The organism is Streptomyces sp. WI03-4A (assembly GCF_033792105.1).
Taxonomy (GTDB): domain Bacteria; phylum Actinomycetota; class Actinomycetes; order Streptomycetales; family Streptomycetaceae; genus Streptomyces; species Streptomyces collinus_A.
Genome location: NZ_JARAUO010000041.1, coordinates 1 through 55,198, shown reverse-complemented (window position 1 = coordinate 55,198; position 55,198 = coordinate 1). Strand labels below are relative to the sequence as shown.

58 protein-coding genes and 1 pseudogene (1 of these 59 cut by a window edge) are annotated in these 55,198 nt (G+C 72.8%); 35 read left to right on the top strand and 24 right to left on the bottom strand.

Annotated elements, in window-relative coordinates; genetic code table 11:
- Both PV343_RS31780 and PV343_RS31775 read left to right on the top strand, forming a co-directional pair.
- A protein-coding gene (locus PV343_RS31780) for an alpha/beta hydrolase (protein ID WP_319150494.1) crosses the window boundary here: on the top strand, positions 1-540 show its end. Its footprint begins 588 nt before the window's first position; the window shows 540 of its 1,128 coding nt (coding positions 589-1,128); its start codon lies off the left edge, out of view; its stop codon occupies positions 538-540.
- 245 nt (positions 541-785) lie between these two features.
- Positions 786-2,192 (top strand): hypothetical protein, encoded by a 1,407-nt coding sequence (locus tag PV343_RS31775; RefSeq protein WP_319150493.1) that lies wholly within the window; start codon positions 786-788, stop codon positions 2,190-2,192.
- A gap of 25 nt (positions 2,193-2,217) precedes the next feature.
- Here the strand turns inward: PV343_RS31775 and PV343_RS31770 are convergent, their stop codons facing one another.
- The gene (locus PV343_RS31770) at positions 2,218-2,628 is read right to left on the bottom strand and encodes a VOC family protein (RefSeq protein WP_319150492.1); all 411 of its coding nucleotides are present in this window, start codon (positions 2,626-2,628) and stop codon (positions 2,218-2,220) included.
- A gap of 247 nt (positions 2,629-2,875) precedes the next feature.
- Between PV343_RS31770 and PV343_RS31765 the strand changes: the two genes are divergently transcribed.
- The 3 genes from PV343_RS31765 (at position 2,876) to PV343_RS31755 (ending at position 6,019) form a co-directional block, all read left to right on the top strand.
- Positions 2,876-4,474 carry an ABC-F family ATP-binding cassette domain-containing protein gene (locus PV343_RS31765; RefSeq protein ID WP_319150491.1) on the top strand — a complete coding sequence of 533 codons (1,599 nt, stop codon included), beginning with the start codon at positions 2,876-2,878 and terminating at the stop codon, positions 4,472-4,474.
- Positions 4,475-4,833: 359 nt separating this feature from the next.
- Entirely contained in the window at positions 4,834-5,055 is a 222-nt protein-coding gene (locus PV343_RS31760; RefSeq protein WP_010355597.1) for a helix-turn-helix domain-containing protein, read from the top strand.
- Positions 5,056-5,215: 160 nt separating this feature from the next.
- Positions 5,216-6,019, top strand: coding sequence for an enoyl-CoA hydratase/isomerase family protein (locus tag PV343_RS31755; protein WP_319150490.1), 804 nt, complete (start codon positions 5,216-5,218; stop codon positions 6,017-6,019).
- A gap of 140 nt (positions 6,020-6,159) precedes the next feature.
- Here the strand turns inward: PV343_RS31755 and PV343_RS31750 are convergent, their stop codons facing one another.
- Positions 6,160-6,897 carry a nucleopolyhedrovirus P10 family protein gene (locus PV343_RS31750; protein ID WP_319150489.1) on the bottom strand — a complete coding sequence of 246 codons (738 nt, stop codon included), beginning with the start codon at positions 6,895-6,897 and terminating at the stop codon, positions 6,160-6,162.
- 87 nt (positions 6,898-6,984) lie between these two features.
- Here PV343_RS31750 and PV343_RS31745 point away from each other — a divergent pair, with 87 nt between their 5' ends.
- From PV343_RS31745 to amaP, 5 genes are read left to right on the top strand one after another with little or no spacing between them, the layout of a single operon-like run.
- Positions 6,985-7,461, top strand: a complete 477-nt coding sequence (locus PV343_RS31745) for an Asp23/Gls24 family envelope stress response protein (RefSeq protein ID WP_319150488.1) — start codon at positions 6,985-6,987, stop codon at positions 7,459-7,461.
- A 49-nt stretch (positions 7,462-7,510) separates the two neighbouring features.
- A complete protein-coding gene (locus tag PV343_RS31740) occupies positions 7,511-7,705 on the top strand; it encodes a hypothetical protein (protein WP_319150487.1) in 195 nt (64 codons plus the stop codon).
- Positions 7,702-8,085 (top strand): hypothetical protein, encoded by a 384-nt coding sequence (locus PV343_RS31735; RefSeq protein WP_319150486.1) that lies wholly within the window; start codon positions 7,702-7,704, stop codon positions 8,083-8,085. Before PV343_RS31740 ends, PV343_RS31735 begins: the two co-directional genes overlap by 4 nt.
- Positions 8,082-8,720 carry a DUF6286 domain-containing protein gene (locus PV343_RS31730; protein WP_319150485.1) on the top strand — a complete coding sequence of 213 codons (639 nt, stop codon included), beginning with the start codon at positions 8,082-8,084 and terminating at the stop codon, positions 8,718-8,720. The genes PV343_RS31735 and PV343_RS31730 overlap by 4 nt, the downstream gene beginning before the upstream one ends.
- Complete coding sequence (amaP, locus tag PV343_RS31725; RefSeq protein WP_319150484.1) at positions 8,717-9,307, top strand: alkaline shock response membrane anchor protein AmaP; 591 nt, start codon at positions 8,717-8,719, stop codon at positions 9,305-9,307. The genes PV343_RS31730 and amaP overlap by 4 nt, the downstream gene beginning before the upstream one ends.
- Positions 9,308-9,347: 40 nt before the next feature.
- Here the strand turns inward: amaP and PV343_RS31720 are convergent, their stop codons facing one another.
- The 5 genes and pseudogenes from PV343_RS31720 to PV343_RS31700 all read right to left on the bottom strand — a co-directional run bounded on the left by PV343_RS31720 (position 9,348) and on the right by PV343_RS31700 (position 12,498).
- Positions 9,348-10,103 (bottom strand): SDR family oxidoreductase, encoded by a 756-nt coding sequence (locus PV343_RS31720; RefSeq protein WP_319150483.1) that lies wholly within the window; start codon positions 10,101-10,103, stop codon positions 9,348-9,350.
- A gap of 70 nt (positions 10,104-10,173) precedes the next feature.
- Positions 10,174-10,299, bottom strand: a pseudogene (locus PV343_RS31715) (glycoside hydrolase family 15 protein); the annotation flags it as partial.
- A gap of 38 nt (positions 10,300-10,337) precedes the next feature.
- Positions 10,338-11,132 (bottom strand): SURF1 family protein, encoded by a 795-nt coding sequence (locus PV343_RS31710; protein ID WP_319150482.1) that lies wholly within the window; start codon positions 11,130-11,132, stop codon positions 10,338-10,340.
- 49 nt (positions 11,133-11,181) lie between these two features.
- Complete coding sequence (locus tag PV343_RS31705; protein ID WP_020939201.1) at positions 11,182-11,415, bottom strand: hypothetical protein; 234 nt, start codon at positions 11,413-11,415, stop codon at positions 11,182-11,184.
- Between the two features lie 96 nt (positions 11,416-11,511).
- Positions 11,512-12,498: a DEDDh family exonuclease gene (locus PV343_RS31700; RefSeq protein WP_319150481.1), complete on the bottom strand. Its 987-nt coding sequence runs from the start codon at positions 12,496-12,498 to the stop codon at positions 11,512-11,514.
- 288 nt (positions 12,499-12,786) lie between these two features.
- Between PV343_RS31700 and PV343_RS31695 the strand changes: the two genes are divergently transcribed.
- From PV343_RS31695 to PV343_RS31670, 6 genes are all read left to right on the top strand, one after another.
- Complete coding sequence (locus PV343_RS31695) at positions 12,787-13,584, top strand: acetoacetate decarboxylase family protein (protein ID WP_319150480.1); 798 nt, start codon at positions 12,787-12,789, stop codon at positions 13,582-13,584.
- Complete coding sequence (locus PV343_RS31690) at positions 13,584-14,468, top strand: SDR family NAD(P)-dependent oxidoreductase (RefSeq protein ID WP_319150479.1); 885 nt, start codon at positions 13,584-13,586, stop codon at positions 14,466-14,468. The genes PV343_RS31695 and PV343_RS31690 overlap by 1 nt, the downstream gene beginning before the upstream one ends.
- Positions 14,469-14,480: 12 nt before the next feature.
- Positions 14,481-15,764 carry an amidohydrolase family protein gene (locus PV343_RS31685; RefSeq protein ID WP_319150478.1) on the top strand — a complete coding sequence of 428 codons (1,284 nt, stop codon included), beginning with the start codon at positions 14,481-14,483 and terminating at the stop codon, positions 15,762-15,764.
- Positions 15,761-16,987, top strand: a complete 1,227-nt coding sequence (locus tag PV343_RS31680; protein WP_319150477.1) for an amidohydrolase family protein — start codon at positions 15,761-15,763, stop codon at positions 16,985-16,987. The genes PV343_RS31685 and PV343_RS31680 overlap by 4 nt, the downstream gene beginning before the upstream one ends.
- A gap of 55 nt (positions 16,988-17,042) precedes the next feature.
- Entirely contained in the window at positions 17,043-17,753 is a 711-nt protein-coding gene (locus PV343_RS31675; RefSeq protein WP_319150476.1) for a VIT family protein, read from the top strand.
- 135 nt (positions 17,754-17,888) lie between these two features.
- Positions 17,889-18,938, top strand: a complete 1,050-nt coding sequence (locus PV343_RS31670) for a zinc-dependent alcohol dehydrogenase family protein (RefSeq protein ID WP_319150475.1) — start codon at positions 17,889-17,891, stop codon at positions 18,936-18,938.
- Between the two features lie 81 nt (positions 18,939-19,019).
- Here PV343_RS31670 and PV343_RS31665 read toward each other — a convergent pair whose 3' ends face one another.
- Both PV343_RS31665 and PV343_RS31660 read right to left on the bottom strand, forming a co-directional pair.
- Positions 19,020-20,399, bottom strand: coding sequence for a CoA transferase (locus PV343_RS31665; RefSeq protein ID WP_319150474.1), 1,380 nt, complete (start codon positions 20,397-20,399; stop codon positions 19,020-19,022).
- A gap of 87 nt (positions 20,400-20,486) precedes the next feature.
- Entirely contained in the window at positions 20,487-22,013 is a 1,527-nt protein-coding gene (locus PV343_RS31660; protein ID WP_319150473.1) for a S8 family peptidase, read from the bottom strand.
- A 314-nt stretch (positions 22,014-22,327) separates the two neighbouring features.
- Between PV343_RS31660 and PV343_RS31655 the strand changes: the two genes are divergently transcribed.
- The 3 genes from PV343_RS31655 (at position 22,328) to moaA (ending at position 25,452) form a co-directional block, all read left to right on the top strand.
- On the top strand, positions 22,328-22,684 hold the full coding sequence (locus PV343_RS31655; protein ID WP_319150472.1) for a DUF485 domain-containing protein: 357 nt from the start codon (positions 22,328-22,330) through the stop codon (positions 22,682-22,684).
- Positions 22,681-24,306 (top strand): cation acetate symporter, encoded by a 1,626-nt coding sequence (locus PV343_RS31650; protein WP_319150471.1) that lies wholly within the window; start codon positions 22,681-22,683, stop codon positions 24,304-24,306. The genes PV343_RS31655 and PV343_RS31650 overlap by 4 nt, the downstream gene beginning before the upstream one ends.
- 156 nt (positions 24,307-24,462) lie before the next feature.
- Positions 24,463-25,452, top strand: coding sequence for a GTP 3',8-cyclase MoaA (gene moaA / locus PV343_RS31645; protein ID WP_319150470.1), 990 nt, complete (start codon positions 24,463-24,465; stop codon positions 25,450-25,452).
- A gap of 27 nt (positions 25,453-25,479) precedes the next feature.
- On the opposite strand, the gene PV343_RS31640 is transcribed toward moaA, so the two are convergent.
- Both PV343_RS31640 and PV343_RS31635 read right to left on the bottom strand, forming a co-directional pair.
- On the bottom strand, positions 25,480-25,695 hold the full coding sequence (locus PV343_RS31640) for a hypothetical protein (RefSeq protein ID WP_319150469.1): 216 nt from the start codon (positions 25,693-25,695) through the stop codon (positions 25,480-25,482).
- A gap of 224 nt (positions 25,696-25,919) precedes the next feature.
- Positions 25,920-26,321 carry a DUF3099 domain-containing protein gene (locus PV343_RS31635; RefSeq protein ID WP_319150468.1) on the bottom strand — a complete coding sequence of 134 codons (402 nt, stop codon included), beginning with the start codon at positions 26,319-26,321 and terminating at the stop codon, positions 25,920-25,922.
- A gap of 240 nt (positions 26,322-26,561) precedes the next feature.
- Here PV343_RS31635 and PV343_RS31630 point away from each other — a divergent pair, with 240 nt between their 5' ends.
- Positions 26,562-26,840, top strand: a complete 279-nt coding sequence (locus PV343_RS31630) for a GlsB/YeaQ/YmgE family stress response membrane protein (protein ID WP_319150467.1) — start codon at positions 26,562-26,564, stop codon at positions 26,838-26,840.
- A gap of 107 nt (positions 26,841-26,947) precedes the next feature.
- Here PV343_RS31630 and tyrS read toward each other — a convergent pair whose 3' ends face one another.
- Genes tyrS through PV343_RS31615 form a run of 3 tightly spaced genes read right to left on the bottom strand, consistent with a single transcriptional unit; the run spans position 26,948 to position 31,187 of the window.
- Positions 26,948-28,216, bottom strand: a complete 1,269-nt coding sequence (gene tyrS, locus PV343_RS31625; protein ID WP_319150466.1) for a tyrosine--tRNA ligase — start codon at positions 28,214-28,216, stop codon at positions 26,948-26,950.
- Between the two features lie 56 nt (positions 28,217-28,272).
- Positions 28,273-29,667 carry a metallopeptidase TldD-related protein gene (locus PV343_RS31620; RefSeq protein WP_319150465.1) on the bottom strand — a complete coding sequence of 465 codons (1,395 nt, stop codon included), beginning with the start codon at positions 29,665-29,667 and terminating at the stop codon, positions 28,273-28,275.
- On the bottom strand, positions 29,664-31,187 hold the full coding sequence (locus PV343_RS31615; RefSeq protein ID WP_319150464.1) for a TldD/PmbA family protein: 1,524 nt from the start codon (positions 31,185-31,187) through the stop codon (positions 29,664-29,666). Before PV343_RS31615 ends, PV343_RS31620 begins: the two co-directional genes overlap by 4 nt.
- 248 nt (positions 31,188-31,435) lie before the next feature.
- Here PV343_RS31615 and fabG point away from each other — a divergent pair, with 248 nt between their 5' ends.
- From fabG to PV343_RS31600, 3 genes are all read left to right on the top strand, one after another.
- Positions 31,436-32,140, top strand: a complete 705-nt coding sequence (gene fabG, locus PV343_RS31610) for a 3-oxoacyl-[acyl-carrier-protein] reductase (protein ID WP_020939180.1) — start codon at positions 31,436-31,438, stop codon at positions 32,138-32,140.
- 5 nt (positions 32,141-32,145) lie between these two features.
- Positions 32,146-32,913: an enoyl-ACP reductase FabI gene (gene fabI, locus PV343_RS31605; protein WP_020939179.1), complete on the top strand. Its 768-nt coding sequence runs from the start codon at positions 32,146-32,148 to the stop codon at positions 32,911-32,913.
- Between the two features lie 169 nt (positions 32,914-33,082).
- Complete coding sequence (locus PV343_RS31600) at positions 33,083-33,433, top strand: hypothetical protein (RefSeq protein ID WP_319150463.1); 351 nt, start codon at positions 33,083-33,085, stop codon at positions 33,431-33,433.
- On the opposite strand, the gene PV343_RS31595 is transcribed toward PV343_RS31600, so the two are convergent.
- Positions 33,411-34,103, bottom strand: a complete 693-nt coding sequence (locus PV343_RS31595; RefSeq protein ID WP_319150462.1) for a FadR/GntR family transcriptional regulator — start codon at positions 34,101-34,103, stop codon at positions 33,411-33,413. The genes PV343_RS31600 and PV343_RS31595 overlap by 23 nt on opposite strands.
- Before the next feature lie 124 nt (positions 34,104-34,227).
- On the opposite strand from PV343_RS31595, the gene PV343_RS31590 reads away from it, so the two are divergent.
- From PV343_RS31590 to PV343_RS31575, 4 genes are all read left to right on the top strand, one after another.
- On the top strand, positions 34,228-35,511 hold the full coding sequence (locus PV343_RS31590; protein ID WP_319150530.1) for a CynX/NimT family MFS transporter: 1,284 nt from the start codon (positions 34,228-34,230) through the stop codon (positions 35,509-35,511).
- A 54-nt stretch (positions 35,512-35,565) separates the two neighbouring features.
- The gene (locus PV343_RS31585; protein WP_269787331.1) at positions 35,566-35,682 is read left to right on the top strand and encodes an SGM_5486 family transporter-associated protein; all 117 of its coding nucleotides are present in this window, start codon (positions 35,566-35,568) and stop codon (positions 35,680-35,682) included.
- A 181-nt stretch (positions 35,683-35,863) separates the two neighbouring features.
- Positions 35,864-36,073, top strand: coding sequence for a hypothetical protein (locus PV343_RS31580; protein WP_319150529.1), 210 nt, complete (start codon positions 35,864-35,866; stop codon positions 36,071-36,073).
- A 78-nt stretch (positions 36,074-36,151) separates the two neighbouring features.
- A complete protein-coding gene (locus PV343_RS31575; protein ID WP_317442567.1) occupies positions 36,152-36,670 on the top strand; it encodes a histidine phosphatase family protein in 519 nt (172 codons plus the stop codon).
- An 82-nt stretch (positions 36,671-36,752) separates the two neighbouring features.
- Here PV343_RS31575 and serB read toward each other — a convergent pair whose 3' ends face one another.
- Both serB and PV343_RS31565 read right to left on the bottom strand, forming a co-directional pair.
- Positions 36,753-37,961 carry a phosphoserine phosphatase SerB gene (gene serB, locus PV343_RS31570; protein WP_319150461.1) on the bottom strand — a complete coding sequence of 403 codons (1,209 nt, stop codon included), beginning with the start codon at positions 37,959-37,961 and terminating at the stop codon, positions 36,753-36,755.
- Positions 37,962-38,598: 637 nt separating this feature from the next.
- Complete coding sequence (locus PV343_RS31565; protein ID WP_319150460.1) at positions 38,599-40,428, bottom strand: streptophobe family protein; 1,830 nt, start codon at positions 40,426-40,428, stop codon at positions 38,599-38,601.
- A gap of 240 nt (positions 40,429-40,668) precedes the next feature.
- Between PV343_RS31565 and PV343_RS31560 the strand changes: the two genes are divergently transcribed.
- Positions 40,669-43,200 carry an FHA domain-containing protein gene (locus tag PV343_RS31560; protein ID WP_319150459.1) on the top strand — a complete coding sequence of 844 codons (2,532 nt, stop codon included), beginning with the start codon at positions 40,669-40,671 and terminating at the stop codon, positions 43,198-43,200.
- A 79-nt stretch (positions 43,201-43,279) separates the two neighbouring features.
- On the opposite strand, the gene PV343_RS31555 is transcribed toward PV343_RS31560, so the two are convergent.
- The 3 genes from PV343_RS31555 to PV343_RS31545 form a co-directional block, all read right to left on the bottom strand.
- Positions 43,280-44,032 (bottom strand): transglycosylase SLT domain-containing protein, encoded by a 753-nt coding sequence (locus PV343_RS31555; protein ID WP_319150458.1) that lies wholly within the window; start codon positions 44,030-44,032, stop codon positions 43,280-43,282.
- A 327-nt stretch (positions 44,033-44,359) separates the two neighbouring features.
- A complete protein-coding gene (locus tag PV343_RS31550; protein ID WP_319150457.1) occupies positions 44,360-45,415 on the bottom strand; it encodes an S-adenosylmethionine:tRNA ribosyltransferase-isomerase in 1,056 nt (351 codons plus the stop codon).
- On the bottom strand, positions 45,412-46,107 hold the full coding sequence (locus PV343_RS31545) for an SDR family NAD(P)-dependent oxidoreductase (protein WP_319150456.1): 696 nt from the start codon (positions 46,105-46,107) through the stop codon (positions 45,412-45,414). Before PV343_RS31545 ends, PV343_RS31550 begins: the two co-directional genes overlap by 4 nt.
- Positions 46,108-46,335: 228 nt before the next feature.
- Between PV343_RS31545 and PV343_RS31540 the strand changes: the two genes are divergently transcribed.
- The 3 genes from PV343_RS31540 (at position 46,336) to PV343_RS31530 (ending at position 48,532) form a co-directional block, all read left to right on the top strand.
- Entirely contained in the window at positions 46,336-47,481 is a 1,146-nt protein-coding gene (locus tag PV343_RS31540; RefSeq protein ID WP_319150455.1) for a GAF domain-containing sensor histidine kinase, read from the top strand.
- Positions 47,474-48,115, top strand: a complete 642-nt coding sequence (locus PV343_RS31535; RefSeq protein ID WP_319150454.1) for a response regulator transcription factor — start codon at positions 47,474-47,476, stop codon at positions 48,113-48,115. The genes PV343_RS31540 and PV343_RS31535 overlap by 8 nt, the downstream gene beginning before the upstream one ends.
- Before the next feature lie 171 nt (positions 48,116-48,286).
- Positions 48,287-48,532: a chaplin gene (locus PV343_RS31530; protein WP_319150453.1), complete on the top strand. Its 246-nt coding sequence runs from the start codon at positions 48,287-48,289 to the stop codon at positions 48,530-48,532.
- A gap of 117 nt (positions 48,533-48,649) precedes the next feature.
- Here the strand turns inward: PV343_RS31530 and PV343_RS31525 are convergent, their stop codons facing one another.
- Positions 48,650-49,438, bottom strand: coding sequence for a hypothetical protein (locus PV343_RS31525; protein WP_319150452.1), 789 nt, complete (start codon positions 49,436-49,438; stop codon positions 48,650-48,652).
- Between the two features lie 149 nt (positions 49,439-49,587).
- Here PV343_RS31525 and PV343_RS31520 point away from each other — a divergent pair, with 149 nt between their 5' ends.
- The 3 genes from PV343_RS31520 (at position 49,588) to PV343_RS31510 (ending at position 51,965) form a co-directional block, all read left to right on the top strand.
- A complete protein-coding gene (locus PV343_RS31520; RefSeq protein ID WP_020939162.1) occupies positions 49,588-50,385 on the top strand; it encodes an ABC transporter ATP-binding protein in 798 nt (265 codons plus the stop codon).
- A 71-nt stretch (positions 50,386-50,456) separates the two neighbouring features.
- On the top strand, positions 50,457-50,888 hold the full coding sequence (locus PV343_RS31515; RefSeq protein ID WP_319150451.1) for an NfeD family protein: 432 nt from the start codon (positions 50,457-50,459) through the stop codon (positions 50,886-50,888).
- 111 nt (positions 50,889-50,999) lie between these two features.
- The gene (locus PV343_RS31510) at positions 51,000-51,965 is read left to right on the top strand and encodes an SPFH domain-containing protein (protein ID WP_317442555.1); all 966 of its coding nucleotides are present in this window, start codon (positions 51,000-51,002) and stop codon (positions 51,963-51,965) included.
- Positions 51,966-52,035: 70 nt separating this feature from the next.
- Here the strand turns inward: PV343_RS31510 and PV343_RS31505 are convergent, their stop codons facing one another.
- The 3 genes from PV343_RS31505 to PV343_RS31495 form a co-directional block, all read right to left on the bottom strand.
- Complete coding sequence (locus tag PV343_RS31505; protein ID WP_319150450.1) at positions 52,036-52,542, bottom strand: HNH endonuclease; 507 nt, start codon at positions 52,540-52,542, stop codon at positions 52,036-52,038.
- A 166-nt stretch (positions 52,543-52,708) separates the two neighbouring features.
- The gene (locus PV343_RS31500) at positions 52,709-53,248 is read right to left on the bottom strand and encodes a YbhB/YbcL family Raf kinase inhibitor-like protein (protein ID WP_319150449.1); all 540 of its coding nucleotides are present in this window, start codon (positions 53,246-53,248) and stop codon (positions 52,709-52,711) included.
- 40 nt (positions 53,249-53,288) lie between these two features.
- Positions 53,289-54,071 carry a sporulation protein gene (locus tag PV343_RS31495; RefSeq protein ID WP_133922391.1) on the bottom strand — a complete coding sequence of 261 codons (783 nt, stop codon included), beginning with the start codon at positions 54,069-54,071 and terminating at the stop codon, positions 53,289-53,291.
- Positions 54,072-54,171: 100 nt separating this feature from the next.
- Here PV343_RS31495 and PV343_RS31490 point away from each other — a divergent pair, with 100 nt between their 5' ends.
- Entirely contained in the window at positions 54,172-54,822 is a 651-nt protein-coding gene (locus PV343_RS31490) for a DNA-3-methyladenine glycosylase (protein ID WP_319150448.1), read from the top strand.
- Positions 54,823-55,198 lie beyond the last annotated feature (376 nt).

Sequence of the window (55,198 nt, the reverse complement as noted above, 5' to 3'; positions counted from 1 at the left end):
CCGCGCCCGCCCGACGGCCTGAACCACCTGGGCGAGACCGAGTGGCGCGACCTGGACGCGGCGATCCGCTACGCCGTGCGCTACGGCGCCCGCCGGGTGGTGCTGCTCGGCTGGTCCACCGGCGCCACCATGGCCCTGCGCGCCGCCGAGCACTCCGCCGTGCGCGACCGGGTCGCCGGCCTCGTCCTGGACTCACCCGTCCTCGACTGGGAGGCCACCCTGCGCGCCCTCGCCCAGGCCCGGCACACCCCGGAGCCGCTGCTGCCGCTCGCGGTGCGCGCCGCGCAGGGCCGGGCCGGTCTGCACGCCGACCGGTCCGCCGGGACGGTCGTCTTCGACCGGATCGACCTGCCCACCCTGATCATTCACGGCCCGGACGACGCGGTCGCCCCCTGGGAGTACTCCCGCCGCCTGGCCGACCGCCGCCCCGACCGGGTGGCCCTGCACACGGTCGCCCAGGCCTCGCACGCGGCGATGTGGAACGCCGACCCCGAGGAGTACGAGGAACGCCTGCGCCGCTTCCTGACCCCCCTGATGTAGGCCCCGCCCGGCCCGGTGGCTTCCGGCTCTCCCGCGACGCGTCGCGGGACACGTCGTGGAACGCGTCGTGCAACGCGTTGCGAGAACGAGTCGGAAGCCCCGGTTCCAGGGGTTCCGTTTACGGGCGTACCACTGGCCTGATCATGACCGTTCCCCCGGCATCGGACCCGGTGCGTTGGCCAGCCCCGTCGCCCCCCGTGACATTCCGTTTGGGTTTTCGGACCGTCAACCGGAAGACTGCACCCGTGACGTCCCGTATCCCGCGCGACTCCAGGCTTCGAATCGTCCGACCGCGACCCCTGGCCGCCGCCCCCACAGCTGTGAACCAGCGGCGCCCGCGCCGCCCCGCACCCCGGCCGCCGGAGGGCACCCCCGCGCCCGCGGAACTGGCCAGAATGGCGCGCACCGGACTGGCCGGCGCGGTCCGGGTGGCCCGCTGGGCCGACGCCGCCCTCGGGCCGGGGAGCGACGCCGCCACGGCCGACGGCAAGGCCACCCTCTCCGACGCCACCGCCGAGCGCGCCGCCGCCGACCTCGGCCTCGACGTCACCCGGGTCCGCGCCGAATGGGACACCGCCCGCCTCGCCGGGCTGGTCGAGGTGCACGGGGACAGCGCACGCCCCGGCTGGCGCCTGCGCGCCTGGGACCGCGACGACAGCGCCGTGCTGCGCGGCTGGGTGGCCCTCTTCGACGCCTGGTCGCTCGCCTGCCCGGAACCCGCGGACCACGAGCCGGCCGCCGTCGCCGAGGTCGTCTCGGCCATGCCGCAGGTGCTCTCCTTCCTCCAGCTCTCCGCCGGGCCCGTCCCGGTGGAGCAGCTCCTCGACCTGCTCCAGCAGCGGGTCACGGAACTGCGCACCGAGCGCTGCGAGGTCTCCTACGAGCCCGGCTCCGCCGAGTCCGCCGGCCCCGTCGAGCCGGCGCCCGGGGACACCCCGCTGCCGCCCCTGCTCGGCTGGGCCCTGCGCGCCCTCGCCTCCGTCGGCGCCCTGACCTGCGGCGACAACCAGGCCACGCTCACTCCGCTGGGCAGCTGGGCGGTCTGGGTCAAGCTGGAGCAGATCTGCGTGGCCGCCCAGAGCCCCGCCGGGAACATCGAGCAGTCCGCCGAGGACATGCTCCGCGGCTGCGCCCAGCTGCGGCCCAACGCCGCCCGCGCCGAGTACCGAGCCTGGCTGGCCGCCCGTCCCGTCGGCAGCGCCGTCACCGAACTGCTCGCCGCCGCCCGCGGCGAGGACGCCCTGCTGCGCGGCCTCGCCTTCGAGGCGCTGCGCGTCGTCGGCGCCCCCGCCGAACCCGACGTACGGTCCGTCGTGGACGACCCGGCGCTGCGGCCGTACGCCCTGCTGTGGCTCGCCGAGCACGACGGCGTCGACCCGGAGGACGCCCACGAGGTCCTCACCCGCGAGGAGGCCACCTGGCTGTGGGTCGACACCGCGGCCGCCGTCGCCGACCACGGCGAGACGACGATGCTGGTACGGCACCTGGAGGCCGCGGTGCAGCCCACCGTCCCCGTGCTGCTGGACGAGGTCCGCGCCGTCGGCCACCCGCGCACCGTGCAGGTCCTGGTCGCGCTCGCCGCCGCCCACCCGGACCCGGCCCTCGCCAAGGCCGTGCGCCGGGCCGCCTTCCAGGTGCACACCGGGGGATAGCCGGCGGGCGCCGGGACCGGGCCGCTCAGCCGCCGATCTCGGGGGCGTACGTGCCGAAACTCCAGATGTTGCCCTCGGCGTCCCGGGCCAGGTAGTCCCGCGAGCCGTAGTCCTGGTCCGTCGGGGGCAGCAGGATCTCCACGCCGTGCTCCACGGCCCGCTGGTGATGGGCGTCGACGTCGTCCACGACGACGTACACCCCCGCAGGACCCGCGCCCCTCATCGCCGAGTCGAACAGGCCGCCGCGGCCCTTGGAGCCGACCATCACCGCGCCCCTGCCCTGGACCAGCTCGGCGTGCATCACCGTGCCGTCCTGCGCCTCGTACACCGACAGCTCGGTGAACCCGAAGGCCTCGGTGAGCTGCCGGATCGCCGCCTTGGCGTCCGCGTACAGCAGCGTCGGGTAGATGCTCGGCCGTCCGCCGGTGCCTGCCATGCCGATCACTCCTCGGTGTGTCGGTCCTGCCCTGGTCCTGCCGTGATCCCGTCGTGCCCCGCCCCGGTTCCGAGTCTCGCAGTCGCCACCGACGACGCCCCGCGCCGCGGCCCGAACACGCGCACGTAGAAAAACCGCTTGCACGGCCCCGTTAGAATTGCCTCCATGGCCATTCTCCTCGCGCATTAGACGGCGGGAACGTCCTCAGCCGCCCACCCGCCACCCACGTACGTCCTGGAGTCTGTCCGTGATCTCCGCCTCCGGTATCGAGCTGCGCGCCGGTGCGCGCGTCCTCATCGAGAACGCCACCTTCCGCGTCGCCAAGGGCGACCGCATCGGCCTCGTCGGCCGCAACGGCGCAGGCAAGACCACCCTGACCAAGGTCCTCGCCGGCGAGGGCATCCCGGCCGGCGGCACCGTGACCCGCTCCGGCGAGGTCGGCTACCTGCCGCAGGACCCCCGCACCGGCGACCTCGACGTCCTCGCCCGCGACCGCGTCCTGTCCGCCCGCGGCCTCGACGTGCTGATCCGCAAGATGCGCGACAACGAGCAGCGCATCGCCAACGGCAAGGGCGCCACCCGCGACAAGGCCATGAAGCAGTACGAGCGCCAGGAGACGGAGTTCCTCACCAAGGGGGGCTACGCGGCCGAGGCCGAGGCCGCGACCATCGCCGCCGCGCTCAACCTCCCCGACCGCGTGCTCGGCCAGCCCCTGCACACGCTCTCCGGCGGTCAGCGCCGCCGTATCGAGCTGGCGCGCATCCTCTTCTCGGACGCCGACACCCTGCTGCTCGACGAGCCGACCAACCACCTCGACGCGGACTCGATCATCTGGCTGCGCGACTACCTGAAGACCTACCGCGGCGGCTTCATCGTGATCTCCCACGACGTCGACCTGGTCGAGACGGTCGTCAACAAGGTGTTCTACCTGGACGCGAACCGGTCCCAGATCGACGTCTACAACATGGGCTGGAAGCTCTACCAGCAGCAGCGCGAGGCCGACGAGAAGCGCCGCAAGCGGGAGCGCGCCAACGCCGAGAAGAAGGCCGCCGCCCTGCACTCGCAGGCCGACAAGATGCGTGCCAAGGCCACCAAGACGGTCGCCGCCCAGAACATGGCGCGCCGCGCCGACAAGCTGCTCTCCGGCCTGGAGGCGGTCCGCCAGTCCGACAAGGTCGCCAAGCTCCGCTTCCCCGAGCCCGCGCCCTGCGGCAAGACCCCGCTGATGGCGGAGGGACTGTCGAAGTCGTACGGCTCGCTGGAGATCTTCACCGACGTCGACCTGGCCATCGACAAGGGCTCCCGGGTCGTCATCCTCGGCCTCAACGGCGCCGGCAAGACCACCCTGCTGCGCCTGCTCGGCGGTGTGGAGCGGCCCGACACCGGCGAGGTCGTGCCCGGCCACGGCCTCAAGCTCGGCTACTACGCCCAGGAGCACGAGACCCTGGATCCCGAGCGCACGGTCCTGGAGAACATGCGCTCGTCCGCCCCCGACATGGACCTCGTGGAGGTCCGCAAGGTGCTGGGCTCGTTCCTGTTCTCCGGGGACGACGTCGACAAGCCGGCCGGCGTCCTGTCCGGCGGTGAGAAGACCCGTCTCGCCCTGGCCACGCTGGTCGTCTCCGCCGCGAACGTCCTGCTCCTCGACGAGCCGACCAACAACCTCGACCCCGCCAGCCGTGAGGAGATCCTCGGCGCGCTGCGCACCTACAAGGGCGCGGTCGTGCTCGTCACCCACGACGAGGGCGCCGTCGAGGCGCTCCAGCCCGAGCGGATCATCCTGCTGCCGGACGGCGTCGAGGACCTGTGGGGCTCCGACTACGCGGATCTCGTCGCCCTGGCGTGACCCGGGAGTGACCGGGACGGCCCGGGCGAGGACTGATCCACTGCGTATGGATCATTCGGCCTAGCCGTGATCCACCATCTGTGTGAGATCTCCTCGTATCGAGGTGTGTCGTACACCGATTTCGCGGCCGATCCCCTCTCTGTCCGGGGATCGGCCGCCGCGCTTCGCTGACCTGGCACTTCGCGAATCAGCCCGGCCGGGCCGCCGCATACGCCATGGCGGAATCCCCGGTTCCTGATGTGGGGATGCGCTCCTGTCGTCACAACGATGTCTCACGGACCTTGCCGAATGGGTGGCCATCCCGCCCCGGAGGGGTGATCATGAGGAGACCAGAGCGCACTTCCCATGAGGAGGCACGGGTGGCCGAGACTCTGAAGAAGGGCAGCCGGGTGACCGGCGCCGCGCGCGACAAGCTCGCGGCAGACCTGAAGAAGAAGTACGACTCCGGTGCGAGCATCCGGGCGCTGGCCGAAGAGACCGGCCGCTCGTATGGCTTCGTGCACCGGATGCTCAGCGAGTCGGGCGTCACGCTCCGTGGGCGTGGCGGAGCGACACGGGGCAAGAAGGCCGCAACGTCCTGACTCCGGGCGGCCCACCGTCTTCGATGGTGACCATCCGGTCGGTCCGCCCCCAGGGTCCCTGACGGGCCCGGGGGTGCCCCTTGATCGGCCGGGTGGTTACTGTGCAGTCACTTGGCATGCCGTCGGCATGCGCGACGACTGCACCCACCGGAGGCGCCCCATGGCTTCGCCCGACCAGGACCTCGCTCCTGTACTCGACAAGGACGGCGTACGGCTCACCGTCGACGACGCGCTCGCCACGGTGACGCTGACCAACCCGGCCAAGCGCAACGCGCAGAGCCCCGCCCTGTGGCGGGCGCTCACCGAGGCCGGCCGGCTGCTGCCGGGCTCCGTCCGTGTCGTGGTGCTGCGCGGCGAGGGCAGGTCCTTCTCCGCTGGGCTGGACCGTCAGATGTTCACCCTGGAGGGGATTCCGGGCGAGCCGACCTTCACCGATCTCGCGCGCCGTGACGACGCCGAGCTCGACGCGTCCATCGCCGAATTCCAGGAGGCGTTCACCTGGTGGCGGCGCAGCGACATCGTGTCCGTCGCCGCCGTCCAGGGGCACGCCATCGGTGCCGGGTTCCAGCTCGCGCTCGCCTGCGACCTGCGGGTCGTCGCCGACGACGTGCAGTTCGCCATGCGCGAGACCGCCCTCGGCATCGTTCCCGACCTGACCGGCACGCATCCGCTGGTCGGCCTCGTCGGGTACGCCCGCGCGCTCGAGATCTGCGTGACCGGACGGTTCGTCGGCGCCGAGGAGGCGGTGGCGTCCGGGCTGGCCAACCTCGCGGTGCCCGCCGGGGAACTCGACGGCGCCGCGCGGGACCTGTCCGCCGCGCTGCTCTCCGCGCCGCGGGACGCGGTCGTGGAGACCAAGGCACTGCTGCGGGGTGCGGCCGGCCGCACCTACGACGAGCAGCGGGCCGCCGAGCGCGCTGCCCAGAGCCGGCGGCTGCGGGACCTGGCCGGCATCGGCGAATGAGCCGTCGCGGGCCCCGTGACAGCCGTCTCCGGACCCGGTGACTGCCGTCCCGGGGCCCGGTGACTGCCGTCCCGGACCCGGTGACCGCCGTTTCGGGCCCTGTGACGCACCGGCCGGTGGTGATGCCACCGGCGGTGCGGTCACTCCACGTCGGTGACCAGCACCGTCACCGCCGGGTGATCGTCGAAGGCGTCGCGGACCGCGATCCGCACCAGACGGGCCACGTCCACGGCCCGGTGCCCCGCGCCCGTCGTCAGTTCCACGCGCACCTGCCGGCGGGGCAGTGACGTGCCGACGGTGCTCCGCTCGATGCGCACCGCGCGGCCGAGTCCGCCGAGCGAACCGGTCAGCCGGGCCACCCCGGGCACCGCGAGCGCGGCCACGACCGCCCGGGCCTCGTCCGGGTCCGCCGCCTCCCGGGCGGCCTGCGGCCGCCGCACGGCGCGGGCCGCCCCGGGCCGCCCGTCGGCGGGCTCCGGCGCGTCCGTCTCCAGCAGGCCCGTCACCCTCAGGTCCACCTCCGTGACGGCGAGACCGAGGCGTTCGGCCGCGGCCGCCGCCAGCACCAGGCGCAGTCGCGCGGCCGTCTCCGGCAGCGGCTCCGTGGCGCCTGCCGCGAAGTCCGCCGTCACCCGGAGGGAGCCGGGCGGCAGGGCGCCCGGCGGCGGCGCCACCACCGGTTCCTGGACGTCGTCGGGATCGGCCGACGTGATCCGCAGCGCACCCAGCCGTACCCCGGGCAGGTCCGCCGCCGCGGCGGCCAGTACCGCCGCGGCCGCCCCCTCGGCGATCCACGCGCCGTCGCGCGGTCCGCCGAGCGGCAGCAGCCTGCCCAGCGCCAGTTGGTGCCTGACACCCTTTGTCCACCCGTCCGTCATTCCTCCAGCCTGCCGTATCCCCGGCGCGCAACCGCGCATCCTTGCTTACGGTGGTCGCAGGACGACGACCGAAAGGGACGTACGGCGATGACCGAGATGACGACGACCCCAGACGGTGACAACGAGCCCCAGGTGTCGACCCGCAAGCCCACCCGGCGGGGCGGCGGTGACCCGGCGACCCGGGGAAGGACCACCATCGCCGACGGCGTGGTGGAGAAGATCGCCGGTCTCGCGGCACGGGACGTGGTCGGCGTCCACGCCATGGGCAGCGGGCTGTCCCGCACCCTCGGTGCCGTGCGCGACCGGGTGCCGGGCGGCTCGAAGTCCGTGAGCCGGGGTGTGAAGGCCGAGGTCGGCGACGTGCAGACGGCGCTCGACCTGGAGATCGTCGTGGACTACGGCGTGTCGATCGGCGACGTCGCCCGCGCGGTGCGGGAGAACGTGGTCGCCGCCGTGGAGCGCATGACCGGACTCGAGGTGGTCGAGGTCAACATCGCGGTGAGCGACGTCAAGCTCCCCGAGGAGGAGGAAGAGGAGGAGCTCCAGCCGCCCCGCATCCAATGAGGCCTCCTCGGCCTCGCGTCCGCGTCCCTGACCAGCTGAGGAGCACCGCATGAGCATGGCCATGGTCGGCATGATCGCCGGAATGGCGCTGGGCTTCGCCGGCTGGTTCGGCGGGTTCGGGGCCTTCGTGCTGGTCGCGGCGCTGGGCGCCGTCGGCCTCGTCGCCGGCCGGTTCCTGGAGGGCGACCTGGAACTCGGCGACTTCTTCCGCACCCGCGACGACCGGCGCGACCGGCGGCGGTGACCGCCTTGAGCGCGGAGACCGGCACGGCGCGCCCGCCCCTGACCGTGGTGCCGCCCGGCGAGCGCGGCGCCCTCAGGATCGCCGACCGGGTCGTCGCGAAGATCGCCGCGCAGGCGGCGCGCGAGGCGCTCGCCCCGCTGCCCTCCGGCGCGGCGGCCCCGCACGCCACCGTGGTCGTGCACCACGACTCGGCCCGCGTCCGCGTCCATCTGGAACTGGGCTACCCGGGTGACATCGGCGCCCGCTGCGTCGCCGTGCGCCGCCGGGTCGTGGAGCGGGTGGGCGCGCTGCTGGACCTTCAGGTGCCCGAGGTCGCCGTCCGGGTCGAGCGGCTGCACCCGGCACCGGCGCCCGGCGCGCCCCACGGGAGGATCACATGAGCGAGACCGGGCCCCCCGCGGGCGGCACGGCCGGACCGCCCGTCCTCGACGCCGCCGGGCCTTCCGACGGCTCGCCGGCCCCGCGGCCGAGGAGCAGCGGCCGCTTCTGGTCGGCGCGCCGTGTCCCGGCCGGCATCGTGGCCGTGCTCCTGCTGGCCGGTTCGGCGCTGCTCCTGTACGACGTCGTCGCCGTGCGGGCCGGCCGGCCCGCGACGCGGTGGCGCCGGGCACTGGCCCGGCAGCTCGCCGAACGGCCCCTGGACGACATCTGGGTGCTGACCGGGGCGGGCGTGGCCGCCGCCCTCGGCCTGTGGCTGTTCGTGCTCGCCGTCACGCCCGGCCTGCGGAGTCTGCTGCCGATGCGACGCCCGCACCCCGACGTACGCGCCGGACTGCGGCGCGAGGCGGCCGCACAGGTGCTGCGCGACCGGGCCATGGAGGTCTCCGGCGTGCGGTCGGTGCGGGTGCGGCTGCGCCGCGGGCGGGCCGCCGTGCGCGCGCTGGCGCACTTCCGCGACCTCGACGAGGTGCGCGCCGACCTGGACGCCGTGCTCGGCGACGCGGTCGGCGGGCTCGGGCTGAGCCGGGTCCCCGCGCTGTCGGTGCGGGTCCGCCGGGCCGGACGGAAGGGGTGAGGCGGGTGCACCGGGGCGGTGTGAACCGGGTGGTGACCGCGCTCGTGGGTCTGGTGCTGCTCGCCGTGGGCGGCTCGGTGCTGGCAGTGGGCCTGGGCGTGCGCCCGCCCCACTGGTGGCTCCACTCCGGGCCGCACGACGTCCTGCTCAGCAGGGCGGAGCGCACCCACTGGCGGGACGCCGGCTGGTGGTGGCCGACGGTCATCGCCGTGCTGGCCGTGCTGGTGCTGCTCGCCCTGTGGTGGCTCACCGCGATCCTGCGCCGGCGCCGTCTGGCCGAGGTCGTGGTCGACACCGGCGACGGCGAGGGCGCCGTGCTGCGCGGGAAGGCCCTGGAGTCGGCGCTCGCCGCGGACGCGTCCCGGCAGCAGGGCGTGGCCGGCAGCGGCATCCTGCTGACGGGCCGCCGTACGGCACCGGCGGTGAGCGCCCGGCTCCGGCTGGACCCGGCGGTGGATCCCGCGGCGGCGCTGACCGCCTTCACCGGTCAGGCCCTGGCGCACGCCCGGGAGTCGGCGGGCCTTCCGGCACTTCCGGCCGAGGTGCGCCTGGGTGCGGTCGGGCACCGCCCGGAGCGGGTCACCTGACCCTGGCCCGACCGGGGCCCGACCGGCGCCAGACGGTCCGTCAGAACCCGTGCCGCATCCCGCCGTCCACCGGCACCATGATCCCGGTGAGGTAGGAGGCCGCCGGGGACAGCAGGAACGCCCCGACCCGCCCGAACTCCTCCGGCCTGCCGTACCGGCGCAGCGGGATCCGGGACTCGTTGGCGGCCCGGGTGGCCTCGGGGTCGGCGGACAGCCCGTCCAGCTCGCGCACGCGGTCGGTGTCGATGCGGGCCGGCAGCAGCCCGACGACCCGGATGCCCCGCGGTCCCAGCTCGTCCGCGATCGACTTGGCGAACCCGGCGAGCCCGGGCCGCAGGCCGTTGGAGATCGTCAGCCCCGGGATCGGCTCGTGCACCGACCCGGACAGCACGAACCCGATGACCCCGCCGTCCTCCAGCTCGGCCGCGGCCGCGCGGGCGAGCCGCACCGCGCCGAGGAACACCGACTCGAAGGCGCCCTGCCACTGCTCGTCCGTGTTGTCCGCGACGAACCCGGGGGCCGGACCGCCGACGCTCACGAGGACGCCGTGGAAGCCGCCGAAGTGCTCCCGGGCGGCCGCGACGAGCCGCTCGGCGGCCCCCGCCTCGGCGTTGTCGACGGCCACGCCGGCCGCGTTCGGGCCCAGTTCGGCCGCCGCGTCGGCGACCCGCTTCTCGTCCCGGCCGGTGATGACCACCTTCGCGCCGTCGGCGACGAGTTCCCGCGCGACCGCGTTGCCCAGTCCACGGGTGGCTCCGGTGACGACGTACACCCGGTCCTTCAGTCCAAGATCCATGGTTCCTATCCTGCCTGTTCGCCCCCGTAGAGGGCGAGGGCGGTGCTGACCAGCCCGATGTGGCTGAACGCCTGCGGGAAGTCGCCCCCACCATCACCTTGGAGTGCACGAAGTGGCGCCGACCACCGCGCACCTCCCACAGCCCCTCGTCGGGCTGCCGCCACGCCGACACCAGGAACTTCATCAGCGCGCACCGGGGGTGCGCCGGGGGAGTGAGGTACCGGGGCGGGGCCGTCACACGGCGGCCGGCTGCTCCTCCGGGTCGTGCTCGGCCGCGGCCTCCTCGCGGTCCCGAAGCTCACGCCGGACGAGGAACCACCAGCCCACCGGGACCGCCGCGGCGAACAGCCACCACTGGAGCATGTACGCGTAGTTCAGCGGCGCGTCCTCGCTGCCGGGGTCGGAGATCTGCTCCGGGGAGCCGCCCTTGGCGCCCGGGGCCGTCTGCTCGACGTACCCGCCGAGCACCTGGGCGCCGAGCCGCCGTGCCTCCTCCGCGCTGTTGATCAGCATGATCTGCCGGTCCGGCAGGCCCTTGACGTTCTTGATGCCGCTCGCGGCGGTGGTCTCGTCGGCCATCAGCCGTCCGCTGACGGTGGTGCGACCGGCGGGCGGCGCGGGGATCCGGGGGAAGTCGGTCTGCGCGCCGTTCGCGGGGATCCAGCCCCGGTTGACCAGCAGCACCTTCTTGTCCGGGAGGACGAACGGGGTCAGGACGTGGAAGCCGACCTCGCCGTCGGAGCTGGTCCGGCGCCGGACCACGACCTCGCGGGCGGTGTCGAAGGTGCCGGTCGCGGTGACCGTGCGGTACCTCTCGGTGCGGCTGACGGCGTGGCCGGGGGAGGTGAGCCGCTCCACGGGGACCGGCTCGGCGTGCAGTGCGCCGGAGACCAGGTTGTTGCGCGCGGTGCGCTCCTCGTACCGGTGCTGCTGCCAGAAGCCGAGCCTTATCATCGCCGGGATCAGCGCGATCGCGACGAGGGTGAGGATCACCCACTGGCGGGACAGCAGGAAGCGGTAGCGGTGCACCCCACGACGTTACCTCCGGGCCGTGGGGTGCCGTGCGCCGGGTACCGCGTCACACCCGGTCCACCACCCCCGTCCGGCCCTCCGCCCGGGCGCAGTGGGCGCCGCAGTACCAGTGGCCCTCCACCTCCACGCCCTGCCCGATGATCTGCACCCGGCAGTGCTCGCAGATGGGGGCCATGCGGTGGATCGCACAGGAGAAGCAGTCGAACACGTGGACTGCGCCCTGGGCGTGGACCTCGAAGGTCATTCCGTAGTCATTGCCGCAAACTTCGCATCTCGCCATGCGCCACAGGGTGAGCCGTCGCCGGTCCCCGGGCGAGCGGACGCGGGGCGAGTCGCCGGGAATCACCCGTCCGTACGGTCGGCCCGGTGGCCGCCGTCACCCGTCGGCGGGCTCCACATCACGCAGCAGCTGCCCGAACGCGGCCTCGTCGACGACCGGCGTGCCGAACTGCCGCGCCTTGACCACCTTCGAGGTGCCCGACTCGGGATCGTTGGTGACCAGGAGGCTGGTCAGCCGCGACAGACTGGTCGCCACGTGCAGCCCGGCCTCGGTCGCCCGGTCCTCCAGCAGCTCACGCTCGGTGGAGGTGTCCCCGGAGAACGCCACCCGCATGCCCTGTTTGAGGCGTTTGCCGTCCTCGTAGCGGCCCGGGTTGGGGTAGGGGCAGGCGGGCCGCTTCCGGGACGGACGCCAGCTCGACGGCTGGTGGCCGCCGTACCCGCCGCTCGCCTGTCGGCCGATCCGGGGCGTGTCCGACCACTCCGTCAGCGGCCGGCACTCCAGCAGCGGCAGCCGGACGCCGTCCGCCGCCGCGGCCCGCAGGCTGGGCCGGAACGCCTCGGCCAGCACGCGCGCGTCGTCCAGCGCGTGGTGCGCCCGCCGCTGGACCACCCCGAAGTGCGCCGCCAGCGACTCCAGCTTGAAGTTGGGCAGTGGCAGCCCCAGCTCTTTGGACAGCGCGATGGTGCACAGCCGCTGCCGCACCGGTGCCTCGCGCCGGGCGCGCGCGTACTCGCGGGCGATCATCTGCCAGTCGAAGACCGCGTTGTGCGCGACCAGGACCCGGCCGTCCAGCCGGGCGGCGAACTCCTCGGCCACGTCCGCGAAGAGGGGCGCCCCCTCCAGCACCTCGCTCGTCAGGCCGTGTATCCACACGGGCCCCGGATCGCGCTCCGGGTTGACCAGGGTGTACCAGTGGTCCTCGACCTCGCCGCGCCCGTCCAGCCGGTAGACGGCCGCCGAGATGATCCGGTCGTCCCGGGCCAGGCCGGTGGTCTCCACGTCAACGACCGCGTATCCCTGCGGATACGCGGCCGGCCACAGGGTGGGGGAGGACACTGCGGTCGCACGGTCTTCGAGCATGGTCACTGAGGATACGGGCCGCCACCGACAGTTCCGTCCCCCAGGGGCGTACGCCGCCTCCGCGCGCCCGCCCGGCCGCTCGGCGGTCGTACGCGCGTACGTGTCCGACGAGTTGCGGAAAGTCCGCCATGTCCCTTTGGTGAGCGGCGGCGCCGGCCGGCCCGCGTGCCGATCGGTCCGTGCACGTCTCTTCACCCCGTTCGCCGGCTGCGGTAACTGTGTGACAGATGACGGCCCGTCAGAAACGGCGGGAGCGTCAGGGACGTCGGGAGAAGGGCGGTACGGCGTATGGCACGCGTACGGTACGGCGCACGGACCGAACGGGAGACCGCCGCCACCCGCACGGCGGCCGCCCGGCTCCCGGACATCTGGTCCACCGGGGTGACCGCCCTCTGGGAGACCGACCCCGACGCGGTCGCGGCGGTGCTGCCACCACCCCTGAAGCCCACCGGCAGCCCGCTCGTCCGCGTGAGCATCAGCGAGGTCGCGCTCCCGGGATACCCGCTCGGCGCCGGCTCCGTCGCGGTCGCCGCCGCCCACGGCGCGGTCGACGGCTGGTACCCGCTGGTGATGCCGATGACCCACGAGCGCGCCCTGACCGGCGGCCGCGAGGTCTTCGGGGAACCCAAGAAGCTCGGCCGGGTGGCCGTCGAGCGCGATGGCCCCGCCCTGCGGGCCTCGCTGGAACGGCACGGCATCGCCTTCGTGGAGGTGCGCGGCACGGTGAGCGGAGCGCTGCCCCTGCCGGAGCCGTCGCGCAGGACCGACTTCTACTTCAAGTTCCTCCCCGCAGTGGACGGTTCCGGCTTCGACGGCGACCCCGTCCTGGTGCACTGCGTACGGCACGAACGGGTGCGCAGACTGGAGCGGATCACCGGCGACGTGGTCCTGCGCGAGTCCGCCTTCGACCCCGTCGCCGACCTCCCGGTGCTGCGCCTGCGCGAGATCACCGCGGGCGAGCGGACCAGCGACCAGAGCGGCCGGGTCGCCGAACGGGTCGACGCCCGGGCCCTGCTGCCGTACGTCCACCAGCGCTACGACGACCCGCTCCAGGCCCACGACGGACCCCCCGAGAGGAGCACGTGATGGACCTGCGCCCGGGACAGGTCGCCGTCGTCACCGGCGCCGCGAGCGGCATCGGCCTCGCCCTGGCCGCGCGGTTCGCCGCCGAGGGCCTGAAGGTCGTCCTCGCCGACGTCGAGGAGGCCGCGCTGGAGAAGGCCGCCGCCGGCCTGCGCGCCCGGGGCGCCGACGTGCACGCGCGCGTGACCGACGTCGGCGTGCGCGAACAGGTCGTGGCCCTGGCCGAGTCGGCGTACGACACCTACGGCGCCGTGCACGTCCTGTGCAACAACGCCGGGGTCGGCTCGGGCGCCGAGGGCCGGATGTGGGAGCACGACCCGAACGACTGGCGGTGGGCCTTCGCCGTCAACGTCTGGGGCGTCTTCCACGGCATCCAGGCGTTCGTCCCCCGGATGATCGGCTCCGGGCAGCCCGGCCACGTCGTCAACACGTCCTCCGGCGACGGCGGCATCGCACCCCTGCCGACCGCCTCGGTGTACGCGGTCACCAAGGCCGCCGTCGTCACCATGACCGAGTCCCTGTACGCCCATCTGCGGGCCGAGCACGCGCGCGTGGGCGCCTCCGTGCTCTTCCCCGGGCCGCACATGCTGCGCACCGGCCTGTGGGAGTCGTACCGCAACCGCCCCGACCGCTACGCCAAGCGGCGGCCCCGCAGGACGCCGTACCGCAGCCTCGGCCAGTGGGAGGCCGCCATGCGCGCGGCCGGTCACGAGGTCCGCTACACCCCCGTCGAGGAGGTCGCGGACCTGGTCGTGGACGGCGTCCGGGCCGACCGGTTCTGGCTGCTGCCGGCGAGCGAGCACAGCGACGACCGGATCCGCGCGCGGGCGCGCTCGATGCTGGAGCGCGCCGCCCCGTCGTACCTCGAGAGCTTCATCCTGGACTGAGAGGGGGTCGTGGTGGCCGACCGTGACCCGTACCTGATCATCTCCTCCGACTGCCACGCCGGACCGCCCACCGAGCGGTACCGGCCCTACCTGGAGTCACGCTTCCACCGGGACTTCGACGAGTTCCTCGCGGGCCGCGACCGGCGCCGCGAGGACATGACACGGCTCGGCATCCGCGACGAGGCGTTCGCCGAACGGTGGTTCCACGACCACGAGGAGGGACTGCGCGGCGGCTGGGACAGCGCGCGGCGCCTGAAGGAACTCGACGGGGACGGAGTGGCCGCCGAGGTCGTCTTCCCGGACGCCGACGCCGTGGACAGCCGCACCGCCGCGCCCTTCGGCGTGGGCCTCGGCCTGTCCGGCGACCACGACCCCGCACTCGGCATGGCGGGCGCCCGGGCGCACAACCGCTGGCTCGCCGACTTCGTCTCCGCCCGCCCCGAACGGCACTGCGGGGTCGCCCTGCTGCCCGTCACGGCCCCCGTCGAACAGGTCGTCGCCGAGATCCACCGGGCCCGGGAGTCCGGGCTGCGCGCCTTGATGATCCCCGCCATGTGGGGCGCCAGGGAGCCGTACCACGACCGCCGCTACGACCCGGTGTGGGCGGCCGCCGCCGCGTGCGGCATGCCCGTGCTCACCCACTCGGGGGCGGCCCCGCGCGAGGAGTACGGCGACCACCTCGGCATCTACGTGAGCGAGGTGACCTGGTGGCCCGCCAGGCCGCTGTGGTTCCTGCTCTGGTCCGGCGTCCTCGAACGCCACCCCGGACTGCGGTTCGGCATCGCGGAGTCGGGCTGCTGGTGGCTGCCGAACCTGCTGTGGTTCATGGACCGCCTCTACCTCGGCGCGCACGGCGGCAAGAAGCTCTCCCCGTTCCGGGAGCTGAGCCGCCCGCCGCACGAGTACCTCGACCGGCAGGTCTTCGTCTGCGCCACCAACACCAAGCGGCGCGAGCTGGCCCAGCGCTACGAGATCGGCGTCGACAACATCCTCTGGGGCAGCGACTTCCCGCACCCCGAGGGCACCTGGCCGGACACCCGAGGCTGGCTGCGGCGCACCTTCCACGACATCCCGGTGACCGAGACCCGCCGGATGCTCGGCCTCGCGGCGGCCGAGGTCTTCGGCTTCGACGTGCCCACCCTCGCCCCGCTGGCCCGGCGCATCGGCCCCACCCCCGCCGACCTCGGCCAGCCCGCCGACCAGAGCGCCGTGGAGGCGTCCTGGGCGCGCTCGCGCGAGACCGGCCGGCACTGGCTGACCGGCCACGACTTCCCGGTGCTGGGGGCGACCCGATGAGCGACCGCTACACGGTGATCTCCGCCGACTGCCACGCCGGGGCCGACCTCCTGGACTACCGGCCGTACCTGGACAAGCGGTACCACGACGACTTCGACCTCTGGGCGGCCACCTACGTCAACCCCCACGAGGACCTGCTCGCCGACTCCGCCGACCGGAACTGGAACTCGGAACGGCGCCTCGCCGAGCTGGAGTCCGACGGCATCGTCGCCGAGGTCGTCTTCCCCAACACGATCCCGCCCTTCTTCCCGTCCGGCTCCCTCATGGCCCCGCCGCCCACCACCGAGGACTTCGAACGGCGCTGGGCCGGACTGCGCGCCCACAACCGCTGGCTCGCCGACTTCTGCGCCGCCGCGCCCGGCCGCCGCGCGGGCGTCTTCCAGATCCTCCTCGGAGACGTCGAGGAGGCCGTCCGGGAGATCCGCTGGGCCGCCGCGGCCGGCCTCAAGGGCGGCCTGATGCTGCCCGGCACCCCGCCCGGCAGCGGACTGCCCGAGCTGTACTCGCGCACCTACGACCCGATCTGGGCCGCCTGCGCGGAACTCGGCGTCCCCGTCAACCACCACGCGGGCTCGGCCTCACCGCCGCTCGGCGACGAACCCGCCGCCCGCGCGGTCTTCATGGTCGAGACGACCTGGTTCTCCCACCGCGCGCTCTGGCACCTCGTCTTCGGCGGCGCCTTCCGCCGCCACCCGGGACTGCGCCTGGTCCTCACCGAGCAGGGCTCCGGCTGGATCCCCGGCGTCCTCGACATGCTGGACTACTACCACGGCCGCCTCGTCGCGGCCGCCTCCCGGAGCGCCACCGCCGAGGCCAGGTTCGGCGCCGGCCTCGCCGCCGGCATGGGCCGGCCGCCCTCCGAGGTCTGGCACGACAACTGCTATGTCGGCGCCAGCTTCATGCGCCCGCACGAGGTCCCGCTGCGCGACCGCATCGGCGTCGACAAGATCATGTGGGGCAGCGACTACCCGCACGACGAGGGCACCTACCCCTACACCCGCGAGGGCCTGCGCTACGCCTGCGCCGACGTCCCGCGCGCGGAGCTGACGGCCCTGCTCGGCGGCAACGCGGCCCGCGTCTACGGCTTCGACCTCGGCCTGCTGGACCCGATAGCGGCCCGGGTGGGCCCGACCGTGGCCGAGATCGCCGAGCCGCTGCGCGAGCCGCCGGCCGACGCGACGAGCCCGCTCTTCGCCCGGGGGGCGTCGGTGCGGGTGTGGTGAAGGCCCGGGGCGCCGGTGCCACCGGTCCGGCAGCCGGGATGCGATCCTCCGTCCTGTGACGGAACCCACCCACGACGAGGCCCACGCGGGCGCGCTCGGCATCCGGCTGAACTGGCTGCGCGCGGCCGTGCTGGGCGCCAACGACGGCATCGTCTCCACCGCGGGCCTGGTCGTAGGCGTGGCCGGCGCCACCGAGGACCGGGCCGCCCTGCTCACCGCCGGCCTGGCGGGGCTGCTCGCCGGCTCGATGTCCATGGCGGCGGGCGAGTACGTCTCGGTGTCCACCCAGCGCGACTCCGAGATGGCCGCGCTGGCCGTGGAGAAACGGGAGCTGCGCGAGCAGCCGGAGGCCGAGCTGGAGGAGCTGACCGAGATGCTGCGGGTGCGCGGCCTGTCCCGGGGGGTGGCCCGGGAGGCCGCCGAACAGCTCACCGCGCGGGACGCGCTCAGGGCGCACGCGCGCGTGGAGCTCGGCATCGACCCGGACGAGCTGACCAACCCCTGGCACGCGGCCTGGGCCAGCTTCCTGGCCTTCACCGTGGGCGCGCTGCTGCCCCTGCTGGCCATCGTGCTGCCCCCGGCCGCCTGGCGGCTCCCGGTCACCGTGGTGTCCGTGCTGGCCGCGCTCGTCCTCACCGGCTGGAGCAGCGCCCGGCTCGGGGCGGCCGACCCCCGGCGCGCGGTGCTGCGCAACGTCCTGGGCGGCGCGCTCGCGATGCTGGTCACCTACGTCACCGGGAGACTGCTGGGCGCGGCCGGGGTGTGAGGCCCGCGCCGGGCGGCCGCCGCCGTCACCGGGCACCTCGATGAGCGGCCGGGGAACGCGGCGGCGTACCGTGAAGTGCGCCCGACCACCCCCTGGGCGCGTCGCAGTACTCCCCGCACGAGAAGGACCCTCGTTATGCGCGCCACCACCATCCACGCCCCGTACGACATGCGCGTGGAGGACGTGCCCGACCCCATGGTGCAGCTGCCCACCGACGCCGTGGTGCGGGTGCTGCGCTCCTGCATCTGCGGCAGCGACCTGTGGGCGTACCGCGGTGAGGCGGCCCGGCAGCCGGGCCAGCGCATCGGGCACGAGTTCCTCGGCGTCGTCGAGGAGACCGGCTCCGAGGTGGCCACGGTGCGGCGCGGCGACCTGGTGGTCGCGCCCTTCATGTGGTCCGACGGCGTCTGCGACTACTGCCGCGAGGGCCTGACGACCTCCTGCGAGCACGGCGGCTTCTGGGGCGCCGTCGGCTACGACGGCGGGCAGGGCGAGGCCGTGCGCGTGCCGTTCGCCGACGGCACCCTCGTCGGGCTGCCCAAGGAGGCGGCCTCCGACGACCACCTGCTGTCCGCCCTGCTGACCCTCTCCGACGTCCTCGGCACCGGCCACCACGCCGCCCTCGGCGCGGGCGCGCGCCCCGGGGCCACGGTCGCCGTCGTCGGCGACGGCGCGGTCGGCCTGTGTGCGGTGCTGGCCGCCAAGCGGCTGGGCGCCGAGCGGATCATCGCGCTGGGCCGGCACGAGGTCCGCACCGACATCGCGCGCCGGTTCGGCGCCACCGACGTCGTCGCCGAGCGCGGCGAGGCGGCCGTCGAGGCCGTCCGCGAGCTCACCCGCGGCCAGGGCGCGCACGCCGTCGTCGAGGCGGTCGGCACCGAGCAGTCCATGCGCACGGCCGTGAACATCACCCGCGACGGCGGCGCCATCGGCTTCGTGGGCGTGCCCCACGGCAGCGGCACCGGCCTCGACCTCGGCGTCATGTTCGACCGGAACATCGCCCTGCGCGGCGGCGTCGCGCCGGTCCGCGCCTACATCCCCGAGCTGCTGCCCGACGTCCTCGACGGCTCCATCGACCCCTCGCCGGTCTTCGACATGACCGTCGGCGTGGAGGGCGTCCCGGAGGGCTACAAGGCGATGGACGAGCGCACCGCGCTCAAGGTGCTCGTGACCAACGGCGGGTGACGTCCGGCCGGCCGCCCGGCGGGCGTGACGGCACCGCCCCGGCCCGGACGTCTCCGGCCGGGGCCGGGCCCGGCTCGGCGTTCAGTCCCAGGTGGCCGGGCCCGTGCCCCACGGCACGGGAGGCCGTGCCCAGTCGGTGGGGCCGCCTGCGAAGGACACCGGCGGCAGGGCGTGCCGCAGCCGGCCGAGGGGGCTGTCCGTCTCGGCCAGCCAGGGGACCGGGCCCGGGTACCCGGCGTCGTCCGCCGCCGGCTCCGGCCGGACCTCCCGGGTCAGCCAGAGCGCGGTCCGGGCGAGCGCCAGCCGCACCCCGCGGGCGTGTCCGTCGTACGACTGCTCGGTGACCGCCCGCAGGACGGCCGCAGCCAGCAGGTAGCCGGTGCCGTGGTCCAGCGCCTGCGCGGGCAGCGCGCCGGGCTCGCCGGCCGTCCCCTCCGTCGCCGCGATGCCCGTCGCGACCTGCACCAGGCTGTCGAAGCCGCGCCGCCCGCCCCAGGGCCCGTACCCGCCCCACGCCGAGACCTGGGCCACGACCAGCCCCGGGCGCCGCTCGGCGAGCGCGCGCGGGGACAGCCCGAACCGGTCGAGGGCGCCCGGCCGGTAGCCGGTGACCACGACGTCCGCCGAGGCCAGCAGCTCGTCGAAAGTGTCCCGGTCGGCGCCGAGGTCGAGCGTCGCCGAACGCTTGCCGAACCCCGTGTCGGCGTGCTGGTCCGGCAGTTCGGGCAGCCCCGGTGCGTCCAGCCGCAGCACGTCGGCGCCGAGCAGCGCCAGGGTGCGGGTGGCGACCGGACCGGCCAGTACCCGGGTCAGGTCCAGGACCCGCAGCCCGGCGGCGGGCAGCAGGGCAGCGGCGGCCGGGTCGAGCGGCGGCAGCACGCGCGGGGACGCCGGGGCCAGCCGCTCGCTCTCGACCAGGGGCCGTGCGGCGACCTCGGCGGCCTGCTCGTGCGCCGCCCACCGCGCCGGGGTGCGCAAGGCGACGGCGAGACCGCCCGCGCGGTACACCGTCTCCTCCACCTCCAGGGCGGAGCGACCGGCGAGCACGCCGGCGACGTCCGGCGCCGAGGCGTCCGGCCGCAGGTCCAGGGCGCCGAGCAGCCGGGCCCGGTGGTGCGGATAGTTGGCGTGGGTGCGGACCCAGCCGTCGGCCGTCCGCCAGAACCGCGACAGGGGAGCGAAGGCGACCGGCGCCCGCCCGTCGATCTGGAGCAGCCGCTCGCTGTGGAAGGCGGCGGCCACCGCGCCGTCGTCCACCCGCACCCCGGGCACCTCGGCATGCCCGGTCCGCCGCGCCCCGAGTTCGGCGGCGGCCAGCGCGCACGCGCCCACGCAGGCGCGGGCCAGCTCCCGCACGGGAAGCCTCGAGGGCAGCGTCCCCGCCCGCCCGACGGCCGTGACGGCCGGCAGGAGGGCGGGGTCACCGCCGAGCGCCGTCCACGCTGCATATTGATTGGTCATGCGTTAAGCATGCATTATTGATTCAATCAATATGAAGGCGGATCGGTGTACATGGCGGCGTCGGGCAGACCGGCGGGCCCCGTCGCCCTAGCGCACCGCACGCAGCGCGTTCACGACACCGAAGCCGTAGAACCCGTTGACGCGCTTGCCGCCGACGCAGGTGGCGTCCACGACCCCGTCGCCGTTCCAGTCGTAGGGTCCGTCCGGGCAGCCCGGGTTGTCCGCCTGCGCCTTCAGCAGCGCCCGCAGCTGCGCCGGAGTGGCGTGCGGGTGCGCCGACTTCAGCAGCGCGGCCACGGCGGCCACGTGCGGGGACGCCATCGACGTGCCCTGGAGGAAGCCGTACTGGTCGTTCGGCAGCGTGGACAGGATGCGGCCGTTCTGTGACGGCGTGTCCGGGATCTGGTACTTGTCGCCGCCCGGACCGGCCACGTCGATGACGCCCTGCCCGTAGCTGGAGTAGTACGACTTCGCGCCCTTGACGCCCACCGCGCTCACGGTGACCACGCCGGGCAACTGGGTCGGCACGTCGAAGCACTTGTGCGGGTCGACCGTACGGGGCACGGCGGTCGAGTCGTCGGGGCTGGAGTCGTCCTGGATCGCGTGCGAGTCGAGGTCGTCACCCGAGTTGCCGGCCGAGGCCACGTTGAGCGTGCCCTTGCGCTGTGCGTACAGCTGGGCCCTGTTGACCGCGTCCACGATGGCACGTTGATCGGGATCGTCCATGCAGTTGTACAGCCACGGGTCGACGTAGTAGCTGTTGTTGGTGATCTCGATGCCGTGGTCCGCCGCGAACACGAACGCGCAGACCACGCTCTCCGGGTAGAACAGCGAGGTCGCGTCCGGCTGGGCCACCGTGATGCTCGCGACCTTCACCCCGGGCGCCACGCCCGCCACGCCGATGCCGTTGCGGGCCGCGGCTATCTCGCCCGCCACATGGGTGCCGTGGTAGTGGTCGGCGTCCGCCGGCCGCCAGGCGCCGTACGTCGTGTCCGCCTTGCCGCTCACGCAGCTCGCGGACTGGGAGGCGGAGAAGTTCGGGGCTATGTCCGGGTGGGTGTCGTCCACACCCGTGTCGATCACACCGACGGTCACGTTCCGGCTTCCGGGGTTGATCGTGGCGGCCTTGTCCGCACCGATCGCCCGCAGGTCCCACTGGTCGGCCTCGAGGGGTTCCTCGCCCGGCGCCGCACCCTTGGTGATCTTCGCGGCCTCCGCCTTGGACAGGACCCGCACCGCGCCCTCGTCCGTCGTTCCGGCCGGGGCCAGCGGGGCGGTGCGCGTGGCGCCCGCCGAGTCCACGCCCCGCACCGCACGCATCCGGGCGCCGAAGTCGGGGGCCGCGGAGTGCGCGACGATCACACCGATCCGGTCGTAACTCGCCACCACCGTGCCGCCGTTGCGCGTGATCGCCCGCGTCACCGACTCGACCGTGCGGTGGTCCGTCGAGGTGTTGACCACATACGCGAGGTTCGGGCCGTCCGCAGTCCGCGCCGTCGCGGCAGCCGGGGTCGACGCCGAGGCCGCCGTCGGCAGGAAGCCGAGCGAGGCGGTCAGCGACAGCACGACCGGCACGGCGAGCGCGAGTCGGCGTCTGGAACGCAGATGAGCCATGGGATCTCCACATCATCCGGATACGGAACCGCCCGAGACACAGGTGGTGCTCGGGCAGGTACATGACGGGTGGTGCCAGGCCGAAGCTATCTCCCCGCACTGATCCACGAAAGGGCGCGGCCCGCACTGATCCACGAAAGGGCGCGGCCGACTTGAACCGCACCGCGCGTGGCGCCGTGACCGTGGACGGAGGGCCCACCAGGATCGAGGCCCTCCACGGGAATCACGCCGGGGAGTCGACCGATGACTGGCTGTAGCGTGGTCTCCCGTTCCAGTGAGATCCGAAGCGCATGTCCGCAACGCGAGGAGACTCCGTGGCCACCGAGACACCGCCCCCCGCGAAACCCCAAGCCCACCTTCCCTCCACCGAGGAGTTCACCGAGGTGCAGCAGAGCGCGGAGTTCGGTGAACTGCGCCGCTCCCACCGCTCGTTCGCCTTCCCGCTGACGATCGGCTTCATCGCCTGGTACCTGCTGTACGTCCTGCTCTCGAACTACGCGGGCGGCTTCATGGGCACCAAGGTGGCCGGCAACGTCAACGTCGCCCTCGTCCTGGGCCTCGCCCAGTTCCTCACCACCTTCCTCATCGCCTGGTGGTACGCGCGGCACGCCGCCGCCGACCTCGACCCCAAGGCCGAGGCCATCAAGTCCCGGATGGAGGGCGGAGCATGAGCCCCGCACAGCACACCCTGCTCGCCGCCGGCGAGGCGAGCGAGCACCGGCCGCTGATCATCACGCTGTTCGCGGTGTTCGTCGCCGCGACCCTCGTCATCACCGTCTGGGCGGGCCGGCAGACCCGGTCCGCCGCCGACTTCTACGCCGGCGGCCGGCAGTTCACCGGCTTCCAGAACGGCCTCGCCGTCTCCGGCGACTACATGTCCGCCGCGTCCTTCCTCGGCATCGCCGGTGCCATCGCCCTCTTCGGCTACGACGGCTTCCTCTACTCCATCGGCTTCCTGGTCGCCTGGCTGGTCGCCCTGCTGCTGGTCGCCGAACCGCTGCGCAACTCCGGCCGCTACACCATGGGCGACGTGCTGGCGTACCGCATGCGCCAGCGCCCCGTGCGGACGGCGGCCGGCACCTCGACCATCGTCGTGTCGATCTTCTACCTGCTCGCCCAGATGGCCGGTGCCGGCGTCCTGGTCTCGCTGCTCCTCGGCATCACCAGCGACGGCGGAAAGATCGGCATCGTCGCCCTCGTCGGCCTGCTGATGATCGTGTACGTCACCATCGGCGGCATGAAGGGCACCACCTGGGTGCAGATGGTCAAGGCGGTGCTGCTCATCGCGGGCGCCGTGCTGCTGACCTTCCTGGTCCTGCTGAAGTTCCACTTCAACATCTCGGACCTGCTCGGCAAGGCCGCCGACAACAGCGGCAAGGGCTCCGCGTTCCTGGAGCCCGGGCTGAAGTACGGCGCCTCCGGCACCACCAAACTGGACTTCATCTCGCTCGGCATCGCCCTGGTCCTCGGCACCGCCGGCCTGCCGCACATCCTGATCCGCTTCTACACCGTCCCCACCGCCAAGGCCGCCCGCAAGTCCGTCATCTGGGCGATCGGCCTGATCGGCGCCTTCTACCTGATGACCCTCGCCCTGGGCTTCGGCGCGGCCGCGCTGATCAAACCCGACGAGATCATCACCTCCAACAAGGCCGGTAACACCGCGGCTCCGCTCCTCGCGCTGCACCTGGGCGGAACCGACTCCAACTGGGGCGCGATCCTGCTCGCCACCATCTCGGCGGTCGCCTTCGCCACGATCCTCGCGGTCGTCGCGGGCCTGACCCTGGCCTCCTCCTCGTCCTTCGCGCACGACATCTACGCCAACGTCATCAAGAAGGGCCAGGCCACCGAGAAACAGGAGATCAACGCGGCCCGTTACGCCACCGTCGGCATCGGCGCCGTCTCCATCGTCCTCGGCGCCCTCTCCCGCGACCTCAACGTCGCCGGACTCGTCGCCCTCGCCTTCGCGGTCGCCGCCTCCGCCAACCTGCCGACCCTGCTCTACAGCCTGTTCTGGAAGCGGTTCACCACCGCCGGCGCCCTCTGGTCCATCTACGGCGGCCTGGTCACCGCGGTCGGCCTGGTGCTGTTCTCACCGGTGGTGTCCGGCAAGCCGACCTCGATGTTCCCCGACGTCGACTTCCACTGGTTCCCGCTGGAGAACCCGGGCATCATCTCGATCCCGGTCGGCTTCCTCCTCGGCGCCCTGGGCACCCTGCTGTCGAAGGAGGTCCCGGACACCGGTAAGTACGCGGAGCTCGAAGTGCGGTCCCTGACCGGCACCGGAGCCCATTGACGTTCCTACGGGCGGCCGCGTCGTACCGGACTGTACGGTCCTACGACGCGGCCGCGTCGTACCTCGTGGGATCGGGCCGCTGTCGTTGTCGGCGCTCTCACGTAGGCTCGCAGGTGACGGGAGAATAAGTGTTCCGGAACGAGGGAGGGGGCCCACGTGCTCATCGACACCTATGGCCGAGTGGCCACCGACCTGAGGGTCTCGCTGACAGACCGGTGCAACCTGCGCTGCACCTACTGCATGCCGGAGGAGGGCCTGCAGTGGCTGGCCAAGCCCGACCTGCTGACGGACGACGAGATCGTCCGCCTCATCGACATCGCGGTACGCCTGCTCGGCGTCGAGGAGGTCCGCTTCACCGGCGGTGAGCCCCTGCTCCGCCCCGGCCTGGTGGGCATCGTCGAGCGGGTCGTGGCCCTCGCGCCCCGGCCCCGGACGTCCCTGACGACGAACGGCATCGGTCTCGGGCGCACCGCGTCCGCGCTGAAGGCGGCGGGCCTCGACCGCGTCAACGTCTCGCTGGACACCCTGCGCCCGGACGTCTTCAAGACGCTCACCCGGCGCGACCGGCACAAGGACGTGATCGAGGGACTGAGAGCCGCCCGCGAGGCCGGCCTCACCCCGGTCAAGGTCAACACCGTCCTGATGCCGGGACTGAACGAGGACGAGGCCCCGGACCTGCTGGCCTGGGCCGTCGAGCACGACTACGAACTGCGGTTCATCGAGCAGATGCCGCTGGACGCCCAGCACGGCTGGAAGCGCGACGGCATGGTCACCGCCGGGGACATCCTGGCCTCGCTGCGCACCCGCTTCGAGCTCACCCCCGAGGGCGCCGACGAGCGCGGCTCGGCACCGGCGGAGCGCTGGCTGGTGGACGGCGGCCCGCACCGGGTCGGTGTGATCGCCTCGGTCACCCGCCCGTTCTGCGCCGCCTGCGACCGCACCCGGCTGACCGCCGACGGACAGATACGCACCTGCCTGTTCGCCACCGAGGAGACCGACCTGCGGGCGGCCCTGCGCTCCGGCGCCCCCGACGAGGAGATCGCCCGCCTCTGGCGCACGGCGATGTGGGGCAAGAAGGCGGGAGCGGGACTCGACGACCCGTCGTTCGTCCAGCCGGACCGGCCGATGTCCGCGATCGGCGGCTAGCTGCCGACCGAAGCCGGTGGCCGGCGGCTAGGAGTCCTCGCGCGCTTCCCAGTCCTCGAACCTGACGACGTCCTTCAGGAAGCCGCGGACCCCGAGGAACTGCGCGAGGTGCTCGCGGTGCTCCTCGCAGGCGAGCCAGGTCTTGCGCCGCTCCGGCGTGTGGACCTTCGGGTTGTTCCACGCCAGCACCCATACGGCGTCGGCACGGCAGCCCTTGGCGGAACAGATGGGCGTCTCACTCACGGATTCGTCTCACAGAGAAGGTGCGCACAAGGCGACGCCGAGCAGCCACGGGGGGAGCTGCCCGGCGTCGGTCCGTCGCTCCGACGGGGGATGCGGAGCGCGTACGCAGTATGTCATGGGTCACCCGCCGCCCGGCACCGGAACAGCACGATTGATCTGAGCTTTTCTTGAGCTTGGCGGCGGTCGGTCTTCCGCTTCCGGCAGCCTTCCCGTGTCCGCCGTGGTCACGCCCCTCCGGGCCGTTCGCCCCGCGTTCCCGCGGCCGGATCGGGCGGCACGTCCCCCGCTACGGAATCGGCCCGCGCGCCCTCTTCCCGCGGCTGCGGCGGCGTGATCATCGGCCGGGTCGGCGCGGTGACGAAGGTCGACGGAAGGGAGGGCGGCCGCTCCCGGCCCGCGTTCGCGATCACCACGGCGATGTAGGGGAGCACCGCGCCCAGCACCAGCGCCACGATCGCGACGTACCGTTCGACGTTCCACAGGGTGGCCGCCAGGATCACCGAGGCGGTGCGGACCGTCATGGAGATGACGTACCGCCGCTGCCGGCCCCGCACGTCCTCGGCCAGCCCGGTCCGGGCCCCGGTGATCCGGAACACCTCGACGCCGCCGTGCTGCTTCCGCGTCACTTCCCACCATCCGCCCGCATCGGACTCCCCGGCCCGCACTCGCGTCCCGTCCGGCGGGGAACCGGGCCCAGGACACTCCCACGTTACGCCGCGACCGCACCGTCCACGAGACCGGGTCGCCCCACGTACCGCGCGCACGCCGCCGGCCGTGCCGCGTACGGCCGCGGCCGACATGCGGCGCCCGGGGGAGCGGCCGAGACTGGCAGCAATGCTCACGTCGAGCCGTACGAGGAGGCAGCCATGGGCTGGTTGTGGGCGATCATCGTGGGATTCGTCCTCGGCCTCATCGCGAAGGCCGTCATCCCGGGCAAGCAGCACAGCCCCCTCTGGCTGACGACCATCTGCGGCATGCTGGGCGCCATCGTCGGCAACGCCATCGCCCGCGCCCTCGGCGTCGAGACGACCCGGGGCATCGACTGGAGCCGGCACGCCTTCCAGCTCATCGCCGCGATCATCATCGTCTTCGCCGTCGACATGCTCTACATGGCGACCCTGGGCAAGCGGAGACAACGCGCCTGACAGCGGACGGCCGGACACCGGCCCGACGCCGGACACCGGCCCGGCGACCGACACGGCGGAGGGCGGCCCCCCACGCTGGGAGCCGCCCTCCGTCACGTACTCCGCGCCTAGGCGCCGGTGACCTCGACCGCGGCCAGGTTCTTCTTCCCGCGCCGCAGCACCAGCCACCGCCCGTGCAGCAGGTCCTCCTTCGCCGGGACGGCGTCCTCGGCGGTGACCTTCGCGTTGTTCACGTAGGCGCCGCCCTCCTTGACCGTCCGGCGCGCGGCCGACTTGCTCGCCACCAGGCCGACCTCGGCGAGCAGGTCCACCACCGGGCCCAGCTCGGCGACCCGCACGTGCGGCACCTCCGACAGCGCGGCCGCCAGCGTCCGCTCGTCCAGCTCCGCCAGCTCGCCCTGGCCGAACAGGGCCCGCGACGCGGCGATCACGGCGGCCGTCTGGTCGGCGCCGTGCACCAGCGTCGTCAGCTCCTCGGCCAGCGCGCGCTGCGCGGCGCGGGCCTGCGGACGCTCCTCGGTCTGCCGCTCCAGCTCCTCCAGCTCCTCCCGGGACCTGAAGGACAGGATGCGCATGTACTTGGAGATGTCACGGTCGTCCACGTTCAGCCAGAACTGGTAGAACGCGTACGGCGTCGTCATCTCCGGGTCGAGCCAGACGGCCCCGCCCTCGGTCTTGCCGAACTTGGTGCCGTCCGCCTTGGTCATCAGCGGCGTGGCCAGGGCGTGCGCCTCGGCGTCCGGCTCCAGCCGGTGGATCAGGTCGAGACCGGCCGTGAGGTTGCCCCACTGGTCGCTGCCGCCCTGCTGGAGCGTGCAGCCGTACCGCCGGTACAGCTGCAGGAAGTCCATGCCCTGCAGGATCTGGTAGCTGAACTCGGTGTAGCTGATGCCCTGGTCGGACTCCAGGCGGCGGGCCACGGAGTCCTTGGTCAGCATCTTGTTGACGCGGAAGTGCTTGCCGATGTCCCGCAGGAACTCGATCGCGGAAAGGCCCTCGGTCCAGTCGAGGTTGTTCACCATGACCGCCGCGTTCTCGCCCTCGAAGGACAGGAACGGCTCGATCTGGCCGCGCAGCCGGCCCACCCAGCCGGCCACGGTCTCCGGGTCGTTCAGCGTGCGCTCGGCGGTCGGGCGCGGGTCGCCGATCAGGCCCGTCGCGCCGCCGACGAGCGCCAGCGGCCGGTGCCCGGCCTGCTGGAGCCGGCGCACGGTGAGCACCTGCACCAGATGCCCCACGTGCAGCGACGGCGCCGTCGGGTCGAAGCCGCAATAGAACGTGACGGGACCGTCCGCGAGCGCCTTGCGCAAGGCGTCCTCGTCGGTGGACAGGGCGAACAGCCCACGCCACTTCAGCTCGTCGACGATGTCCGTCACGGTTCTCGTGTCTCCTCGGTGATCCTGGGGCGGTCGGGTGACAGCCGCCTACGAGGTTATACGCCCTGGCTGACAGAGCTCATGTTGAAATCGGGGATCCGCAGCGCGGGCATCGCGGCCCGGGTGAACCAGTCGCTCCACTCGCGCGGCAGCGTCTTCTCGGTGCGCCCGGCCTCCACCGCCCGGCCGAGCAGGTCCACCGGCGACTCGTTGAACCGGAAGTTGTTCACCTGCCCGGTCACCTCGCCGTTCTCCACGAGGTAGACGCCGTCCCGGGTGAGCCCGGTGAGCAGCAGCGTCGCCGGGTCCACCTCGCGGATGTACCACAGGCAGGTCAGCAGCAGCCCGCGCTCGGTGTCCGCGACCATGTCCTCCAGCGAGCGGTCTCGGCCGCCGTCCAGGATCAGGTTGCCGAGCACCGGGGCGACCGGGAGGCCGGTGAGGCCCGCGCTGTGCCGGGTGGTGGTCAGGCTCTTGAGCACCCCCTCGTCGACCCACTCGGTGGGCCGCACCGGCAGCCCGTTGTCGAACACGGACTGGTCGCCGCCCGAGGAGTGGGCGACCACGAAGGGCGCGCACTCCAGGCCCGGCTCGTTCGGGTCGCTGCGCAGCGACAGCGGCAGCTCGCTCAGCCGGTCGCCGACCCGGGTGCCGCCGCCCGGCCGGGAGAACACCGTCCGGCCCTCGGCCGCGTCCCGGCCGGAGCCCGACCAGAGCTGGTAGATGAGCAGGTCCGCGACCGCGGTCGGCGGCAGCAGCGTCTCGTACCGGCCCGCCGGCAGCTCCACCCGCCGCTCGGCCCAGCCGAGGCGCACGGCCAGCTCGGCGTCCAGGGCACCCGGGTCGACGTCCTTGAAGTCCCGGGTGGACCGGCCCGCCCACGCCGAGCGGGTGCGGTCCGGGGACTTGGCGTTCAGCTCCAGCGTGCCGGTGGGCTGGTCGTGCCGCAGCCGCAGTCCGGTGGACGTGCCGACGTACGTCGAGACCAGCTCGTGGTTGGCGAAACCGTACAGCTCGCGGCCGCCGGCACGCGCGCGTGCGAAGGCCTCGCCGAGCGCGGGCGCGAAGTCCGCGAAGACGGCGGAGGAGGTCTCGGCGGGCGCGTCGGTGAAGTCCGGGGACGCCGGGACGCCGTCGACCAGCGGCTGGGCGTCCTCCGCCGGCCCGGCACCCCGCGCCGCGGCCTCGGCGGCCCGCACCAGCGGCTCCAGCTCCTCGGCGGTCACGGCGGACCGCGAGACGACCCCGGAGGCGGTGCCCTCCTGCCCGTCCACCGTCGCGATCACCGTCAGCGTCCGGCCGCGGGTGACACCGTTCGTGGTCAGCGCGTTGCCCGCCCAGCGCAGGTTGGCGGTGGAGTGCTCGTCGGCGATGACGACACAGCCGTCGGCCCGGGACAGCGCCAGCGCCTGCTCGACGACCTCGTGCGGCTTGTGGGTACGGGCGCTCATCGGCCGGCCTCCTGCGTGGTGTTCAGAATGTTGACGCCCTTGAACAGGGCGGAGGGGCACCCGTGGGACACGGCGGCGACCTGGCCGGGCTGGGCCTTGCCGCAGTTGAAGGCGCCTCCCAGCACGTACGTCCCCGGACCGCCGACCGCCGCCATCGAGCCCCAGAAGTCGGTGGTCGTGGCCTGGTAGGCGACGTCCTTGAGCTGCCCGGTGATCCGCCCGTTCTCGATCCGGAAGAAGCGCTGCCCGGTGAACTGGAAGTTGTACCGCTGCATGTCGATGGACCAGGACCGGTCGCCGACGACGTAGATGCCCCGGTCGACGCCGCCGATCAGGTCCTCGGTGGACAGCCCGGCCGGGTCGGGGCGCAACGACACGTTGGCCATGCGCTGCACCGGGACGTGGCCCGGGGAGTCGGCGAACGCGCACCCGTTGGACCGCTCGAAACCGGTCAGCCTGGCGATCCTGCGGTCGAGCTGGTAGCCGACGAGCGTGCCGTCCTTCACCAGGTCCCAGGACTGCGCCTCGACGCCCTCGTCGTCGTAGCCGACGGTCGCCAGGCCGTGCTCGGCGGTGCGGTCGCCGGTCACGTTCATCAGCTCGGAGCCGTACCTCAGCTTGCCGAGCTGGTCGAAGGTGGCGAAGGAGGTGCCGGCGTAGGCGGCCTCGTAACCGAGCGCCCGGTCCAGCTCGGTGGCGTGCCCGATGGACTCGTGGATGGTCAGCCACAGGTTGGACGGGTCGACCACCAGGTCGTACAGCCCCGGCTCCACGCTCGGCGCCCGCATCTTCTCGGCCAGCAGCTCCGGCATCCGCTCCAGCTCGCCGTCCCAGTCCCAGCCGGTCCCGGTCAGGTACTCCCAGCCGCGCCCGGCCGGCGGCGCGATGGTCCGCATCGAGTCGAACTCGCCGCTCGACTCGTCCACCGAGACCGCCGTGAGCTGCGGGTGCAGCCGCACCCGCTGCTGCGTGGTCACGGTCCCGGCCGTGTCCGCGTAGAACTTGTTCTCGTGCACGGTGAGCAGCGAGGCGTCCACGTGGTTCACGCCGTTCGCCGCCAGCAGCCGGGAGCTCCACTCCGCGAGCAGCGCGGCCTTCTCCTCGTCGGGCACCGAGAACGGGTCGATCTCGTACGACGAGATCCACGTCCGGTCGGCGTGCACCGGCTCGTCGGCCAGTTCCACCCGCTCCTCGGACCCCGCCGCCCTGATCACCTGTGCGGACAGCTTCGCCATGGCCACCGCCTGCGAGGCGACCTTGGCGGCCGCGTCCAGGCTCAGGTCGACCCCGGACGCGAAGCCCCACGTCCCGCCGTGCACGACCCGCACCGCGTACCCGAGGTCGGTGGTGTCCGACGAACCCGCCGGCCTGGCGTCCCGCAGCCGCCAGGACGCGCTGCGCACCCGCTCGAACCGGAAGTCCGCGTGCTCGGCCCCCAGCGCCCGCGCACGCGCGAGCGCGGCGTCGGCCAGGGCCCTTAGGGGAAGTGCCGTGAAGGCTTCGTCGATGGAATGAGGCACCGAGGTCTCCCTGCTGTCGTGGCCTGTCGCCTCCGATCATGTCGCGGGACCGGCCCGGCGGACCACAGGTTTCGGTACGGCGCCGCGTCCTTTCTGTAGGGACCCGACAGCGACGCACTTCAGCCACTGTCGGTGCCCGCTTCCCCGCGGGAGGGGCGCTACCGATAGGTTTTCGATGAAGCCGCCTGTCATCGAGGTGTTCGGGCGGGTGCTGGACCGCTGCAGACCGCTATCGAAAGGGTGATCCGTTGAGCCGCTCGGTTCTCGTCACCGGAGGAAACCGGGGCATCGGCCTCGCCATCGCCCGCGCTTTCGCCGACGCCGGCGACAAGGTCGCGATCACGTACCGCTCGGGTGAGCCGCCGGCCGGCTTCCTGGCCGTCCGGTGCGACATCACCGACGCCGAGCAGGTGGAGCAGGCCTACAAGGAGATCGAGGACCAGCACGGTCCGGTCGAGGTCCTGGTCGCCAACGCCGGCGTCACCAAGGACCAGCTCCTGATGCGCATGTCCGAGGAGGACTTCACCTCGGTCATCGACACCAACCTCACCGGCACCTTCCGCGTCGTCAAGCGCGCCAACCGCGGCATGCTCCGCGCCAAGAAGGGCCGCGTCATACTGATCTCCTCGGTGGTCGGCCTGCTCGGCTCCGCGGGCCAGGCGAACTACGCCGCCTCCAAGGCCGCCCTGGTCGGCTTCTCGCGCTCCCTCGCCCGTGAGCTGGGTTCGCGCAACATCACCTTCAACGTCGTCGCGCCCGGTTTCGTCGACACCGACATGACCAAGGTGCTCACCGAGCAGCAGCGCGAGGGCATCGTCTCGCAGGTGCCGCTCGGCCGTTACGCGCAGCCGGAGGAGATCGCCGCGGCGGTGCGGTTCCTCGCCTCGGACGACGCTTCGTACATCACTGGAGCCGTCATCCCCGTTGACGGCGGACTGGGAATGGGTCACTGATCACCATGAGCGGAATCCTCGAGGGCAAGCGCGTCCTGATCACCGGTGTGCTGATGGAGTCCTCCATCGCCTTCCACACCGCCAAGCTGGCCCAGGAGCAGGGCGCCGAGATCATCCTCACCGCCTTCCCGCGTCCCACGCTCACCGAGCGCATCGCCCGGAAGCTGCCGAAGCCCACCAAGGTCATCGAGCTCGACGTCACCAACGACGAGCACCTCGGGCGCCTCGCGGACGTCGTCGGCGAGGAGCTCGGCGGCCTCGACGGCGTCGTCCACTCCATCGGCTTCGCCCCGCAGGACGCGCTCGGCGGCAACTTCCTGAACACGCCGTTCGAGTCGGTCGCCACCGCCATGCACGTCTCGGCGTACTCCCTGAAGTCGCTGACCATGGCCTGCCTGCCGCTGATGCAGAACGGCGGCTCGGTCGTCGGCCTCACCTTCGACGCCCAGTACGCCTGGCCGCAGTACGACTGGATGGGCCCGGCCAAGGCCGCCCTGGAGGCCACCAGCCGCTACATGGCGCGCGACCTGGGCAAGCAGAACATCCGCTGCAACCTGGTCTCGGCCGGCCCGATCGGCTCCATGGCCGCCAAGTCCATCCCGGGCTTCGCGGAGCTGGCGTCCGTCTGGGACAGCCGCGCGCCCCTGGAGTGGGACCTGAAGGACCCGGAGCCGGCCGGCCGCGGCGTCGTCGCCCTGCTGAGCGACTGGTTCCCGAAGACCACCGGCGAGATCGTCCACGTGGACGGCGGTCTGCACGCCATCGGCGCCTGATCCCGGCCCCGAGCCCGACGCCCCGTTCCCCGCACCGCGCGGGGAGCGGGGCGTCACTCGTTCGGCGCATCCGGCCGGGCGGCACCCGGGGCCGGCGGGCCACTCTGGACTACGGGTTCACCCCGCGCCCCGCGCCTTCCCTCCGCAGCCCGGCCGAGGAGGTCCCCTTGTGCGCCTGTCCCGCAGCCTGGCCCCGGTGACCGTGGCCGTAGCCCTCGTCCTGTCACTGCCGTACGACGCGATGTCCCACGCGCGCGTGTCCGACGGCAAGCCGCCCGCGCCGCGCCTGTTCGGCGCCGCCTGCCGCACCGCCGTCCACGGCTCCCACGTCGTGGCCTACTGCCACAACCCCTACGTCGACACCGACCGGGTTCGGCTGCACATCGAGTGCGCCCGCTGGTGGGACATCGACACCGACAGCGCCCCGGCGGACGCCGCGGCCGCCATGACCGTACGGCTGACCGGGCGCTGCTGGAAGGAGGTCCGCTCGGCGTGGATCAGCCACCAGAAGGCGCGCTGAACCGTCCCGGCCGGCACAGGAACGGGTAGCTCGCGGCCTCGGCGGCGGCCGCCTCGGCGTCGCCGGTGCGGATCGCGTCCACCAGCCGGGTGTGCTCCATGTACGTCTCCGGCGTCAGGTCGGCGCCGACGTCCGCGCGCAGCCAGTCCCGCAGCACCTCGCCGAGGTCGGCGTACATCGCCGTCATGACGTCGTTGTGCGAGGCGGCCACCACCGCCAGGTGGAAGGTCGCGTCGGCCGTCACGAACGCCTCCGCGTCGCCGGTCTCCCACGCCTCCTCGCGCCGCACCAGGAGCGTGTCGAGCTGCTTGAGGTCCTTCTCCGTGCGCCGCTCGGCGGCCAGCCGGGCCGCCGCCGACTCCAGCGTCGACCGCAGCTCGGCGATGTGCCGGGGGTCGGCGTCCGCGAACCGGCGGTGCATCACGCCCGCCAGCTCGCTCGTCGCCACCACGTACGTGCCCGAGCCCTGGCGGATGTCCAGCAGCCCGTTGTGCGCGAGGGCGCGAACGGCCTCGCGCACGGTGTTCCTGGCCACCCCGAGCTGTTCGACCAGCTCGGGCTCCGTGGGGATGCGGGAGCCGACCGGCCACTCGCCGGACGCGATCTGGTTGCGCAGCTCGGCGATGACCTGTTCGGACAGCGCCGACCGGCGCGGGTGGCTCAGGGGCATGGCACACCTTCGCACGCTGGGCCGGGGAGGAGAGACCCCGGGAATGGACAACCAATCATCCCATGATTCTATGATGGTCGACATGGCTGGTGAGGAAACGCGGACCGTGGACACCCGTACGTCGATGCCTTCGACCGAACGCGGTGCTTCCACCGTCGCGCGCACAGACGAAACACCCCGCACGCGCGCGTGGGCGACCCGGCTCGTCGTGGTCGGCATCGTGCTGGCCGCGCTGAACCTCCGGCCGGCCATCACGAGCTTCGGCGCGCTCCTGGAGGAGGTGCGCGACGGGCTCGGCATGAGCGGCAGCGTGGCCGGACTGCTCACCTCCGTGCCCCCGCTGTGCTTCGCCGTCTTCGGTGTCACCGCGCCCCGGCTGGCCCGCCGCTTCGGACCGGCCGCCGTGGTCTGCGCCGGCATGGTCGCCATCGCCGCCGGCCTGCTGATACGGCCCTACGCGGGCGGCACGGCCGGCTTCCTGGCCGCGAGCGCGCTCGCCCTGATGGGCATCGCCGTCAGCAACGTGCTCATGCCGGTCATCGTCAAGCGCTGGTTCCCCGACCGGGTCGGCTCCATGACCGGCCTGTACTCCATGGCCCTCGCCCTCGGCACCTCCGCCGCGGCCGCGCTCACGGTGCCCGTCACCCACGTCCTGGGCGGTGGCTGGCGCCCCGGCCTCGCCGTCTGGGCCGGGCTCGCGGCCGCCGCCGTACTGCCCTGGCTGCCGCTGGTGCGGGGCCGGGCAGCAGCCCCTGAACCCTCCCCGGCTCCCGCCCCTGGGCCCGGAAGCCCGGCGGGGGAGCGGCAGCAGGCCCCGCTGCGCATCACCCGCAGCCGCACCGCCTGGGCGCTCGCCGTCTTCTTCGGGCTCCAGGCCACCGCCGCCTACATCACCATGGGCTGGATGGCGCAGATCTTCCGCGACGCCGGCGTCCCGGCCGGCACCGCGGGCATCCTCCTGGCCGTCACCATGGTGATGGGCGTGCCGCTGGCCTTCGTCATCCCGCGGGTGGCCACCCGGCTGCCCCACCAGGGGCCCATCGTGCTGGTCCTGGGCGCCTGCGGCCTCGCCGGGTACGCGGGCCTGTACTTCGCCCCGGCCGGCGGCGCCTGGGCCTGGGCGGTGCTGCTCGGCATCTCCAACTGCGCGTTCCCGCTGGCGCTGACGATGGTCGGGATGCGCGCCCGGACCGGCCCCGGCGTGGGGCAGCTGTCCGCCTTCGCCCAGAGCACCGGCTATCTGATCTCCATCCCGGGACCGCTGCTGGTCGGTGTCCTCTACCAGCACAGCGGGGGCTGGGGCCTGCCGATCGCCCTGATGGCGGCCCTGATGCTGCCCCAGATGGTCGTGGGCTTCCTGGCCGGCCGCGACCGCGTCGTCGAGGACGAGGCGGCGGCGGCACGCTGACCCGGGCCGCACCCCGGGGTGAGGGGCGGGCGCGGCAGGTGGGACACTGACCGCATGCCCGTGCTCGACCCGAACCCCCAGAACGGCCAGAAGAAGATGCTGCTCGTCTTCGGCTCGTTCCTCGCCATCTTCGTGATCATCGCCATCATCGCGACGATCGCCTCGCCCTGACCCCACCCCGCCCGGCCCGGTCGCGGCGCCCGATGGTGGGGGTGGCCCCACCATCCCCTAGGGGGCCAGGGTCAGGGTCAAGTGGGTGGGTCACCGGATGGGTTGGCGGCCCCGGATTCCGTAGCTTCGAGATGTGACCGCGACAGGCGGCCCGAACCGCTCGACGACCCACGGAGGCGACATGCCGGCCCGCACCCACTCCCGGCCCCACCCGGCGCCTTCGGGCGGTGGCGTCGACATCCGGCTGCGCTGGTGGGCGCTCGCCCTGCCGGCACTCGCCTTCATCATGCTGTTCGCGCTGATACTGAACCCGTCCCAGGCCCACGCGGCGAGCGGCGACCCCGCGATCACCCAGCTCCTCGAACGCGTGCAGCAGTTCCTCGCACGCTGACACCGAGCCCGCACATCCGGTGAAATCGCATGTCAACTCCCTGCGCCGGGTGGCCTGTTTCATGCGAAGCTGGATCTCATGAGCGTCGCAGAACCCCGTGAGATCGTCCTCTTCCGGCATGCGAAAGCCGACTGGCCCCAGGTGTCCGACCATGAGCGCCCGCTGGCCGAGCGGGGCCGCATGGACGCCGCCGTCGCCGGACGCAGGCTGGCCGACACCGCCGTCACCTTCGACCTTGCCCTGTGCTCCACCTCGGTCAGGACCCGCGAGACCTGGAAGCTCGCCGTCCATGAACTCGCTCACCGGCCGAAGACCCACTACGAGGAGCGGGTCTACGAGGCCTCGCCCGGCGAGCTGATCGCCGTGCTCAACGAGATTCCGGACGACGTGCGGAACGCGATCCTGATCGGCCACAACCCGGGCATCCACGGCCTGGCCGAGGTCCTGGCCGGCGACTCCCAGGGCGACGCCCGGGAGCGGATGAACCGCCGAGGCTTCCCCGCCGCCGGCTTCGCCGTGCTCACCTTCGACGGCACCTGGAAGAGCCTGGAGCCGGGCGTCGCCACCCTGACGGACTACTGGGCGCCCTCCGAGTGACGGCACGCACGACAGGAGGGCCCGGCACCCCGTGGTGCCGGGCCCTCCTCGCGTCCGGAGCGCTGAGCCGCCGCGGGGCGGCTCAGCCCTCGTCGTGGGTGTCGGCCGCCTCGACCTCTTCCCGGGTGATGCCCAGCAGGTAGAGCACCGTGTCCAGGAAGGGGAAGTTCACGGCCGTGTGCGCGGCCTCCCGGACCACCGGCTTGGCGTTGAAGGCGACACCGAGACCGGCCGCGTTCAGCATGTCCAGGTCGTTGGCGCCGTCACCGATCGCCACCGTCTGCACCAGCGGGACCCCGGCCTCCGCGGCGAACCGGCGCAGCAGCCGCGCCTTGCCCGCGCGGTCCACGATCTCGCCGGTGACCCGCCCGGTCAGCTTGCCGTCGACGATCTCCAGCGTGTTGGCCTGCGCGAAGTCCAGCCCCAGGCGCTCCTTCAGGTCGTCCGTGACCTGGGTGAACCCGCCGGAGACGACGCCAACTTGGAAGCCGAGGCGCTTCAGGGTGCGGATGAGCGTGCGCGCGCCCGGCGTCAGCCGGACCTCGTTGCGCACCTTCTCCACCACCGAGGCGTCCAGCCCCTCCAGCAGCGCCACGCGCGCGTGCAGCGACTGCTCGAAGTCCAGCTCGCCGCGCATCGCCGCCGCCGTCACCTCGGCGACCTTGTCCTCGCACCCGGCGTGCGCCGCGAACAGCTCGATGACCTCGTCCTGGATGAGGGTCGAGTCCACGTCCATGACCACCAGCCGCTGGGCGCGCCGGTGCAGACCTGCGGAGACGACGGCGATGTCGACACCCAGTGCCGCCGCGTCCGAGGCCAGGGCCGTGCGCAGCGGCTCGGTCTCCACGCCGGAGACGGCGAACTCCACTGCGGTGACCGGGTACTTGGCGAGGCGGAAGATGCGGTCGATGTTGCCGCCGGCCTTGGCGATCCGGGCGGCGATGGCGGCCGTCGACTCGGCGGTGAGCGGGTGGCCGAGCACCGTCACCAGAGAGCGCCCGAGACCTCGGGGGCGGTTGTCGCCGTGTCCCGAGATGATCTCCGCCTGCATCTTCATCGACTCGGCCCAGCTGTGCACCGTCGCCCGCAGGTCGCCCTCGACGCCGGCCGGCGGGTGGGTGACCAGCGCGCACAGGACCAGGCGGCCCCGGGTGACGACCTGCTCGATGTCGACGACGTCGACGGCGTAGGCGGCGAGGGTGTCGAAGAGGCCGGCCGTGATGCCCGGCCTGTCCTTGCCGAAGATCTTGACGAGGAGAGTGGGGACCTCGGAGGTCTGCGAAGCGCTCATGGTGTCACCACCGTATCCGGCACCCAGTGCCTTCCGCCCGCCCGGTCCGCCTGACGGACACGGAACAATGGGTGTCCGGCCGGTGTCGCGAACCTTGCCCGTGACCGACGTCCGCCCGACCCGCCCGATCTGCCCGCTCCGCCCGCGCGCAGACGCGGACGGCGCGAACGGCGGGGCTCGGTTCCGGCCCCACCACGACTGTGCCACGAGGCGGAACCCGGGGCACGGTGAGGAGCCGGCGGGCGCTTGCCGCTGGGGCGGGATCGCCTCCGGGGCGGGCTGATCGCTGGGGCAGGGACACCGGCCGCCGGAGCCGGGCTCACCGTCGGGTCAGGCTGTCAGCCAAGCCGGACGCACCGCCGGAGCCCAGCTCATCGCCGGATCAGGCTCATCGCCGGATCAGGCTCACCGCCCGGCCGGGCTCAGCGCTGCGGCCCGTCCCGCGGCCCACGGGTCGGCCCGCCCTTCGGCCGCGGCGGAAGCGGTCGCGGTGAGGGGACTGCCGACGCCCGACGCCCGCTGCCGGAGCCGGGCTACTGTCGGGTCAGGCTGTCAGCCCAGCCGGACGCACCGCCGGAGTCCAGCTCATCGCCGGAGCCCAGCTCATCGCCGGATCAGGCTCACCGCCCGGCCGGGCTCAGCGTCGGGGTCCGCGCCGTGGGCCACCGGCCGGGCCGCCCTTCGGCCGCGGGGGGAGCGGGGGCGGTGGGGGAGGCCCGGTCGGCCCGTCGTCCGGCGAGCCGTGGCCGTCCGGCCGGCCCGGCGCGCGCCCCCGTCCGCGGGGCACCGGGGGAGGCGGCCCCAGCGGCCGGACGACGGTGGGGGCGCCGTACACGTCGTCCCCGGCCGCCGGCGGCCTCGCGTCCTCGGGCTCCGCCCTCAGCTCCCGCGGCACCTCGAGATAGGGGTTGGTGTCGGGATTCGGCGGCCGGAACGGCTTGCTCGGCAGGTACGGCCCGGCCTCACCGCCCCCGGTGCCGCCACCGCCGACGCTCCCGCTCCCCGGCCGCCCGCTTCCCGCGGAGCCGTCCCAGCCGCCCCAGCCGCCCGGGCCCCCGGGCCCGTCCGCGCCGGTCCCCGCGTCCCGGTCCGGCCGCACCGCCCGGGCACCCGCTGCCCCCGTCGCCCGCGCCAGCAGCGCTCCCACCGCCCCGGCGCCCGCCCCCCACACGGCGCCCAGGAGCAACGCCATGCCCAGGTGCCCGTGCAGTTCGATGCCCGCGCCGAAGGCGTCGAAGCCGAGCACGGACAGCGAGGCGTTCACCGACACGTCCGCCAGCCAGGCCAGGAAGGGCAGGGCGAGCGCGGTCACCGCCCCGAGCCGCAGGGCGCAGCGCCCGGCGAACCCCGCCGCTCCGACCTGCCCGTCCACCGGGGTCCGTACCGCCGTGAGCACCCCGGCGAGCAGCATCATGAGGCCCGCCGCGACCGCGAGCAGCCACACCCGCCCGTCCAGCTCGGCCAGCCGGCCCAGCGTGACGGGCTCGTCGGAGTTCGAGCCCAGGAGCCGGTCGAGCGGGTCGGGCAGCACGGTGCCGAGGACGCCGGTCGCCCGGCCGTCCCAGGGGACGAACAGGCCGACGGGCACGCCGAGCCACACGCCGTTCGGGGCGCCCAGCAGGGCCGCGCCCGCGATCCGGCGCGGGTGGTCGTCGCCGATCGCCGCGTACGCCGCCGCCGCGAGCCCGGCGGCCACGGCCACGAGCAGCACGGTGACGAGTGCCGAGACGGCCGGGCGCACCACCCGGTGCACGGCGTCCCAGCCGGCCGGCAGTGGGGTGCGGCGGGAGGCGAACAGGGCGATCAGCAGGACACCGGCGCACCAGCCGAGGCCGCCGAGCAGGGTGGGCGCGGTGTCCACGGTGAAGCCGACGGCCGCCTTGGCGTGGATCAGGTCGCCGATCCGGTCCGGCAGCAGCCCGCCGACGTCGCCCACGCCGGGGATGTCGAGGCCGCCGCCCTTGCCCGCGCCGCCGGGCAGCCGGTCGAGGCCGAGCGCGCCGCCGTCGATCGTGACGACGTCGTGCCCCGCCCACGCGAGGCCGCCCAGCGTCGCCACGAACAGGGCGGTCACCGCACCCGCGCGCGCGAGGAGTTCGGCCGGCGCGATCACAACTCCGGCCGTGCGCAGGGACCGCAGGAAGAACCACGCCAGCAGCAGGGCTCCGACCAGGCTCACCCCGAGTGGCGTGATCTCGACGGCCGTGTGGGCCTCGGCGCTCTTCAGTCCGAAAGCGGACACATCGCCCGACGGTGACACCGAACCACCCGCCCCGAGGGCCACAACAGCCGCCGTCATGGGGCCCAGAGACCCCGCGGCGTCCGCCCGCAGCAGGTGCAGGCCCAGCGCGGCCGTGCCCGCCATCCCTATCAACGCCCAGCTCACGGCGGCGATCGCGGACAGCAGGATGTCCGTCCACGGCAGCGGTGTGCCGTGCCGTGCGGTCTCGACGCCCGTGGCGCTCATGGCAGACCCCCCGATCCGCGGCGCGGTCCCGAGGCCGCGCTCGTCCCCCTCGCGGGGGATTACCACTCTCCGGCCCGGTTTCAACCCCGTCAACGGGGCGAGTTGATGCGCGCACCGCGCCGCGCGCAAGGCCCGGCTTTCGGTCATGGGGCCGAGCCTGAAATAGTTCCCCACGATGTTCGACATCCCTAGACTCCCTGTGATGGGGGAAATTCGGGGGACAACTCAGTGGGGCATGGAGTGCCGGAACTCGTACTGGAATCAAACGGACGGACCTGGACGCTCGATGCGTCCAGGCCCTACACCCTCGGCCGCGATCCGCAGGGTGACATCGTCTTCGACGACGCCAGGGTCTCCTGGCGCCACGCCACGGTCAGCTTCGACGGCCGCAGTTGGGTCATCGAGGACCACGGCAGCACCAACGGCACCTTCGTGCAGGGCCAGCGGATCCACCGCATGGAGATCGGCCCCGGCTCGGCGGTGTACCTGGGCAACGCGACCGACGGCCCGCGGCTGAACCTCGCCGGCGCCACGGCCGCCCAGCCGCAGCAGCAGGCCGCGCCGTACGCCGCCCAGGGGGCGGGGGCGGGCTGGGCGCAGCAGGCGCCGCAGCAGTCCGCGCCGCAGGCCGACTGGCAACAGCCGCAGCAGGCCGCGCCGTTCCCGCAGCAGCAGAGCGCCCCGCCGGAGCAGTACGCGCAGAAGACGCCCGGTGGTGGCGCGGGGGCGCCGCCGGTCTACGGCGACCGCAGCCCGACCACGTTCCACCAGTTCTCGCTCGACCGCGTGATGCGCATCGGCCGTGCCCTGGAGAACGAGCTGGTCGTCTCCGACCTTCAGGTCTCGCGGCACCACGCCGAGTTCCACGCCACGCCCGACGGCCGGTTCGAGATCCGTGACCTGGGCTCGCACAACGGCACGTACGTCAACGGTATGCCGATCGCCAAGGGCGGTACGGCGCTGCTCGGCCCGAACGACATCGTCGGCGTCGGCCACTCCACCTTCCGCATCGTCGGCGACCGCCTCGAGGAGTTCGTCGACACCGGTGAGGTCTCCTTCTCGGCGCGCCATCTGACCGTCACGGTCGACGGCGGCAAGCAGATCCTCAAGGACGTCTCCTTCGGCGTCCCGGAGAAGTCCCTGATCGCGGTGATCGGCCCGTCGGGATCCGGCAAGTCGACCCTGCTCAAGGCGCTGACCGGCTACCGGCCCGCCAACCAGGGCGAGGTGCTGTACGACAACCGGAACCTGTACAAGCAGTTCGCCGAGCTGCGTCAGCGCATCGGTCTGGTCCCGCAGGACGACATCCTGCACAAGGAGCTGACCGTCAAGAAGGCGCTGAAGTACGCGGCCAAGCTGCGCTTCCCCGCCGACACCACGGCCGCCGAGCGCGACGCCCGCATAGACGAGGTGCTGCGCGAGCTGAAGCTGGACATCCACAAGGACAAGAAGGTCACGTCCCTGTCCGGTGGCCAGCGCAAGCGTGTCTCGGTGGCGCTGGAGCTGCTCACCAAGCCGTCGCTGATCTTCCTGGACGAGCCGACCTCCGGTCTGGACCCGGGCATGGACCGTGACGTCATGCAGCTGCTGCGCGGCCTCGCCGACGACGGCCGCACGGTCCTCGTGGTGACCCACTCCGTGGCCGAGCTGGCGATCTGCGACAAGCTCCTGGTGATGGCGCCGGGCGGTGCGGTGGCCTACTTCGGCCCGCCGGAGGAGGCGCTGAACTTCTTCGGCTACGACAGCTGGGCCGACGTCTTCTCCGCCTTCGAGAACTACCGCGACTACGACTGGGCGGGCCGCTGGAAGGGCTCGCAGCACTACCAGATGTACGCCGCGGACATCGACGCGGTCGCCCCGCAGTCCGTACACATGCCGCCGCCGCAGGCCATCAAGCCGCCCAAGCCGCAGGGCTGGGGCTCGCAGCTGATGACCCTGATCCGGCGCTACGTGGCGGTCATCGCCTCGGACAAGGGCTTCCTCGCCCTGACGGTGATCCTGCCCGCCGTGCTCGGCGCGGTCAGTCTGCTGATCGACAGTGACAAGGGGCTGCTGGTCAACGAGGCGGTCAACCCGAAGACCGGGCTGCACGTGCCCAACGGCACCGCCACCACCGTCCTGCTGATCCTCGCCGTCGGCGCGTGCTTCGCGGGTGCCGCGAACTCCGTCCGTGAGCTGATCAAGGAACGGGTCATCTACGAGCGGGAGCGCGCGACCGGCCTGTCCCGCTCGGCGTACCTGATGTCCAAGGTGGTCGTGCTCGGTGCCGTCACGGTGCTGCAGGGCCTGATGGTCGGCCTGATCGGCTTCTCCAGCCGGGAGATCCCCGAGGAGGGGGTCGTCCTCGGTCACTCGACGCTGCTGGAGCTGTGCCTGCCGGTCATGGCGCTCGGCTTCACCTCGATGATGTTCGGCCTGGTGATCTCCTCACTGGTGAAGACCGCCGAGAAGACCATGCCGCTGCTGGTCATGTTCGCGATCATCCAGGTCGTGTTCACCGGCTGCCTCTTCACCCTGCACGGCACCCCGGGCGTCAACGAGTTCTCGTACCTGATGCCGTCCCGCTGGGCGGTGGCCGCCGCGGGCGCCACGCTGGACTTCAACAACATCGCCCCGAACACCGACGACCCGACCAGCACCGACCCGCTGTGGAACCACACGGCGGGGGCCTGGAGCCTGGACATGATCGCCCTGATCGTCCTCGGTGTGGTCTGCGGCTTCTTCGTCGCCCGCTTCCTGCGCCGGCACGAGCCGGAGGTCATGAGGAAGTAACCGCGGCCGGACACGCGAAGGGCGGCACCCCCGAGGGGGTGCCGCCCTTTCCGCGTCGTGTCAGAGGTCCGCGCCGACCTCAGTACGCGCTGTTCACGTTGTCGATCGAGCCGTACTTGTCGGCCGCGTAGTTGGCGGCGGCGGTGATGTTGGCGACCGGGTCGTAGATGTTCCACGAGGTGCCGGCGACGTGGTACGCGTTGAAGGTCGGCGGGATGACCTGGAGCAGACCCTTGGACGGGATGCCGTTGATCGCGTTGATGTCCCAGTCGTTGATGGCACGGGGGTTGCCGGAGGACTCGCGCATGATGTTCTTGTGCAGGCCGTGGTAGCTGCCCGGGATGCCCTTGGCGCGCATGATGTCCAGGGACTGCCGGATCCAGCCGTCCAGGTTGTTGGCGTACGTTTTGGCGGCGACGAGCTGGACCTGCGGGCGCTGCGCGGAGCGGTTCGCGGACGCCTGGGCGGCGCGGTCCTGCGCGGCCTTGCGGGCGGCGGCGTCGGCGGCCTTCTTCTTCGCGTCGGCCGCGGCCTGCTTCTTGGCGGCGGCGTCGGCCGCGGCCTTCTTCTGCGCGGCCAGGGTGTCGAGCTTGACGGTCTCGCCGGCGAGCTGGTCGGTCAGCGCGCCCTTGACGTTCTTCACCTGCGGGGCGGCGGCGACCTGTGCGGACGCGGCGGCCGGTGCGCCGGTGGTGACCGTGTCGGCGTTGCCGGGGACGGCCGAGAAGGCGAGGGCGGCGACGCCGAGCGTGCCGACACCGGCGAGGGCGATCTTCTGCTGCTGCTTGGTCAGCGTGCGACTGAGACGGCTACTGAGGATGTTCTTGGGCATGGCTGATGGACCTCTTCGTTCGGGCGCGGAGGTCGCTCTGCGTCCGCCGGGGGAATCGGTTCCTCCCACACGAACGCCGCGGGATGGAAACCCACGGCGCTGAGCGACGGAAGCAATTCTTAGCGGGCGCAAAATGCCCAGGCAAAGGTGTGACGTACGATCCGGGATAGTGGATCAGGGAGGGGCAAAACGGGACAGACTAGGCCGTCTGTCCCGTTCATATGGGCGTGTTTATCTCCTATGCCCTTTCGTACGTGATGTGGGCCCTATGCGCGGGCTCACACGGGCGGCGCGGGTCTCTCACAAGGAGTTGCCGCCGCAATGCTCTCAGTGAGCCGCCTCGGCGGGGAGGATGAGATGCACGTCGCCGAACTCGTGCCACAGATAGCGCCCCCGCAGCGCCTCCGCGTAGGCACGCTCGACCGCGGCCCGCCCCGCCACCGCCTCCAGCATCAGCAGATGCGAGGCCTCCGGCTCGTGCAGCCCGGTCAGCAGCCCGTCGACCACCCGCACCCCCCGCCCGGGCGTCACCACCAGATCCGTCCACCCCCGGGCCGCGCGCAGCGCGCCGTCCGGCCCCGCGGCCGACTCCAGGGCCCGCACCGCCGTCGTCCCCACCGCGATCACCCGGCCGCCGCCCGCCCGCGCCGCCTCGACCGCACGCGCCGACGCCTCCGGCACCGCGAACCGCTCCGGGTACGGGGGCTCGTGCGCCTCCATCGACGCCACCCCCGTGTGCAGCCTGACCGGCGCGAACTGCACCCCCCGGCTCACCAGCTCGGTCACCAGGCGCGCCGTGAAGGGCCGCGCCGCGCTCGGCATCTCCGCGCTGCCCGCCCCGTCCGCCGAGGGCAGCGCGAACACCGTCTGGTACACCGGCAGCGGCTGGTCCCGCTCCGTGTAGGAGTAGCGGATGGGCCGCCCGTGCACCCGCAGCGCCTGGCGGACGTCCCCGGCCGCCCGGGCCCACCACAGCCGCTCCCCACGCGCGCTCAGCGGCTCCTCCAGCACCAGCGCCCCCGCTCCGGGCAGCACCACCTCCGTCCCCGCACGCGTACCCGTCCGCGCGCGCGTGGTGCCCGTTCCGTCCGGCTCACGCAGCTCGACCGCCCACCGGCCGTCGTCACCGCGCGTGGAGAAGTGCACCACCACGCGCGCGTGCCCGATCCGTCCGTCCACGGCGGCGGCCAGCGTGGGCGAGGTGTTCACCACCAGCAGGTCCCCCGCCCGCAGCAGTCGCGGCAGCTCGGCGAACGCGTGATGCGTCACCTCCGTACCGTGCGACACCAGCAGCCGCACGGAGTCCCGGTCCAGACCCGGCCCGCGCTGCTCGGCAGGCACCCGCGCGGACAGCTCCTCCGGCACCCGCACCGCCGTGCTCATCGCCCCACCGCCGGCGCCGGCGCCGCGTACCGCCCGCTCGCCGGACGTTCGTCCAGCAGCCGCAGGAACGCCGGCACGACGTCGACGGGCGCCGGACGCGGATCGTCGTCACCGGGCACCGCGGCCGCGTACAGCTCCGTCGCCATGTCCCCGGGGTCCACCGCCCACACCCGCAGGGCCGGCTCCTCGGCGCCGAGCACGGCCGCGAGCTGGTCCAGGGCCGCCTTCGAGGCCCCGTAGCCGCCCCACGTCCCGTACGCCTCCACCGCCGCGTCCGAACTCACCGCGATCACCGTGCCCGCCGGCGACTCCCGCAGCAGCGGCAGCGCCTCCTGGACCAGGCCGAGCGCCGCCACCACGTTCACCTCCAGCGCCCGCCGCAACCCGTCCGGGGGCAGCTCGGCGAGCCGCACCAGCGGCTCGGCGCCCAGCGCGCTCGCGTTGCTCACCACCAGGTCGGCCCCGCCCAGCCGGCGCGCCGCCGCCACCAGGCCGGCCCGGTGCCCCGGGTCCGTGACGTCCCCGGGCAGCGCCGCCACCCGCACGCCCCGCGCCTCGACCGCCTCCGCGGCCTCCCGGAGCGGTCCCGCGCCCCGGGCGTCGAGCACCAGATCCCACCCCCGGGCGGCCAGCGCCTCGGCGAGCGCCCGCCCCAGCCCCCTGGACGCCCCTGTGATGATCGCTACCGGCATGACATCCGTCCCCTCGTCACTGGCCGCCCCCGCCGGGCGGTGATCACAACTTAGGAACGGCCGCACCGCCGCCGCCTCGGCCGCGGGACGCAACACGGCGGGGCCCTTCGGCGTAGACCGCACGCCCGGGGACGCCCGACCTAGCCCCCAGGACCTAGGCCGATGGGACCGGACCCGCCCCCCGCCGGCCCGATCCGCGCCGTCACACCCCGCCGGTACCGTGAGGTCATGAGTCAAGGCCCCCGGTCCGGCCTCGCCGCGGTCAGTGCCGCGCTGCTGGCCATGAGCAGGCACCTCGAGGTGCGCGACGTCCTCAAGACGATCGTCGCCTCCGCCCGCGAACTGCTCGACGCGCAGTACGCCGCCCTCGGGGTCCCCGACGACCACGGCGGCTTCGCCCAGTTCGTCGTCGACGGCGTCAGCGACGACCAGTGGAAGGCCATCGGACCGCTGCCCCGCCAGCACGGCATCCTCGCCGCGATGCTGCGCGAGGCCCGGCCCGAGCGCCTGGCCGACGTGCGCAAGGACCCGCGCTTCGAGGGCTGGCCGTCCGCCCACCCGGACATGTCCGATTTCCTGGGCCTGCCCGTCAAGGACGGCGACGAGGTCATCGGCGCCCTGTTCCTGGCCAACAAGAACTGCCCCAGGCCCACCGGCGGCTGCGGCTTCACCGAGGAGGACGAGGAACTCCTCGCCCTGCTCGCCCAGCACGCCGCCATCGCCCTCACCAACGCCCGCCTCTACGAACGCAGCCGCGAGCTGACCATCGCCGAGGAACGCTCCCGCCTCGCCCACGAGCTGCACGACGCGGTCAGCCAGAAACTCTTCTCCCTGCGCCTGACCGCCCAGGCCGCGACCGCTCTGGTCGACCGCGACCCGGCCCGCGCCAAGGACGAGCTGCACCAGGTCGCCGCGCTCGCCGCCGAGGCGGCCGACGAACTGCGCGCCGCCGTCGTCGAGCTGCGCCCCGCCGCCCTGGACGAGGACGGCCTGATCGCCACCCTGCGCACCCAGATCCAGGTCCTCGACCGCGCCCACACCGCGCGCGTGACCTTCGCCTGCGACGGCTTCCGCGCCCTGCCCGCCGCCCAGGAGGAGGCCCTGCTGCGGGTGGCCCAGGAGGCCCTGCACAACGCGCTGCGCCACTCCGGCGGCGACCACGTCGACGTGACCGTGGACCGGCGCGGCGGCGGCGCCGTCCTGCGCGTCACCGACGACGGCCGCGGCTTCGACCCCAGGTCGGTCCGCCGCGCCGGACGCCACCTGGGCCTGGTCTCGATGCGGGACCGCGCCGACGGCGTCGGCGGCAAGCTGACCGTGGAATCGGCGCCCGGCAAGGGCACCACGATCGAGATGGAGGTCCCCGGTGGCTGACCGGATCAAGGTGCTGATCGTCGACGACCACCAGGTCGTCCGCCGGGGTCTGCGCACCTTCCTGGAGGTGCAGGACGACATCGAGGTGGTCGGTGAGGCCGCCGACGGCGCCGAGGGGGTCGCCCGCGCGGAGGAGCTGCGGCCCGACGTCGTCCTCATGGACGTCAAGATGCCGGGCACCGACGGCATCGACGCCCTGCGCAGGCTCCGCGAACTCGACAACCGCGCACGCGTGCTGATCGTCACCAGCTTCACCGAGCAGCGCACGGTCGTCCCGGCCCTGCGCGCGGGCGCCGCCGGGTACGTGTACAAGGACGTGGACCCCGACGCCCTGGCCGGCGCCATCCGCTCCGTGCACGCCGGGCACATCCTGCTCCAGCCGGAGGTGGCCGGCGCCCTGCTCTCCCAGGACGAAATCAACTCCGGTCAGGGCAGAGGGGGTTCGCTCACCGACCGGGAGCGCGAGGTGCTCGGCCTGATAGCCGACGGCCGCTCCAACCGGGAGATCGCCCGAGCCCTCGTGCTGTCCGAGAAGACCGTCAAGACGCACGTCTCCAACATCCTGATGAAGCTCGACCTCGCCGACCGCACCCAGGCCGCCCTGTGGGCCGTCCGCCACGGCGTGACCGGCTGAGACGCCCGTGCCCGACGCCGCGCCGGCGCCGATCCGCGCGGTTCCGCTCCAGGCTGAGATTCATACCGTCGTGGGAATGTCACCCGGATGGCGCATCCTCCGGCGATCCCCGCCGTTCTCCAGTGCGTGCCGCGGTGAACACCGCGGTGAACGTCCAGGAGGGGTTGGAAAGTGAAGAACCTGAAGAAGGCGGCGGCCGTGACGATGGTGGCCGGGGGGCTGATCGCCGCCGGTGCGGGTGCGGCCTCCGCCACGAACGGTGCCTGGGCCGGCGGCGAGGCGCACGGCTCCCCGGGCGTTGTCTCGGGCAACGTCGTCCAGGTCCCCGTGCACGTCCCGGTGAACGTGGTCGGCGACAGCGTCAACGTCATCGGCGCGCTGAACCCGGCCTTCGGCAACCTCGGCGTCAACCACTGACACCGCGGCCACCGAACCCAGGCCTCCCGGGCCCACCGGGAGGCCTGTCGGGTTTCCGGCCGCCGGCGTCGGTGCCGTACATCCGGCACGCGGGTCGGTTCCCGGGTCCGGCGAGGTTCAGCGCACCCCCCGCTCCCGCTCCTCCACGATGGAGTTGTACGCCGCCACCTGCGCCCGCCGTGCCGTCCGCTCCACCGGCCGCAGCGCCTGCGAGCGGGCCGCCATCTCGGAGGCGGTGACCGCGGCCCCGTCCCCGTTGCCGCGGGCGAGGGAGATCAGCAGCCCCACCCGCTGGGCCAGCTCCAGCACCCGCACCGCCCGCGGCGGATAGCCCGGCGCCAGCACCTCACGGCCCCGCTCGGACCGCGCCCGGTACGCGTCGATCGCCGCCTCGGCCACCGGCCCCGACCCGGCGAGATCCAGCTTCGCCAGCACCTCGGTCGCCTCCCGCAGGGCCTCCGCCAGCTCCCGCTCCGCCTCGCCCAGCGACGGCACGTCCGCGGGCGGCGCCTCCCGCACCGGCAGCACCCGCCAGACCACCTCGGCGTGCACATCACCCTCGGGCCCGGCCTCGTACGCCTCCGGAACCAGCCCGAACGCGGCGCCGAAGCAGACCACCGCCTCCTCCGCCGCCAGCGCCCGCGCATTGAACTCCGGCGGCCCGCTCAGCCCCAGCGGATGACCGGGAGCGGGCAGCGCCACCCGCAGACCGGTCACCCCCAGCGCCCGCAGCCGCCCCAGCGCGAGCGTGAGCCCGACCGGCGCCGGCTCACCCGGCAGCCCCTCCACCCGGTGCACCGTGTCCTCGCCCACAATGGCGAGAGCGGCGTCGTCCGGAGAGACAAGTCCGGCCAAAAGGGCGTTTCCCCAAGCGGCGAGGCGTCCTGAACGCGGTTCCGTGAGCATGCCCCCACCCTAAGGACCGGACCGATGGAATGGTGGGGTGCGCTCGTGGCGTAGATTTCATGGGGGCTGCGCCCACCGGCGCGGCGGACCGAGCCACAGGCGTACGCGACAGCCGAGACCGGCACACTGCAAGGGGAGACAACGCGCTCATGAGCGATGTTCTGGAGCTTCAGGACGTATCCGTGGTCCGCGAGGGCCGGGCTCTGGTGGACCAGGTCTCCTGGTCGGTGAAGGAGGGCGAGCGCTGGGTCATCCTCGGCCCCAACGGCGCCGGCAAGACCACCCTCCTGAACGTCGCCTCCAGTTACCTCTACCCCAGCAAGGGCACCGCCACCATCCTCGGCGAGACCCTCGGCACCCCCGGCACCGACGTCTTCGAACTGCGCCCCCGCATCGGCGTCGCCGGCATCGCCCTGGCCGAGAAGCTCCCCAAGCGCCAGACGGTCCTGCAGACGGTCCTCACCGCCGCCTACGGCATGACCGCCGGCTGGCAGGAGGAGTACGAGGACGTCGACGAGCAGCGCGCCCGCGCCTTCCTCGACCGCCTCGGCATGAGCGACTACCTCGACCGCAGGTTCGGCACCCTCTCCGAGGGCGAGCGCAAGCGCACCCTGATCGCCCGCGCCCTGATGACCGACCCCGAGCTGCTCCTGCTCGACGAGCCCGCCGCCGGCCTCGACCTCGGCGGCCGCGAGGACCTCGTCCGCCGCCTCGGCCGGCTCGCCCGCGACCCCATCGCCCCCTCCATGATCATGGTCACCCACCATGTCGAGGAGATCGCCCCCGGCTTCACCCACGTCCTCATGATCCGTCAGGGCAAGGTCCTCGCCGCGGGCCCGATCGAACTCGAACTCTCCTCGCGCAACCTCTCCCTCTGCTTCGGTCTCCCGCTCGTCGTCGAACAGGTCGGCGACCGCTGGACCGCCCAGGGCCTGCCCCTGTCCTGACCCCTCGGGAGCCCTCCCCGCTCCCCTTCGCGCCCTGTCCGCCGCCCGACCGCGGTCCTACCATGACCCCTGTGAACGACATAGACGCATGGGTGTGGTGGCTCGTCGGCGCGGCGGCGCTCGGAATCCCGCTCGTGGTCACCGCGATGCCCGAGTTCGGCATGCTCGCGGTCGGTGCCGTCGCGGCGGCGGTCGCCGCCGGCCTCGGCTTCGACGCTGTGGTCCAGGTCCTCGCGTTCGTCGTCGTCTCCGTCGCCCTCATCGCCGTCGTCCGGCCCATCGCGGCCCGCCACGGCGCCCAGCGCCCCCAACTCGTCACCGGAATCGACGCGTTGAAGGGCAGGCAGGCCGTCGTACTGGAGCGCGTCGACGGCTCCGGCGGCCGCATCAAACTCGCCGGAGAGATCTGGTCGGCCCGCTCCCTCGACAACGCACGCGCCTACGAGGTCGGCCAGGAGGTGGACGTCGTCGACATCGAAGGAGCCACCGCGATCATCATCTGAGGCATCCTGCCCACGAGTTGGGCGGCCGTCTGTCAGACTCGACCAGCAAGATCTTCGGCAACCACGGGTTCCGCCGAAGGCGCCGAGGCGGAGAGGGGTACGGGGTACACGATGGAACCGGTCATCATCGTCCTGGTCATTCTGGTGGTGTTGGTCTTCATCGCCCTGATCAAGACCATCCAGGTCATCCCACAGGCCAGCGCCGCGATCGTCGAGCGCTTCGGCCGCTACACCCGCACGCTCAACGCGGGCCTGAACATCGTGGTGCCGTTCATCGACACCATCCGCAACCGCATCGACCTGCGTGAACAGGTCGTACCCTTCCCGCCCCAGCCGGTGATCACCCAGGACAACCTGGTCGTGAACATCGACACCGTCATCTACTACCAGGTGACCGACGCCCGGGCCGCCACCTACGAGGTGGCCAGCTACATCCAGGCCATCGAGCAGCTCACCGTCACCACGCTGCGCAACATCATCGGCGGCATGGACCTCGAACGCACCCTGACCTCCCGCGAGGAGATCAACGCGGCCCTGCGCGGCGTCCTCGACGAGGCCACCGGCAAGTGGGGCATCCGCGTCAACCGCGTGGAACTCAAGGCCATCGAACCGCCCACCTCGATCCAGGACTCGATGGAGAAGCAGATGCGCGCCGACCGCGACAAGCGCGCGGCGATCCTCACCGCGGAAGGCACCCGCCAGGCGGCCATCCTCACCGCCGAGGGCGAGAAGCAGTCCCAGATCCTGCGCGCCGAAGGTGAGGCCAAGGCCGCCGCACTGCGCGCCGAGGGCGAGGCCCAGGCCGTCCGCACGGTCTTCGAGGCCATCCACGCGGGCGACCCGGACCAGAAGCTCCTGTCCTACCAGTACCTGCAGATGCTCCCGAAGATCGCCGAGGGCGACGCCAACAAGCTCTGGATCGTCCCCAGTGAGATCGGCGACGCCCTCAAGGGCCTGTCCGGAGCGATGGGCAACTTCGGCCCCTTCGGCGGTGGCGGCAACGGCGGCGGCGCCTCCGTCCCGTCCCAGAACAACGGTCCCGGCGGCGAACGCCGCGAGAAGCCGAGCATCGACTAGAGGTCTGCCACTCACCGGTCCCGCTCCGCGCCCCACCGGGGGGCGCGGAGCACCACGAGGTTACGGCCGCTCAGGCCGCGGCCCGGGCGAGCCACTCGGGAAGAGCGGCCATGTCGTCCTGCCCCAGAGCCAACAGCATCGCGTCCGCCGGAGTCGGCTCGAACGGCTCCCGCAGCAGGGCCATCCCCGCCTCCTCCGGAGTGCGGTTCGCCTTGCGGTGGTTGTCCTCCGCGCACGCGGCCACCGTGTTCAGCCACGTGTCCTGCCCACCCTGCGCCCGCGGCACCACGTGGTCCACGGTCGTCGCCCTGCGCCCGCAGTACGCGCATCTGTGCCGGTCCCTGACCAGCACCCCCCGCCTCGACCACGGGGCTTGTCTTCGGAACGGCACCCGTACGTATCTGCAGAGTCTGATCACCCGGGGCGCGGGTATGTCCAGTTCGGCACCGCGCATGCGCAGTTCGGGGTGGGCCTGCTCGACGACGGCCTTGTCCTGCAGGACCAACACGACGGCCCGGTTCAGAGTCACCGTCGACAGCGGCTCGAAGCTCGCGTTCAGTACCAGCGTGTCACGCATCCGGCCCACCTCCCGTGTGCACCGCCCACCCCCCGGCGGGCTCGGATCAACTCTGGACGGGCGCGCCGAGATGGACAACGCAATAAAAAATGCCCGCCTCTGATCACTTCCAAGACCAGAGGCGGGCAAACGTTCAATGAACGTCGGGCCGCGGAACCGCGCCGCGTCAGCCCTGGGCGGGGTTCTCGTACTCGCCGATGAGCTGGGCGCGCGCGATCGCGTGGAACCGCAGGTTGAAGCCGACGACGGCCGGGGAGGCGTCCGCGTCCGGACCCAGCTTCTCCTGGTCCACCGCGTACACCGTGAAGACGTACCGGTGCGGTCCGTCCCCGGGCGGCGGGGCGGCGCCGCCGAAGTCCTTCGACCCGTAGTCGTTGCGCGCGTGCACGGCACCCTCGGGCAGCCCCTTGAACCCCGCGCCGCCCGCACCCGCCGGCAGCTCCGTCACGGAGGCCGGGATGTCGAACAGGACCCAGTGCCAGAACCCGCTGCCGGTCGGCGCGTCGGGGTCGTAGCAGGTCACGGCGAAGCTCTTGGTCTCCGCGGGGAAACCGTCCCACCGCAACTGCGGCGAGGTGTTCCCCTCCGCCTGGACCTGGGCGCTGCCCAGCGTCGCTCCCGGCTCGATGTCCTCACTCGTCACCGTGAACGACGGCACGGGCGGATGGAAGTCGTGGGGGAGCGGCCGCCGCTTGAGCTCGGTCACCTCGGTACCTCCTGATCGTTCTCGTTCAGTGGCTCCGAGCCTAGAACCAGTTCCGCTTGCTGCCGACCTCGGACAGCCACTGGTTGAGGTAAGCCGCCCAGTCGGTCCCGTGGAAGTCGTTCAGACCGACCTGGAAGGAGCGGTAGGTGTCCGAGCCCTCGCTGAACAGACCCGGCTTCTTGTCCATCTCCAGGACGACGTCCATCGCGTGCTCGTCGGCCACGAAGCTCAGCTCGACCTGGTTCAGGCCCCGGTACTGCGACGGCGGGTAGAACTCGATCTCCTGGTAGAACGGCAGCCGCTGGCGCGTACCCCGGATGTGCCCCCGCTCCATGTCCGCGCTCTTGAAGCGGAAGCCCAGCTGGATGAAGCCGTCCAGGATCGCCTTCTGCGCCGGCAGCGGGTGCACGTTGATCGGGTCCAGGTCGCCGGAGTCGATGGCCCGCGCGATCTCCAGCTCGGTCGTCACACCGATGTGCATGCCGCGCAGCGCCTGCCCGTCGATCATCGTGACCGGCGTCTCCCAGGGGATCTCCAGGCCGAACGGCACCGTGTGCACGGCGCCCGCCTGCAGTTCGAAGGCACCGCCGAGCCGCACCTTGGTGAACTCGATGTCCTGCTTGTACTCCTGGTCGCCGCTCTCCACCTCGACCTTGGCCTGCAGGCCCACCGACAGGCCCTCGATGTTCTGGTTGACGGACCCGCCCTGGATCCGCACCTCGCCCTGGACGACCCCGCCGGGCACGACGTTGGACTCGGTCAGCACCGTCTCCACCGACGCCCCACCGGCCCCAAGGCTCGCGAGCAGCTTCTTGAACGCCATGACTCTCCCTTTACGAATGGACCCTCGACCCCTACAAACGCGATCGGGCCACGACCGGTTCCGCCGGGACCGCACCACGTCTGGACTACCCTCGGAGGGCATGATCGCGCCCCCGGACCGTATGCCACTGCCCCGAGAGTTCTTCGACCGCCCCGTACTAGAGGTGGCACCCGACCTCCTCGGCCGCATCCTGGTCCGGACGACCCCCGACGGCCCGATCGCCGTCCGCCTCACGGAGGTGGAGGCGTACGACGGGCCGAACGACCCCGGGTCCCACGCCTACCGCGGCCCCACCGCCCGCAACGCGGTGATGTTCGGTCCGCCCGGACACGTGTACGTCTACTTCACCTATGGCATGTGGCACTGCATGAACCTGGTCTGCGGACCGGAGGGCCGGGCCTGCGCCGTGCTGCTGCGCGCGGGTGAGGTGATCGAGGGGGCCGAACTGGCCCGCAAACGTCGACTTTCGGCCCGCAACGACAAGGAACTGGCCAAGGGGCCGGCCCGTCTGGCCACCGCCCTCGACGTGGGCCGGGCCCTGGACGGCACGGACGCCTGTGCCTCGGGCGAGACAACCCTCAGGGTCCTGACCGGCACTCCCGCTGCCTCCGACCAGGTACGCAACGGTCCGCGCACCGGAGTGGCCGGCGAAGGCGGCGACGGCGAGATCCATCCCTGGCGGTACTGGGTGGCCGACGACCCGACCGTCAGCCCCTATCGGGCCCATGTTCCGAGGCGCCGTCGAAGTTGACTCGACCTTGGAAGGTGCGTAATGTGGCCCGAGCCGCTGAACCGGGTACGGCGATCGCCTGCAGCCGGAGCGGCCAAACCACTACCTAGCTACAACCCCTCAGCGGGGCCGATTGTGGCGCGCCCGCGTGCCCTAATTCGAACTCGCGAGACTCGATTATGAGTTCCCGAGGGACTCCGCTAACGTAGTGAATGTCGAAAGGCCGACGGGCGAAAGCCAAAAGCCCCAGACAATCCCGCCGACCGGGAATCGGACGCCGAAAGGATCTGATAGAGTCGGAAACGCAAGACCGAAGGGAAGCGCCCGGAGGAAAGCCCGAGAGGGTGAGTACAAAGGAAGCGACCGTTCCTTGAGAACTCAACAGCGTGCCAAAAAT

Excerpts from the sequence above, each read along its gene's own strand:
- PV343_RS31740 (WP_319150487.1), top strand. The coding sequence starts at position 7,511 with ATGAGCATGGCCATGGTCGGCATGATCGCCGGAATGGCGCTGGGCTTC.
- PV343_RS31575 (WP_317442567.1), top strand. The coding sequence starts at position 36,152 with ATGAGCGTCGCAGAACCCCGTGAGATCGTCCTCTTCCGGCATGCGAAA.
- PV343_RS31670 (WP_319150475.1), top strand. The coding sequence starts at position 17,889 with ATGCGCGCCACCACCATCCACGCCCCGTACGACATGCGCGTGGAGGAC.
- PV343_RS31695 (WP_319150480.1), top strand. The coding sequence starts at position 12,787 with ATGGCACGCGTACGGTACGGCGCACGGACCGAACGGGAGACCGCCGCC.
- PV343_RS31755 (WP_319150490.1), top strand. The coding sequence starts at position 5,216 with ATGGCTTCGCCCGACCAGGACCTCGCTCCTGTACTCGACAAGGACGGC.
- PV343_RS31580 (WP_319150529.1), top strand. The coding sequence starts at position 35,864 with ATGCCGGCCCGCACCCACTCCCGGCCCCACCCGGCGCCTTCGGGCGGT.
- PV343_RS31660 (WP_319150473.1), bottom strand. The coding sequence starts at position 22,013 with ATGGCTCATCTGCGTTCCAGACGCCGACTCGCGCTCGCCGTGCCGGTC.
- PV343_RS31630 (WP_319150467.1), top strand. The coding sequence starts at position 26,562 with ATGGGCTGGTTGTGGGCGATCATCGTGGGATTCGTCCTCGGCCTCATC.
- PV343_RS31690 (WP_319150479.1), top strand. The coding sequence starts at position 13,584 with ATGGACCTGCGCCCGGGACAGGTCGCCGTCGTCACCGGCGCCGCGAGC.
- PV343_RS31550 (WP_319150457.1), bottom strand. The coding sequence starts at position 45,415 with ATGAGCACGGCGGTGCGGGTGCCGGAGGAGCTGTCCGCGCGGGTGCCT.
- PV343_RS31505 (WP_319150450.1), bottom strand. The coding sequence starts at position 52,542 with ATGCGTGACACGCTGGTACTGAACGCGAGCTTCGAGCCGCTGTCGACG.
- PV343_RS31680 (WP_319150477.1), top strand. The coding sequence starts at position 15,761 with ATGAGCGACCGCTACACGGTGATCTCCGCCGACTGCCACGCCGGGGCC.
- PV343_RS31770 (WP_319150492.1), bottom strand. The coding sequence starts at position 2,628 with ATGGCAGGCACCGGCGGACGGCCGAGCATCTACCCGACGCTGCTGTAC.
- PV343_RS31555 (WP_319150458.1), bottom strand. The coding sequence starts at position 44,032 with ATGCCCAAGAACATCCTCAGTAGCCGTCTCAGTCGCACGCTGACCAAG.
- PV343_RS31720 (WP_319150483.1), bottom strand. The coding sequence starts at position 10,103 with ATGGATCTTGGACTGAAGGACCGGGTGTACGTCGTCACCGGAGCCACC.
- PV343_RS31545 (WP_319150456.1), bottom strand. The coding sequence starts at position 46,107 with ATGCCGGTAGCGATCATCACAGGGGCGTCCAGGGGGCTGGGGCGGGCG.
- PV343_RS31490 (WP_319150448.1), top strand. The coding sequence starts at position 54,172 with ATGATCGCGCCCCCGGACCGTATGCCACTGCCCCGAGAGTTCTTCGAC.
- PV343_RS31540 (WP_319150455.1), top strand. The coding sequence starts at position 46,336 with ATGAGTCAAGGCCCCCGGTCCGGCCTCGCCGCGGTCAGTGCCGCGCTG.
- PV343_RS31565 (WP_319150460.1), bottom strand. The coding sequence starts at position 40,428 with ATGAGCGCCACGGGCGTCGAGACCGCACGGCACGGCACACCGCTGCCG.
- PV343_RS31705 (WP_020939201.1), bottom strand. The coding sequence starts at position 11,415 with ATGGCGAGATGCGAAGTTTGCGGCAATGACTACGGAATGACCTTCGAG.
- fabI (WP_020939179.1), top strand. The coding sequence starts at position 32,146 with ATGAGCGGAATCCTCGAGGGCAAGCGCGTCCTGATCACCGGTGTGCTG.
- PV343_RS31650 (WP_319150471.1), top strand. The coding sequence starts at position 22,681 with ATGAGCCCCGCACAGCACACCCTGCTCGCCGCCGGCGAGGCGAGCGAG.
- PV343_RS31620 (WP_319150465.1), bottom strand. The coding sequence starts at position 29,667 with ATGAGCGCCCGTACCCACAAGCCGCACGAGGTCGTCGAGCAGGCGCTG.
- PV343_RS31590 (WP_319150530.1), top strand. The coding sequence starts at position 34,228 with ATGCCTTCGACCGAACGCGGTGCTTCCACCGTCGCGCGCACAGACGAA.
- PV343_RS31745 (WP_319150488.1), top strand. The coding sequence starts at position 6,985 with ATGACCGAGATGACGACGACCCCAGACGGTGACAACGAGCCCCAGGTG.
- PV343_RS31585 (WP_269787331.1), top strand. The coding sequence starts at position 35,566 with ATGCCCGTGCTCGACCCGAACCCCCAGAACGGCCAGAAGAAGATGCTG.
- PV343_RS31750 (WP_319150489.1), bottom strand. The coding sequence starts at position 6,897 with ATGACGGACGGGTGGACAAAGGGTGTCAGGCACCAACTGGCGCTGGGC.
- serB (WP_319150461.1), bottom strand. The coding sequence starts at position 37,961 with ATGAGCGCTTCGCAGACCTCCGAGGTCCCCACTCTCCTCGTCAAGATC.
- PV343_RS31665 (WP_319150474.1), bottom strand. The coding sequence starts at position 20,399 with ATGACCAATCAATATGCAGCGTGGACGGCGCTCGGCGGTGACCCCGCC.
- PV343_RS31510 (WP_317442555.1), top strand. The coding sequence starts at position 51,000 with ATGGAACCGGTCATCATCGTCCTGGTCATTCTGGTGGTGTTGGTCTTC.
- PV343_RS31520 (WP_020939162.1), top strand. The coding sequence starts at position 49,588 with ATGAGCGATGTTCTGGAGCTTCAGGACGTATCCGTGGTCCGCGAGGGC.
- PV343_RS31495 (WP_133922391.1), bottom strand. The coding sequence starts at position 54,071 with ATGGCGTTCAAGAAGCTGCTCGCGAGCCTTGGGGCCGGTGGGGCGTCG.
- PV343_RS31730 (WP_319150485.1), top strand. The coding sequence starts at position 8,082 with ATGAGCGAGACCGGGCCCCCCGCGGGCGGCACGGCCGGACCGCCCGTC.
- PV343_RS31595 (WP_319150462.1), bottom strand. The coding sequence starts at position 34,103 with ATGCCCCTGAGCCACCCGCGCCGGTCGGCGCTGTCCGAACAGGTCATC.
- PV343_RS31525 (WP_319150452.1), bottom strand. The coding sequence starts at position 49,438 with ATGCTCACGGAACCGCGTTCAGGACGCCTCGCCGCTTGGGGAAACGCC.
- PV343_RS31700 (WP_319150481.1), bottom strand. The coding sequence starts at position 12,498 with ATGCTCGAAGACCGTGCGACCGCAGTGTCCTCCCCCACCCTGTGGCCG.